This is a genomic window from Janthinobacterium sp. PSPC1-1 (genome assembly GCF_049897625.1).
Classification (GTDB): Bacteria; Pseudomonadota; Gammaproteobacteria; order Burkholderiales; family Burkholderiaceae_D; genus Janthinobacterium; species Janthinobacterium tructae.
This window is the reverse complement of record NZ_JAFCWP010000002.1, coordinates 55,601-111,825: the sequence shown is the minus strand read 5'-3', so window position 1 is coordinate 111,825 and position 56,225 is coordinate 55,601. Positions and strand designations below refer to the sequence as shown.

At 64.0% G+C, this 56,225-nt stretch carries 49 protein-coding genes (2 of these 49 running past the window's edge); 24 read left to right on the top strand and 25 right to left on the bottom strand.

All coding sequences use genetic code 11. The annotated features are described in order from the left end of the window. The 4 genes from ACP7EG_RS08015 to ACP7EG_RS08000 all read left to right on the top strand — a co-directional run. A protein-coding gene (locus ACP7EG_RS08015) for a DUF1852 domain-containing protein (protein ID WP_426087630.1) crosses the window boundary here: on the top strand, window positions 1–624 show its 3' portion. 357 nt of this gene lie to the left of the window's left edge; the window shows 624 of its 981 coding nt (coding positions 358–981); the start codon falls outside the window, past its left edge; its stop codon occupies window positions 622–624. A 24-nt stretch (window positions 625–648) separates the two neighbouring features. Next, complete coding sequence (locus tag ACP7EG_RS08010) at window positions 649–1,674, top strand: methionine synthase (RefSeq protein ID WP_426087227.1); 1,026 nt, start codon at window positions 649–651, stop codon at window positions 1,672–1,674. Between the two features lie 253 nt (window positions 1,675–1,927). Then, entirely contained in the window at window positions 1,928–2,821 is an 894-nt protein-coding gene (locus ACP7EG_RS08005) for a hypothetical protein (RefSeq protein WP_426087226.1), read from the top strand. Between the two features lie 207 nt (window positions 2,822–3,028). After that, window positions 3,029–5,500, top strand: coding sequence for a DUF3772 domain-containing protein (locus ACP7EG_RS08000; protein WP_426087225.1), 2,472 nt, complete (start codon window positions 3,029–3,031; stop codon window positions 5,498–5,500). Here ACP7EG_RS08000 and ACP7EG_RS07995 read toward each other — a convergent pair. Further along, entirely contained in the window at window positions 5,497–5,985 is a 489-nt protein-coding gene (locus ACP7EG_RS07995; protein ID WP_426087224.1) for a DUF2938 domain-containing protein, read from the bottom strand. The genes ACP7EG_RS08000 and ACP7EG_RS07995 overlap by 4 nt on opposite strands. A 63-nt stretch (window positions 5,986–6,048) precedes the next feature. Here ACP7EG_RS07995 and ACP7EG_RS07990 point away from each other — a divergent pair, with 63 nt between their 5' ends. The 4 genes from ACP7EG_RS07990 (at window position 6,049) to ACP7EG_RS07975 (ending at window position 10,076) form a co-directional block, all read left to right on the top strand. Further along, on the top strand, window positions 6,049–6,693 hold the full coding sequence (locus ACP7EG_RS07990) for an ArsR/SmtB family transcription factor (RefSeq protein WP_426087223.1): 645 nt from the start codon (window positions 6,049–6,051) through the stop codon (window positions 6,691–6,693). Then, window positions 6,693–7,205 carry a ClbS/DfsB family four-helix bundle protein gene (locus ACP7EG_RS07985; RefSeq protein ID WP_426087222.1) on the top strand — a complete coding sequence of 171 codons (513 nt, stop codon included), beginning with the start codon at window positions 6,693–6,695 and terminating at the stop codon, window positions 7,203–7,205. The genes ACP7EG_RS07990 and ACP7EG_RS07985 overlap by 1 nt, the downstream gene beginning before the upstream one ends. A gap of 94 nt (window positions 7,206–7,299) precedes the next feature. Next, complete coding sequence (locus ACP7EG_RS07980; protein WP_426087221.1) at window positions 7,300–9,015, top strand: NAD+ synthase; 1,716 nt, start codon at window positions 7,300–7,302, stop codon at window positions 9,013–9,015. Further along, a complete protein-coding gene (locus ACP7EG_RS07975) occupies window positions 9,012–10,076 on the top strand; it encodes a bifunctional nicotinamide-nucleotide adenylyltransferase/Nudix hydroxylase (RefSeq protein ID WP_426087220.1) in 1,065 nt (354 codons plus the stop codon). Before ACP7EG_RS07980 ends, ACP7EG_RS07975 begins: the two co-directional genes overlap by 4 nt. Before the next feature lie 34 nt (window positions 10,077–10,110). On the opposite strand, the gene ACP7EG_RS07970 is transcribed toward ACP7EG_RS07975, so the two are convergent. Further along, window positions 10,111–10,941 carry a hypothetical protein gene (locus ACP7EG_RS07970; RefSeq protein ID WP_426087219.1) on the bottom strand — a complete coding sequence of 277 codons (831 nt, stop codon included), beginning with the start codon at window positions 10,939–10,941 and terminating at the stop codon, window positions 10,111–10,113. A gap of 115 nt (window positions 10,942–11,056) precedes the next feature. After that, window positions 11,057–11,959 (bottom strand): LysR family transcriptional regulator, encoded by a 903-nt coding sequence (locus ACP7EG_RS07965; protein WP_426087218.1) that lies wholly within the window; start codon window positions 11,957–11,959, stop codon window positions 11,057–11,059. A 127-nt stretch (window positions 11,960–12,086) separates the two neighbouring features. Here ACP7EG_RS07965 and ACP7EG_RS07960 point away from each other — a divergent pair, with 127 nt between their 5' ends. Continuing rightward, on the top strand, window positions 12,087–13,508 hold the full coding sequence (locus ACP7EG_RS07960) for an MFS transporter (RefSeq protein WP_426087217.1): 1,422 nt from the start codon (window positions 12,087–12,089) through the stop codon (window positions 13,506–13,508). Next, window positions 13,505–13,903 (top strand): DUF4440 domain-containing protein, encoded by a 399-nt coding sequence (locus tag ACP7EG_RS07955; RefSeq protein WP_426087216.1) that lies wholly within the window; start codon window positions 13,505–13,507, stop codon window positions 13,901–13,903. Before ACP7EG_RS07960 ends, ACP7EG_RS07955 begins: the two co-directional genes overlap by 4 nt. A 1-nt stretch (window position 13,904) precedes the next feature. On the opposite strand, the gene ACP7EG_RS07950 is transcribed toward ACP7EG_RS07955, so the two are convergent. From ACP7EG_RS07950 to ACP7EG_RS07930, 5 genes are read right to left on the bottom strand one after another with little or no spacing between them, the layout of a single operon-like run. Next, complete coding sequence (locus tag ACP7EG_RS07950) at window positions 13,905–14,480, bottom strand: DUF1349 domain-containing protein (protein WP_426087215.1); 576 nt, start codon at window positions 14,478–14,480, stop codon at window positions 13,905–13,907. A gap of 25 nt (window positions 14,481–14,505) precedes the next feature. Next, window positions 14,506–15,906: an efflux transporter outer membrane subunit gene (locus tag ACP7EG_RS07945; RefSeq protein ID WP_426087214.1), complete on the bottom strand. Its 1,401-nt coding sequence runs from the start codon at window positions 15,904–15,906 to the stop codon at window positions 14,506–14,508. Then, a complete protein-coding gene (locus ACP7EG_RS07940; protein ID WP_426087213.1) occupies window positions 15,903–19,001 on the bottom strand; it encodes a MexW/MexI family multidrug efflux RND transporter permease subunit in 3,099 nt (1,032 codons plus the stop codon). Before ACP7EG_RS07940 ends, ACP7EG_RS07945 begins: the two co-directional genes overlap by 4 nt. A 15-nt stretch (window positions 19,002–19,016) precedes the next feature. After that, complete coding sequence (locus ACP7EG_RS07935; protein ID WP_426087212.1) at window positions 19,017–20,129, bottom strand: efflux RND transporter periplasmic adaptor subunit; 1,113 nt, start codon at window positions 20,127–20,129, stop codon at window positions 19,017–19,019. 51 nt (window positions 20,130–20,180) lie between these two features. After that, the gene (locus tag ACP7EG_RS07930; RefSeq protein WP_099761257.1) at window positions 20,181–20,663 is read right to left on the bottom strand and encodes a DUF2165 family protein; all 483 of its coding nucleotides are present in this window, start codon (window positions 20,661–20,663) and stop codon (window positions 20,181–20,183) included. 123 nt (window positions 20,664–20,786) lie between these two features. Between ACP7EG_RS07930 and ACP7EG_RS07925 the strand changes: the two genes are divergently transcribed. After that, window positions 20,787–21,446 (top strand): helix-turn-helix transcriptional regulator, encoded by a 660-nt coding sequence (locus tag ACP7EG_RS07925; protein WP_426087211.1) that lies wholly within the window; start codon window positions 20,787–20,789, stop codon window positions 21,444–21,446. Here the strand turns inward: ACP7EG_RS07925 and ACP7EG_RS07920 are convergent. Further along, window positions 21,443–22,702, bottom strand: coding sequence for an MFS transporter (locus tag ACP7EG_RS07920; protein WP_426087210.1), 1,260 nt, complete (start codon window positions 22,700–22,702; stop codon window positions 21,443–21,445). The genes ACP7EG_RS07925 and ACP7EG_RS07920 overlap by 4 nt on opposite strands. Window positions 22,703–22,814: 112 nt before the next feature. Between ACP7EG_RS07920 and ACP7EG_RS07915 the strand changes: the two genes are divergently transcribed. Then, window positions 22,815–23,711, top strand: coding sequence for a LysR substrate-binding domain-containing protein (locus ACP7EG_RS07915; protein ID WP_426087209.1), 897 nt, complete (start codon window positions 22,815–22,817; stop codon window positions 23,709–23,711). Here ACP7EG_RS07915 and ACP7EG_RS07910 read toward each other — a convergent pair. Genes ACP7EG_RS07910 through ACP7EG_RS07900 form a run of 3 tightly spaced genes read right to left on the bottom strand, consistent with a single transcriptional unit; the run spans window position 23,708 to window position 28,020 of the window. Continuing rightward, a complete protein-coding gene (locus ACP7EG_RS07910) occupies window positions 23,708–24,937 on the bottom strand; it encodes an MFS transporter (RefSeq protein WP_426087208.1) in 1,230 nt (409 codons plus the stop codon). The two genes, ACP7EG_RS07915 and ACP7EG_RS07910, sit on opposite strands and share 4 nt — an antisense overlap. After that, window positions 24,934–25,989 carry a class I SAM-dependent methyltransferase gene (locus ACP7EG_RS07905; protein ID WP_426087207.1) on the bottom strand — a complete coding sequence of 352 codons (1,056 nt, stop codon included), beginning with the start codon at window positions 25,987–25,989 and terminating at the stop codon, window positions 24,934–24,936. Before ACP7EG_RS07905 ends, ACP7EG_RS07910 begins: the two co-directional genes overlap by 4 nt. 30 nt (window positions 25,990–26,019) lie before the next feature. After that, window positions 26,020–28,020, bottom strand: a complete 2,001-nt coding sequence (locus ACP7EG_RS07900; RefSeq protein ID WP_426087206.1) for a TonB-dependent receptor — start codon at window positions 28,018–28,020, stop codon at window positions 26,020–26,022. Between the two features lie 129 nt (window positions 28,021–28,149). On the opposite strand from ACP7EG_RS07900, the gene ACP7EG_RS07895 reads away from it, so the two are divergent. Both ACP7EG_RS07895 and ACP7EG_RS07890 read left to right on the top strand, forming a co-directional pair. Further along, window positions 28,150–29,040 carry a helix-turn-helix transcriptional regulator gene (locus ACP7EG_RS07895; RefSeq protein WP_426087205.1) on the top strand — a complete coding sequence of 297 codons (891 nt, stop codon included), beginning with the start codon at window positions 28,150–28,152 and terminating at the stop codon, window positions 29,038–29,040. A gap of 57 nt (window positions 29,041–29,097) precedes the next feature. After that, window positions 29,098–29,502, top strand: coding sequence for a VOC family protein (locus ACP7EG_RS07890; protein ID WP_426087629.1), 405 nt, complete (start codon window positions 29,098–29,100; stop codon window positions 29,500–29,502). A 187-nt stretch (window positions 29,503–29,689) separates the two neighbouring features. On the opposite strand, the gene ACP7EG_RS07885 is transcribed toward ACP7EG_RS07890, so the two are convergent. Next, the gene (locus ACP7EG_RS07885; protein ID WP_426087204.1) at window positions 29,690–32,560 is read right to left on the bottom strand and encodes an insulinase family protein; all 2,871 of its coding nucleotides are present in this window, start codon (window positions 32,558–32,560) and stop codon (window positions 29,690–29,692) included. A gap of 298 nt (window positions 32,561–32,858) precedes the next feature. Between ACP7EG_RS07885 and ACP7EG_RS07880 the strand changes: the two genes are divergently transcribed. The 9 genes from ACP7EG_RS07880 to ACP7EG_RS07840 all read left to right on the top strand — a co-directional run bounded on the left by ACP7EG_RS07880 (window position 32,859) and on the right by ACP7EG_RS07840 (window position 41,122). Next, on the top strand, window positions 32,859–34,271 hold the full coding sequence (locus ACP7EG_RS07880; protein WP_426087203.1) for a HAMP domain-containing sensor histidine kinase: 1,413 nt from the start codon (window positions 32,859–32,861) through the stop codon (window positions 34,269–34,271). Beyond that, window positions 34,268–34,810 (top strand): hypothetical protein, encoded by a 543-nt coding sequence (locus ACP7EG_RS07875; protein ID WP_426087202.1) that lies wholly within the window; start codon window positions 34,268–34,270, stop codon window positions 34,808–34,810. The genes ACP7EG_RS07880 and ACP7EG_RS07875 overlap by 4 nt, the downstream gene beginning before the upstream one ends. Further along, complete coding sequence (locus ACP7EG_RS07870) at window positions 34,807–36,186, top strand: sigma 54-interacting transcriptional regulator (RefSeq protein ID WP_426087201.1); 1,380 nt, start codon at window positions 34,807–34,809, stop codon at window positions 36,184–36,186. Before ACP7EG_RS07875 ends, ACP7EG_RS07870 begins: the two co-directional genes overlap by 4 nt. Window positions 36,187–36,441: 255 nt before the next feature. Further along, window positions 36,442–36,804, top strand: coding sequence for a BON domain-containing protein (locus ACP7EG_RS07865; RefSeq protein ID WP_290604888.1), 363 nt, complete (start codon window positions 36,442–36,444; stop codon window positions 36,802–36,804). 202 nt (window positions 36,805–37,006) lie between these two features. After that, on the top strand, window positions 37,007–38,020 hold the full coding sequence (locus ACP7EG_RS07860) for a bile acid:sodium symporter family protein (RefSeq protein ID WP_426087200.1): 1,014 nt from the start codon (window positions 37,007–37,009) through the stop codon (window positions 38,018–38,020). A gap of 109 nt (window positions 38,021–38,129) precedes the next feature. Further along, complete coding sequence (gene modA, locus ACP7EG_RS07855) at window positions 38,130–38,906, top strand: molybdate ABC transporter substrate-binding protein (protein WP_426087199.1); 777 nt, start codon at window positions 38,130–38,132, stop codon at window positions 38,904–38,906. Between the two features lie 17 nt (window positions 38,907–38,923). Next, on the top strand, window positions 38,924–39,595 hold the full coding sequence (gene modB, locus ACP7EG_RS07850) for a molybdate ABC transporter permease subunit (protein WP_096232821.1): 672 nt from the start codon (window positions 38,924–38,926) through the stop codon (window positions 39,593–39,595). Window positions 39,596–39,612: 17 nt separating this feature from the next. Then, entirely contained in the window at window positions 39,613–40,314 is a 702-nt protein-coding gene (locus ACP7EG_RS07845) for a sulfate/molybdate ABC transporter ATP-binding protein (RefSeq protein WP_426087628.1), read from the top strand. A gap of 40 nt (window positions 40,315–40,354) precedes the next feature. Beyond that, complete coding sequence (locus ACP7EG_RS07840) at window positions 40,355–41,122, top strand: TOBE domain-containing protein (RefSeq protein WP_426087627.1); 768 nt, start codon at window positions 40,355–40,357, stop codon at window positions 41,120–41,122. 101 nt (window positions 41,123–41,223) lie between these two features. Here ACP7EG_RS07840 and ACP7EG_RS07835 read toward each other — a convergent pair whose 3' ends face one another. Next, window positions 41,224–44,298, bottom strand: a complete 3,075-nt coding sequence (locus ACP7EG_RS07835; RefSeq protein WP_426087198.1) for a response regulator — start codon at window positions 44,296–44,298, stop codon at window positions 41,224–41,226. Between the two features lie 239 nt (window positions 44,299–44,537). On the opposite strand from ACP7EG_RS07835, the gene fnr reads away from it, so the two are divergent. Further along, window positions 44,538–45,296 carry a fumarate/nitrate reduction transcriptional regulator Fnr gene (gene fnr, locus ACP7EG_RS07830; RefSeq protein ID WP_071080086.1) on the top strand — a complete coding sequence of 253 codons (759 nt, stop codon included), beginning with the start codon at window positions 44,538–44,540 and terminating at the stop codon, window positions 45,294–45,296. A gap of 126 nt (window positions 45,297–45,422) precedes the next feature. Here fnr and ACP7EG_RS07825 read toward each other — a convergent pair whose 3' ends face one another. The 11 genes from ACP7EG_RS07825 to ACP7EG_RS07775 all read right to left on the bottom strand — a co-directional run. Beyond that, complete coding sequence (locus tag ACP7EG_RS07825; protein WP_071080087.1) at window positions 45,423–45,947, bottom strand: FixH family protein; 525 nt, start codon at window positions 45,945–45,947, stop codon at window positions 45,423–45,425. Window positions 45,948–46,093: 146 nt separating this feature from the next. Continuing rightward, complete coding sequence (gene ccoG, locus ACP7EG_RS07820) at window positions 46,094–47,476, bottom strand: cytochrome c oxidase accessory protein CcoG (protein ID WP_426087197.1); 1,383 nt, start codon at window positions 47,474–47,476, stop codon at window positions 46,094–46,096. 4 nt (window positions 47,477–47,480) lie between these two features. Beyond that, entirely contained in the window at window positions 47,481–48,401 is a 921-nt protein-coding gene (gene ccoP, locus ACP7EG_RS07815) for a cytochrome-c oxidase, cbb3-type subunit III (protein ID WP_426087196.1), read from the bottom strand. Beyond that, a complete protein-coding gene (locus ACP7EG_RS07810) occupies window positions 48,394–48,594 on the bottom strand; it encodes a cbb3-type cytochrome oxidase subunit 3 (protein WP_071080089.1) in 201 nt (66 codons plus the stop codon). The genes ccoP and ACP7EG_RS07810 overlap by 8 nt, the downstream gene beginning before the upstream one ends. Window position 48,595: 1 nt before the next feature. Further along, window positions 48,596–49,210 carry a cytochrome-c oxidase, cbb3-type subunit II gene (gene ccoO, locus ACP7EG_RS07805; RefSeq protein WP_071080090.1) on the bottom strand — a complete coding sequence of 205 codons (615 nt, stop codon included), beginning with the start codon at window positions 49,208–49,210 and terminating at the stop codon, window positions 48,596–48,598. Window positions 49,211–49,225: 15 nt separating this feature from the next. Next, window positions 49,226–50,653 (bottom strand): cytochrome-c oxidase, cbb3-type subunit I, encoded by a 1,428-nt coding sequence (gene ccoN / locus ACP7EG_RS07800; protein ID WP_071080091.1) that lies wholly within the window; start codon window positions 50,651–50,653, stop codon window positions 49,226–49,228. Window positions 50,654–50,884: 231 nt separating this feature from the next. Further along, complete coding sequence (ccoS, locus tag ACP7EG_RS07795) at window positions 50,885–51,064, bottom strand: cbb3-type cytochrome oxidase assembly protein CcoS (protein WP_426087195.1); 180 nt, start codon at window positions 51,062–51,064, stop codon at window positions 50,885–50,887. 2 nt (window positions 51,065–51,066) lie between these two features. Continuing rightward, a complete protein-coding gene (locus ACP7EG_RS07790; protein ID WP_426087194.1) occupies window positions 51,067–53,508 on the bottom strand; it encodes a heavy metal translocating P-type ATPase in 2,442 nt (813 codons plus the stop codon). Window positions 53,509–53,530: 22 nt separating this feature from the next. Beyond that, complete coding sequence (locus ACP7EG_RS07785; RefSeq protein WP_426087193.1) at window positions 53,531–54,301, bottom strand: sulfite exporter TauE/SafE family protein; 771 nt, start codon at window positions 54,299–54,301, stop codon at window positions 53,531–53,533. Window positions 54,302–54,310: 9 nt separating this feature from the next. Next, window positions 54,311–55,759, bottom strand: coding sequence for an oxygen-independent coproporphyrinogen III oxidase (hemN, locus tag ACP7EG_RS07780; RefSeq protein WP_071080096.1), 1,449 nt, complete (start codon window positions 55,757–55,759; stop codon window positions 54,311–54,313). Between the two features lie 25 nt (window positions 55,760–55,784). Next, window positions 55,785–56,225: the final stretch of a methyl-accepting chemotaxis protein gene (locus ACP7EG_RS07775; RefSeq protein WP_426087192.1), read on the bottom strand. Its footprint extends 1,221 nt past the window's final position; the window shows 441 of its 1,662 coding nt (coding positions 1,222–1,662); the start codon falls outside the window, past its right edge; the stop codon is at window positions 55,785–55,787.

The window sequence follows — 56,225 nt, the reverse complement described above, 5'->3', positions numbered from 1 at the left end:
CGCGATTACGACTTCAGCGTGCTGCTGGCAGAGCACAACAATAATAAATCTGCATTCAGTGCACCCGATGATTTTGGCGACTTTCATGGCAAGCTGTTCAAACACTTTGTCAATTCAACTACTTACAAAGCGCACTTCAGCAAGCCGCCGGTGATCTGCCTCAGCGCCTCGAGCAGCAAGATCTATCAGCGCACTGAAAACCAGCATCCCATCCTGGGTGTCGAGTATCAACAAAATGAGTTCTCCTCGACGGATGCATATTTCGAGAAAATGGGGATGCAGGTGCGCTATTTCATGCCGCCAAACAGTGCGGCACCGCTGGCATTTTATTTTATCGGCGACCTGCTGGGCGACTACACCAATCTTGAGCTGATCGGCACCATCAGCACGATGGAAACGTTCCAAAAGATCTACCGGCCCGAAATTTACAATGCCAATTCCGCAGCGGGGAAATGCTATCAGCCCAGCCTGAAGAATCAGGATTATTCATTGACGCAAATTGTCTATGACCGGGAAGAGCGCAGCCAGCTGGCTGTCAAGCAGGGCAAATATACGGAAGAGCACTTCATCAAGCCCTACAAGCATATTCTTGAACAATGGGCTGCGACCACGCTCTCTGCTTAATCAACATACACGACATTACTGATCATGAAAAAATTATTGCCTACATCCACTGCCGGCAGCTTGCCCAAACCTTCCTGGCTGGCGCAGCCTGAAAAACTCTGGTCGCCGTGGAAATTACAGGACGAGGAATTGATTGAGGGCAAACAAGATGCGTTACGTTTGTCCCTGCAGGAACAGCAGCAGGCAGGCATCGATATCGTCAGCGATGGCGAGCAAACCCGCCAGCATTTCGTCACCACGTTTATCGAGCATCTGAGCGGCGTTGATTTTGACAAGCGCGAGACCGTCAGAATTCGTGACCGCTACGATGCGAGCGTGCCGACCGTCGTGGGCGCCGTGAGCCGCACCAAGCCGGTTTTTGTGGAAGACGCCAAATTCTTACGCCAGCAAACCACGCAGCCGATCAAATGGGCCCTGCCGGGTCCCATGACGATGATCGATACGCTGTATGACAGCCACTATAAAAGCCGCGAAAAACTGGCCTGGGAATTCGCCAAGATCCTCAATCAGGAAGCCAGGGAACTGGAGGCGGCTGGCGTCGACATCATCCAGTTTGACGAACCCGCATTCAATGTTTTCTTTGATGAGGTCAATGATTGGGGGATTGCCACGCTGGAAAGGGCAATCGAGGGGCTCAAGTGCGAAACGGCTGTGCACATTTGCTATGGCTACGGCATCAAGGCCAATACCGACTGGAAAAATACGCTGGGCTCCGAGTGGCGCCAATATGAAGAATCGTTCCCCAAGCTGCAGCAATCGAATATCGACATCATCTCGCTGGAATGCCACAACTCGCGTGTCCCGATCGACCTGATTGAACTCATTCGTGGCAAAAAAGTGATGGTCGGCGCCATCGACGTGGCATCCAATACCATTGAAACGCCGGAGGAAGTGGCCGACACCCTGCGCAAAGCGCTGCGGTTTGTCGATGCCGACAAGCTCTACCCGAGCACCAACTGCGGCATGGCGCCCTTGTCGCGTCAGGTGGCAAGAGGCAAACTGTATGCGCTCAGCGCCGGCGCAGCAATCATCCGCAGAGAACTCTCCTAGCAGACGGGTGAAATATCGATGCGGTCGAACAGCTCGATGCCGTCCGATGCCGTCTTCCTGTGGCGCGCCGATGCGCCGCAGTTCTTCGGCCAGGCGCGGGAGCTGGTGCCTTCGCCATTCGCAGCTTGTACCGGCGGATTGTGGTCCTTGGTTGAAAGAATATGGGCGCAGCAATTAATCTTTCAGGTAAACATAAAATTGAATTTTAAGCGGTTAATTTCAATCTTGTGTTCATCAATAAACTGGGGCCGGCATGCCCCCGTCGCGCTATTCTGAAATTGCTCCCACTGTGCCGGCGCGAACGCTGGCCTGGAAGAAATGGAAAATCTTATTGTATTTGCAAAATATCTTACAATCTGAGGATGTCCGCCAGACCTGCCGCGGTTTTTCATCTTATGTCCCTGCTCCATCTTCCATGCACATGACTGCCTGCCTTGCGCCTCTTCTTGTCGCCACACTGTCTGCGCCGCTGGCGCTCGCAGAAACCAGTACCCAGGTCTATCTGGACAACGGTGAGCTCAATTATGTCGGCAGCATCTCGGTTGAGGCGAATCAGCGTGCGCTGGCGCTGTTCGCTTCCGAGGAAACCAAGCCGCGCGTGCTGGCCATCCGCAGCAAGGGCGGCCCGACGGATGCCGGCATGGCGTTGGGCACATGGGTGCGGGCGCGGGCATTGACGGTCAAGGTGCTCGAGTATTGTTTTTCCTCGTGCGCCAACTACGTTTTTACCGCCGCACCCCGCAAGATCGTCAGCAACTTTGCCGTGGTCGGCTATCACGGCGGCCTCAGTAGCGCCACGTTCGCCGTCGATGAGCAGCAGGAAGCCATGCTGGCGGCCCTGCCGGCAGCCGAGCGGCAAGCCATGCGTCAGCAGTTGCAGGTGGAGATACAAACATGGCTGGCTTCCCAGCGGGAGGCCGAACGCCAGTATTTTGCGCAGATAGGTGTCCAGCAGCGCATCACGACCATGGGCCAGACGCCCGAACTGGCACGCCACTTCGATGCCGACAGCAAGGTGATCGGGTGGACCTTTTCCGCTGACGACTTCGCCAAGTTGGGCGTGACGGACATCACCGTCATCAATCCGCCGTGGCAGCCGCGTTTTATTGCTTCCGATAAGCAAGTGCATCAAATCAAACTGCCGTAGCGCCGGTGCCATGCGCGCGCTTGGCCATCATTCTTGCCGCACGAAAATTTCCGCCATCTATCGCTGGAGTGCGCTAGGCTGTCGCTGTTTGCCGTACAGTTAAGCAACTCCCGTAACACCCATCGCCCGCCGCTGCTCTTTGCCGCAGCGCCTGCTGGCGCGATGCTGTCTCGCTTTCACCCGTATTGACCTGGCCGATAGGACCGCATGATTTCATTCCGTACCTCCCATTTTTCTTCCCCGCGCCAGCCCTGGCGCGGCTGGCTATTGCCGCTGCTATTGACCCTGCTGCTGGCGTGCTCGCTGGCCGCGCCACCGGCCTGGTCGCAGCCCGTCGATGATGCCGCCACTGCCGATCAGCGCCTCGATGGCTTGCGCAAGCAAATCACGACCATCCAGAAGGCGCTCGATGGCGATGCCGATCTCGATGACGCGACTCTGTCGCAGATGCGTGCCGATGCGCTGGCGGCCAGCGCCGAGGCGGACAAGGTGGCCGATGCGCTCGCGCCTACCCTGTCGAGCGTGCAGGCGCGGCTGGCCGAACTGGGCAAGCCGGCGGCGGGCACGAAAGAGGCCCCTGACGTGGCGGCGCAGCGCAGCCAGCTGGACCGCACCAGCAGCGCGCTCGATGCGCAAGTGAAGCTGGCGCGCTTGCTGGCCGTGGAAGCGACGCAGGCGTCCGAGCAGGTGTCGACGGCGCGCCGCGCGCAGCTGCAGGCGCGCTTGGGCGAGCGCACGGCGTCCATCCTGGCCGGTTCCTTCTGGAAACAGCTGCATGCCGAATTGCCGCAGAATCTGCAACGCCTGCGGGCGCTGGAGCTGGAGTTGGCCAACGCCGCACGCGCCACGCCGTGGTCGGCCTGGGGCGGCTTGCTGGCCGGTATCGTGGCCGTGATCGGCGCCAGCGTCTGGGTGTCGCGCTATCTGCTGGTGATCACGGCCACCCGCGTGCCACATGGCCGCTTGCGCCGCTCCTTGCATGCGCTGGCCGTGCTGGTGCTGGCGGCGGCCACGCCGGGCCTGGTGGCCGAATTGCTGGCCATGGGCTTGCGCTGGGATGGCGGCCTGTCTGAAAAAACTTCGACTTTCCTCAGCAGCTTGATCGGCATCATCTGTTTTGCCGGTTTTACGGCGGGCCTGGGCCACGCACTGCTGTCGCCCTGGCGCGTGTCGTGGCGCTTGCTGCCCCTGCCCGACGCGCTGGCGCACCGCTTGCGCCATTTTCCATCGACGTTTGCCTTCATCGTGGTGCTCGTATGGGCCACGGAACGCGTCACCATCGTCATCAATGCGGGCCTGTCGACGGCCGTGGCCGTCAATTGCATCGTCGCCCTGGTGATGAGCACGACCATCGCCTATGGCTTGATGCGCGCCGAGCGCTGCTGGCGCTTGTTGCGCGAGGCCGATCCCGCCACCCTGGTCACGCCGCTGTGGCTGCGTTGCGTCACGGTGCTGCTGTGGCTGGCGCTGGCGTCGAGCGTCATCAGTTTGCTGGTCGGCTATGTGGCCTTCGGCAGTTTTATTGCCAAGCAAATCGCCTGGGTCATCGTGGTGGTGGGCAGCACCTATCTGCTGACGGTGCTGGTCGACGATATCTGCATGCTGCTGGCCTCCACGCCGCCGCCGCCGGACGTCGTCAATCCCGTGCTGGCCACGCCCAAGGCGCGCGACCAGGCGGCCGTGCTGCTGTCGGGCATCGGCCGCGCCATCGTCGTGCTGCTGGCCCTGATGCTGCTGCTGGCGCCGTTCGGTGAAGGTCCGGGCGAGCTGTTCCAGCGCGTGGGCAAGCTGCAGGATGGCCTGGCCATCGGCGAGGTGGCGATCCGCCCTGCCGCGCTGATCCAGGCCCTGCTGGTGCTGGTCGTCGGCTTTGTGGCGCTGGGCCTGTTCAAGCGCTGGCTGCAAAACAGTTATTTGCCGACTACCAATCTCGATACGGGCATGCAAGTGTCGTTCATTACCCTGTTTGGCTATATCGGCGGGGTGCTGGCCGTGGCGCTGGCCCTGTCGGCGGCCGGCATCGGCCTGGAACGCATCGCGTGGGTGGCGTCGGCCTTGTCGGTGGGTATCGGTTTCGGCTTGCAGGCGGTGGTGCAGAACTTTGTGTCCGGCCTGATTTTATTGGCCGAGCGTCCTGTGAAAGTGGGCGACTGGGTCTCGCTCGGTGGCGTGGAGGGCGACATTCGCCGCATCAATGTGCGCGCCACAGAAATTCAACTGGGCGACCGTTCCACGGTGATCGTGCCGAACTCGGAATTCATTACCAAGACGGTGCGCAACGTCACCTTGGCCAATCCGCTGGGCCTGGTGCAGGTCAAGCTGCCGCTGCCGCTGGGTACGGATGCGCAAGCGGCGCGCGCGCTGATCCTGTCCACCTTTGTCGACAATCCCGACGTGCTCGACACGCCGGCGCCCAGCGTGCAGCTCGACGGTATCGACAACGGCCTGTTGCTGTTCAACGCTACCGGCTATGCCTCGTCGCCGCGCCTGACGTCGGGCATCCGCAGCGCCCTGCTGTTCGAGCTGCTCAAGCGCCTGGACGAGGCGCATATCGCGATTGCCAAGCCCAGCACGATGGTGCTGAGCACCGTGCCGGCGCAGCCGGAAACGCCGGCCATCTCGGCGGCGGTACCCGCACCGACGGTGGCACCCGCACCCGTGCCGCCAATGACGTCTTAACGCACCGTCGACCACAGCAGCGCCGCCAGGTACAGGCCGATGCCGAACGCCGTGTGGGCCATCAGGCTGCGCAGGCGGGCGGCGCTCGGATGCGGCGTCTTGCTGGCGGCCAGGCCGGCGCCCATGCCTGGCTGCAAGATGCAAAACGGCGCGGCCACGCTCACCAGGCCCGCCAGCAGCGCTGGCGCGAACGTCGGCTGGCGCACCCACTCCTGCCCCACCAGCGCCAGCAGCACGGCCGCAAACAGCACGCCGATCACGTAATGGGCGGTCCAGCCCAGGATGGCTTCATCGCGCACGGGCGCCGCCTGGGCGATGTTGGCATGCGTCAAGGTACCGCGCGGTAAATGGCCCAGCCAGCGTCCCACCATCGCCAAGTTCAGCGAGGGGATGCACCAGAAGCGCTTCAAGGCCACCGCCCACACATCCATCACCGCCGTCGCGCCCACGCCGATCGCCAGCGCATCGAGCCAGAGTATTTGCATTGCTGTCACCTTATAACATTCAATTTGTTGATTGAATGTTATAAGGGTGCTAGCATCGTGTCAATGAAAAATGCTGATATTGAATTGCTCACCGGTTCCGCCGCGTTTGGCCATATTTTAGGCAGTGCGCCGCGTCTGCACCTGCTCGGGCAGATCGCGCAGGGAGAATTTGCGGTGGAGCAGTTGGTGGAGTTGACGGGCCTGTCCGTGGCGAATACCTCCCAGCATTTGCAGCAGCTGCGGCGCGCCGGCTTCGTGCAGGCACGGCGCGACGGCAAGCGCGTGCTGTACCGGCTCGGTAGCGGCCCCATCGTGCAGCTGCTGGCCGCGCTGGAGCTGTATGCGCAGCATCAGCGCAGCGAGTTGCAGGCGCTGAGCCGGGGCGACCACGTGGAAGCGATCACGGGCGACGAGTTGCTGGCGCGCTTGCAGGAAGCCAGCATCACCGTGCTCGACGTGAGGCCCGCGCAGGAATTTTCCGCCGGCCACTTGCCCGGCGCGATCAATATTCCCTTTGAAGACTTGCAGCGTCGCCTCGGCGAATTGCCCGCGAACGCAGAAATCGCCGCCTACTGCCGCGGCCCGTATTGCGTGTTGTCCGTGCAGGCCGTGGCGGCCCTGCGCCAGCACGGCTTGCATGCGCGCCGTCTGGGCAGCGGTTACGACGACTGGCAGGCGGCCGGCTTGCCTGTCGTGAAGGCGGCGTGATGGCGATCCCGAACAGCAAGCAGGAACTGGTCGACGCCATCAACACCACGTACGCCAAGCTGGCGCAGGAACTGGCGCGCGTGCCACCGGCCTTGGCGCGCGATCCCGTGCTGGAAGGACAAGTGAAGGGCACGCGCATGAGCGTGTGCGATCTGCTTGCCTATCTGGTGGGGTGGAACGAGCTGGTCTTGCATTGGCACGCGCAGCTGCGCGACGGCAAACGCATCGAGGACATCGCTTTTCCCGCCGAAGGTTTCACGTGGAACGCTCTGGGCGCCCTGGCGCAGCGCTTCTATGCGGACTATGCTGAACTGGACATGCACGACTTGCTGCAGCGCCTGGAGCAGGCGAAAGACCAGTTGCTGGCGCTGATCGACGCGCATGACGATGCGCAATTGTATGGCCAGCCCTGGTACACGCATTACACGATGGGGCGCATGATCCAGTTCAATACATCGTCGCCGTATGCGAATGCGCGCACGCGCTTGCGAGCCTGGCTCAAGACCTTGTAGGGGCTGGATCGGCACTTGCACGATTGCATCAGTACCTTCAGAAACGTTTTCAGGCAGGATAGTGGTTTCAAGCGGAACCAATTGAAGGATCACCATGCTGACCATCGCCCTCGCCCAGATGAATCCCACCGTGGGCGACTTCGACGCCAATGTCGCCGCCATCACTGCGCGCATGCAGCGCGCCAGCAGCGATAGCGCCGATCTGCTGGTGTGTCCCGAACTGTCGCTGTGCGCGTATTACCCGGGCGACCTGTTCGAGGACGCCGCCTTCCTGCGCGCCATGCAGCAGGCGCTGAATAAGTTGCTGGAAGCGTCCACGCGCTGGCCGGAACTGGTCACCGTCATCGGCACGGCGCGGCCCAACCCCGGCGTCGGCAAGCCCCTGTATAACGCCCTGCTGGCCATCCGTGACGGGCGCATCGTCGCCGAGTACTACAAGCAGTTGCTGCCCACGTACGGCATCTTCGACGAGGGCCGCCATTTCGAGCCGGGTCCACCCGGCGCCTGCACCCTCACTATCGCCGGCTGTAAAGTCGGCTTCATGATTTGCGAGGATGGCTGGAACGACGATGGCCGCGCCTACGCCGTCAACCCTTTCGAGGCCCTGCATGCGGCGCGGCCCGACCTGATCGTCAGCATCAACGCCAGCCCGTCCGACATCGGCAAGCGCGCGCAGCGCCACGCCGTGTTTGGTGCCGCCTGTGCGCGCGTCAATCTGCCCCTGCTGTTCGTCAACCAGGTGGGGGGCCAGGATCAACTCGTGTTCGACGGCGCCTCGTTCGCCCTCTCGCCCAGCCTGGGAGTGCAGTTCGAGGCGGCCCGCTTCGTCGAGGATTTTCAATTGCTGCGCTTTGCCGCTGGCCGTTTTAGCCGTACCGATGGCGCGGCGTTTCCCGTACCGGACCCGGACGGCATCCCCGCCGTGGAGTTTGCGCGGCGCCAGATCGTGCTCGGTTTGCGCGACTACGCGCGCCGCTGCCGTTTTACGAAAGTCGTCGTCGGCTGCTCGGGCGGCATCGATTCGGCGCTGACCCTGGCCCTGGCCGTCGAGGCGCTCGGCGCGGACAACGTGGCGGCCATCACCATGCCGTCCGTGTTTTCCAGTGCCGGCTCCGTCACCGATTCCGTCGCCCTGTGCGCCAATCTGGGCATCGCGCTGACCACGCATGCTATCCGCGACATCGTGGCGCAGTACGAGGCCGGCTATGCGGCCGCGTTTGACGGCAAGCTGCAGGGACTGCCGCTGGAAAACCTGCAGGCGCGTGTGCGCGGCACGATCCTGATGGAATATTCGAATGCGTTTGGCGCCCTGCTGCTCACCACCGGCAACAAGAGTGAAATCTCGGTGGGCTACTGCACCCTGTACGGCGACACGAATGGGGGATTGGGACTGATCGGCGACCTGTATAAAACCGAGGTGTTCGCCCTGTCGCGCCACATCAACACCAGCGCCGGGCGCGCACTGATCCCCGCCGCCGTGCTGGAGAAACCCCCGTCGGCGGAACTGGCGCCGGGTCAGCGCGACACCGACAGCTTGCCGCCGTACCCCGTGCTCGATGAAATCTTGAAGTGGCATATCGAGGGACGGCGTTTGCCGGCGCAGGAAAGCGCGCAAGCACTGACCCTGGTCGACCAGCTGCGCGAGACGGACGAGGGGCGCGCGCTGGTGACGCGCATCCTCGGCATGGTCGCCCACAACGAATATAAACGGCGCCAGGCGGCGCCCATCATCCGCGTGCGTTCGCGCGCCTTTGGCAGCGGGCGCCAATTGCCGATCGCCGCCCACTACCCCACCGGAGACGACGCATGACCCTCGCCTATCCCGCCTATCCCGCCGATGCGGCCATCCTGATCGGCCGCTTCCAGCCTTTTCACAATGGCCATGCCGGCTTGCTGCAGACGGCGTTGACGACCGCTGCCCAGGTGGTGGTGGTGCTCGGCTCCGCCTTCCATGCGCGCAGCCCGAAGAATCCGTTTACGTGGCAGGAACGGGCCGCCATGATCGCCGCGACGTTACCCGAGGCGCAGCGCGCGCGCGTGCATTACGTGGCCGTGCGCGATTACTACGACGATGGCCTGTGGGCCGACGCCGTGCGGCGCGCCGTGGCGGGCGCCTTGCCCGCAGCGCAGCGCGTCACCCTGGTGGCCTGCTTCAAGGACGCCACCAGTTACTACCTGCACCACTTCCCGCACTGGCAGTTACTCAACCTGGAGATCGATGCGGGTGCGCCCATCGGCGCGACGGCGATTCGCAACGTGCTGTTCGAGGCCGAGGACGTGGATGTGTCGCTGAGCGCCGTGGCGCAGCTGCTGCCGGCGGCCATCGGCCAATATGTCAAAGCATGGACTTTGCTGCCGTGGTACGCGCCGCTGGTGCAGGAATACCGCGCCATCGAAGCGTACAAGGCGCGCTGGCGCACGGCGCCGTATGCGCCCATCTTTTGCACCGTGGACGCGCTGGTGCAGACGGGCGGCCACGTTTTACTCGTGCGCCGTGGCGGCTATCCGGGCAAGGGTTTGTGGGCCTTGCCCGGCGGCTTCCTGGAGCCGCGCGAACGCCTGCTGCAGGGCGCCCTGCGCGAACTGGCGGAAGAAACCCAGCTGGGCGTGCTGGCGCCCACCCTCGTCGAGGCACTGGTTGGCGTGGCCGTGTTCGACCACCCGGACCGCAGCCAGCGCGGGCGCACCATCACGCATGCGCACTATTTTGACTTGAAAACGCGCCAGCTGCCGGAAGTGACGGCGGCCGACGATGCGGCGCTGGCCGAATGGGTGCCCGTGGCCTCGCTGCCGGCCATGGAAGAGCAATTCTTCGAAGACCACTTTCATATCCTGAACCATTTCCTGCAACTGACGCACGAGGGGCGCTGAAGGACCGGGGGAAGCCCGCAGCGCCCTCCGGCGCTCAGGAGGTCACGCGCTCCCAGCCATGCTTGACGGCCGCCTTGAAGTCGTCCCACGCCGACTGCGGATACGTGTGTTCCCAGTTGCTGCGCAGTTCAGGCTCGACCTGCTCCCAGCTTTGCCCCCGGTAGCTGGCGCTGCCCGCCATCGAATGGCCATAGCGGTAGGCGGGATCGTAGTTGTCGAAGCGCGCGCCGGTGGCGACATAGGTGACGCTCCAGTGGCTGCGGTAGTACTGCTCGTCGTCGTCGCTGGTGCCGGGCAGGTTCTCGGCGCCGGGATAGCGGCGCACGTTGGTGCCCGTGCCGGAAGGCGGCGGCGACGCCATGTCGCTGGCAAACTGCTGCGACCTTGCCGCCTCGTTCACATTGCCGGCGGACGTGCCTTGCTGCGATGGCGCGCTGGACTGCATGCTGGCGCCCTGGCGCGTCGCACTGTCGTTGTGCGGTGCGCCTTGCCAGCCGCCGGCGCGCCAGTTGTCGGCGTGCGCATCGATGTCGAGCGGTGCGTAGCGCTCGACGAGGTCGGTGGCGCGCTGGATATCGGCGTCGCTCGCCCCTTCCAGTGTCAGCACGACATGCCCGCGCCGCACGGCTTCCGCATAGATGTGGCGGTCGGCGTGGCTGCCGAACAGATCCGTAAAGAAATGCTTGACGCTGTCGAGCAGGCTGTCGCTGTCGTCGCGGCGGATGTTTTCCGTGGCGGACATATCTTCACTGCCCGCATCGTGCAGGCGGATGCTGGCGCCGGGGAAGCCTGCCGTGATCAGGTCGTGCCGGGCGCGCTCGGCCATGTCGCGCAGGGCGAAAACTGCTGCTAATGTATGTGCCATGATGGTCTCCAATCGGTGAACAACGTCCTTCCAGTGTAGGCCGTGTCAAGCGAAAGGGGCGCCCGTTTGCCCCCTGGAAATCGTTGTGTTCAACAAATATTGACGAAGTGAAATCTCAGTCCGGCGTACCGACGAACGCGCGCAAAAAGTCGATAAAGGCGCGCACCTTTTCCGCAATGTGCTGGGTGTTCGGATACACGGCATACACGCCCTGCTGCGGGAATACGACGTCGGGCAGCAGGCGGCGCAGGCGTCCCGCGCGCACTTCCCCTTCCACCAGCCACTGCGGCAGCAGGGCCACGCCGCAGCCGCCCAGGGCAAAGCCCAGCAGGGCCGAGGCGGAGTCGGAATGGATGGCGGCGTCGTCCTGCGCGGCGAAGGCGGCGGCGCCGTCCGGCGTCTGCACCTCCCAGCGCAGCGGGGTGCTGAGCCGGCTGTGCGCCAGCCAGCGCGCGCGCTGCAAGTCGGGCAAGCTGGCGATGTCCCTGGCGGGCAGGCTGGCCAGGTAGGCGGGTGAGGCGACGGGCCAGATCGCGTACGGCTCGATCAGCGCGGCGCGGTAGCTCGAATCGTTGAGTGAACCCATGCGGATGGCCAGGTCATAGCGGCCCGAGATCAGGTCTTCATGCGACGACGACGAGGAATGCTGGATCTGCAGTTGCGGATGGGCGGCGGCAAAGGCGATCAGCGCGGGGATCACCGTGCGGCCGCCGTATTCGACGGTGGTGGTCAGGCGCAGGGTGCCGCGCAAGCCCTGCTGGCCCTGGCGCGCCGTTTCGATGGCGCCGTGCGCTTCGCTCAGCACGCGCTGGCAATCTTCGTAAAAGCGCCGTCCCACGTCGGTCAGCGCCAGGCTGCGCGTGCTGCGCGTGAGCAGCGACACACCCAGCTCCGCCTCCAGCTGTTTCAAGTTAAAACTGACGACGGCCTTGCTCTGGCCCAGCACGGCGGCGGCCGCCGTCAGCGAGCCGGCGTCGACGATGGCGATGAAAATACCCAAGCGGTCAAGACTGATCATAAATAAGAATGAGGAGGCATGCGGGTTGTAGAGGTTTGTCAAAATTTCTTTGACAGTGTAATCGGGGCTGGCCCGTTACGCAAATGACGATGGGCGCTTAAGCTGGCCGTTTGCCATTCGGAGCACCATGGACTATCGCAAAAAAGTCGCGGCCATCTATCTGCTGGGGTTTTTCGTTGACCTGATCAACATGTTCATCACCAGCGTCGCCTACCCCGACATCGGCCATGCCCTGCACGCTTCGGTGGCGCAGCTGGCCTGGATCAGCACCGGCTACATTCTCGGCCTGACCATCGTCATCCCCGCCAGCGCCTGGCTTGCTGCCTATTATGGCAGCAAAACTGTGTTTATGGCATCGTTGCTAACTTTTTTATGCGCCAGCATCGGCGCCGGCCTGGCGCCCTCGATCGAGGCGCTGATTGCCTGGCGCTGCGTGCAGGGCTTGGGTGGTGGCTTGCTCATTCCGCTGGGCCAAAGCATGACTTACCAGTTATACAAACCTGCCGAGCGCCCCGGTCTCTCGTCCGTCATCATGCTGGTGGGCTTGCTGGCGCCCGCCTTGTCGCCCGCGCTGGGCGGCGTCATCGTCGATAGTCTTTCCTGGCGCTGGATTTTCTACCTGAACGTGCCATTCGCCGCGCTGGCGCTGCTGCTGGCCGCCTGCTGGCTGCGTCCCGATCCGCCGCGCGCGCAAGTGCCCCGGCTCGACACGGGCGGCTTGCTGGCGGGCAGCACAGCCATCCTTTTGCTGTTGCTGGGCTTGACCATGCTGGGCACACCGGGCGAGCTGGCTGCTGGCGCCGGCGTGCTGGCGCTGGGCGCCGCCTGCGCCTGGGGCTACGTGCGCGGCGCGCTGCGCAAAGCCACGCCGCTGCTGAACCTGCGCCTGGCCACCGAACCGCTGCTGCGCATTGCCATGCTCATGTATCTGCTGGTGCCGGGCGTCTTCATGGGCGTGAGCCTGCTGGCCATGCTGTACCTGCAGGGTGTGCTGGGCATGCCGGCGTCCACGGCGGGCGCGCTGATGCTGCCGTGGGCGCTGGCCTCGTTTGCGGCCATTTCACTGACCGGCAAAAGCTATCGTCGCGTGGGTCCGCAACCGCTGTTCATTGCCGGTGCGCTGCTGCAGGCGGCGGGCATGCTGATGCTGCTGCGCGTGGATGCGGCGGGCCAGTTATTCTGGCTGGCCAGCGCGTATGCCGTGATGGGTTTTGGCGGCGGCTTGTGCAGCAGCACGGCGCAAAGTACGGCGTTTTTGCGCACGCCGGACGGGCAATTGAGCCAGGCCAGCGCCGTGTGGAATATCAACCGCCAGCTGGGCTTTTGCCTGGGCGTGGCACTGCTCAGCGTACTGCTGAATGGCTTGCTGGCGGCGCAGGGCATTGCATCGCTGGACGACCCCGCCCAGCACGCGCGCGCGGTGCAGGTTTTTCACTGGTGTTTTGCCCTCGCTGCAGCCTCGTGCGTTCTGCCTCTGGCATTGTGCGCGCGCATCGATAACCGCGCAGTTCTCGACCTTTTACATCACCATGGAGCAAGCAAAAAATGAACGACACGAACCCCTGTTTTGACGACGTTTTATCCACGCACGCGCTGATCCGCGACTGGCTTTCTGGCGAGGCGGCGGCACCAGCACATTGCGCCCAATTGCTGGCGCGTTTTTCACCCGCTTTCACGATGGTGGCGCCCGGTGGCAAGCAGCTCGATCACGCCGGCTTGACGGCGTTTTTCCGCGCCGCCGGCGGTAGCCGTCCGGGTTTGCAGATGCGACTTTCCGACCTCGTTGTAATCCAGGACAGCGCGGCCGGCGCCACCGTGTCCTACCGCGAATACCAGTCGCTGCCGGGCGGAGAAAACACCGAGCGCCTGTCGACCGTCGTGTATGACAAAACACCCACTGGCGCCCTGCTTTGGCGCCATCTGCACGAAACGTGGGTGGCTTAATTTAACTCAAATCATGCAAGTCTTTTTGCTGCGCCGGAGCGATGGAAAACTGCGAAAAAACCACTTCCAGGCCACCACGTTCCGGCGTACAGCACATGGGGCCGACCAGGTAGCGCGATGCCGTGGGAAACGGCGCCAGGCGCAGCAGCGGCCAGCGCCGGCCATCGGTCGAATACTGCACCCGGATCACGCCTTGCGCCACCGTCACGCGCAACCAGAAACCGTCCGGCATGGCGGGAGCGCTGCTGACGGCCCAATCCGATTTTTCCAGGGTCAATACCGTACTCAATAGCAGCTGGCCGTCGGAAAATTCGACACCGCATTTGATCCAGTTTTGTTCGTCGATGCGCACCATCATGCCGGCCTGGTCATACAGCGCAGAGTACTGCGCCGCCACGTGCAGCTGCGCCTTGAAATCGCCGGCGATTTCCGTGCCGAAAAAGTGGCCGCTGTCGCGGATAAAACCATACGATGTCTTGCGCCAGAAATCCGTCTGCGCATCCGTCGTCACGCGTAGGTGCGCGCCGTCGTCGGACCAGTTTTCCGGTGGATTCAGCCAGCTGCCTTGTGTGAACATCGCGCCCCTTTCCGAGCTAAAAAGATCACATAGTGTGCCCCCATCCCAGCGCCTTGTACAGGGCAATCGCATCGATGTAGGACGCCGTTTCCGCCAGCAGCGCTTCGCGCCGGATATCGAACAAGGCGCGCTGGTTTTCCAGCACCGCCTGGTAGCTGCCGGCACCTCCTTGATAACGCGTGCTGGCGATGCCGAGGGCCGCATTGCCATGGCGCGCCGATTCCAGCAGGGAAGCCAATCGCGTCTGGTTTTCCGCCAGCTGCGTGACGGCGTTTTCCACGTCTTCCTGCGCGATTAACAGGGCCTGTGCATAGCGCGCCAGCGCGCCCTGCGCTTCGGCTTGCGTACCGCGCAAACGTGCCCGCACGCTGCCCAGGCGGAAGGCCGGATAGCTGACGGAAGGCGCTACCTCAAAGGCGCGCGCGCCGCCGTCGAACACGCCGCTGCCGCGCAGCGCAAAGAAGCCCAGGAAACCACCGAGGCTCAGGCGCGGATACAGGTCTGCCGTGGCGGCGCCCACATCTTCGCTGGAGGCGGCAAGCAGGCGTTCGGCGCGCACCACGTCGGGCCGCTGCTTGATCAGCTGGTTGACGTCGCCCAGCGGCAGCTGGCCCGCCAGCGGCGCCTGTTGCCGGGGCGTGGTGGCCAGCGCGATGGCGCCTGGCGCCTGGCCGCTCAAGACATCGAGCCGGTACTGCGCCTGGCGCAAGCCCGCCTGCATCGGCGGCAGCATCGCCTCGCTGCGCGCCAGGTTGGCCAGCGCATTATGGCGCTCTTCCGGCAAGCCGCTGCCGGCGCGGATGCGCGCGTCGGTCAAGGCCACCGTATCGCGCCAGCTTTGTATCTGCGCCTGCGTCAGCGCCAGGTTTTGCTGGTAGCCCAGCGCCTCGTAGTAATTGCGCGCCACGTCGGCGGCAATCGTCAGCTGCACTTGCCGCAAGTCCGCCTGCGCCGCCTCGGCGCGTGCCTGCGCCGAGCGGGTGATATGCGCCAGGCGGCCGAACAGGTCGATCTCCCATTGCGCGTCGAAACCCACGCGCGTATTCGCATTGGCGGCGCGGCTATCGGGTGTGCTTTGCTGCACCTGGCGCTGCCATCCGGCCTGGCTGGTGACGGCAGGCAGTTCGTCGAGGCGGCGCTCGTCGAAGATGGCGCGCGCGGCCAGCAGGTTGGCCTGCGCCTGCGCGATATCGAGGTTGTGTTCGAGCGCGCTGGCGATCAGTTGCGACAGGCGCGCATCGTCGAAAAATGTCCACCAGGCGGCCTGGCTGACGGCGCTCGCACCGGGCGCGAATTGCGCTTGCTGCGGACTGGCCAGGTGGACGTCGGGCGTGCCCGGCGTGACGTAGGCGGGACTGATGGCGCAGCCGGCCAGCAGGGGGAAAAGGGCAGCAAAAAGGGAGGCTAGATAGCGGTCATTTTTCATAGTGATTCCTTCAGCGCCTGCGACAAATCTCGCGCGCGCAGCGTGGCATGGTCGGCCGTGTGGCGGCGGGCCAGAAAGGTGTACACGGTGGGCAGCACGAACAGCGTGAAGAAGGTGCCGATCAACATGCCCGAGACGATCACCACGCCCAGGCCGAAGCGGCTGTTGGCGCCCGCGCCGGAAGCGAACAACAGCGGCACCAGGCCCACCACCATGGCCGCTGTCGTCATCAAAATCGGGCGCAAGCGGATCTGCGCCGCCTTGCGGATGGCGCTCATGCGGTCCAGCTGTTCATGCACCTGCAATTCATTGGCAAATTCCACCATCAAAATACCGTGCTTGCTGATCAGGCCAATCAGGGTTACCAGGCCAATCTGCGTGTAGATGTTGACGGTGGCGTAGCCCAGCGCCAGCGGGATCAGCGCGCCGCAAATCGACAGGGGCACCGTGATCAGGATGATCAAAGGGTCCGTCAGGCTTTCATACTGGGCCGCCAGCACCAGGTAAATCACGACGACGGCTGCCAGGAAGGCCAGCAGCAGCGCATTGCCTTCCGTGGCGAACTGGCGCGCATCCGATTGCCAGTCGTAGCTGAAGCCCGGTGGCAGCGTTTTTGCCACGCCATCGAGGAAGGTCACGGCGTCGCCCAGGGTCACGCCCGGCGCGGGCACGCCCTGGAAGGTGGCCGCGTTTTGCTGGTTGAACTGCGTCAGCATGTTCGGCTCGATCTGCTCTGTCACCGAGACGACGGCGGACAGGGGCAGCAGGCTGCCATCGTCGGCGCGCACGTACTGCTGCGTCAGGGCTTGCGCCGTCAAGCGTTGTTCGCGCGGGCTTTGCGCGATGACGTCGTAGGCGCGGCCATCCATGCCGAAGCGGTTCAGGTAATTCTCGCCCACCAGCACGGCCAGCGATTCGCCGATGTCCTGCATGCGGATGCCCAGGCTGTTCGCCTTGGAGCGGTCCACGCGTACTTTGACCACGGGGTTGTTGTAATCGAGGTCGCTGTCGACGACGGCGAACAAGCCGCTTGTGCGCGCGCGTTGCTTGACGTCTTCCATGGTGCGGAACAGGGTGGCGTAATCCTGCGCGCTGCGCAGCACCATCTGCACGGGCAAGCCGCCGCTCGATCCGGGCAAGGGCGCCAGCTGGAAGGCGAAGATGCTGGTGCCTTCCACGTCGCCCACGGCATGCTGCAATTCGGCCTGGATGACGGCCGCGTTGCGCGAGCGTTCGGCCCACGGCGTCAGGTTGATGCCGCCGATGCTCGATGCCGGGCCTTCGCCGCCGTTGATGATCCAGCGCGACGCCGTTTCGGGGATATTTTTGTAGATGGTATCGAGCTTGTACGAAAAGCGTTCGACGTAATCGAGATTGGCATGCTGCGGCGCCTTGATGGCTGTCAGCACGCTGGCCTGGTCTTCCGCCGGCGCCAGTTCACGCTGCGGCAGCAGGTACAAAAACGGCAAACTCACCATCACCAGCGCGGCGAAACCGGCGCTCAGCCAGCGGTGGTGCAAGGAGCGGTCCAGCAGGCGCGCATAGCGCGTGGTCAAGCCTTCGAAGAAATGCTCGGCGGCGCGCGCCATGCGCCCTTCCGATTGTTTCGGCTGCAGCAGCAAGGAGCTCATCACGGGAGACAAGGTCAGCGCCACCACGCCCGACACCACCACGGCGCCGGCCAGGGTCAGGGCGAATTCCTTGAACAGCGCTCCCGTGAGTCCCCCCATCATGCCGATCGGCGCATACACGGCCGCCAGCGTGATGGTCATGGCGATGACGGGGCCGGCCACTTCGCGCGCGCCCACCAGGGCGGCCGCCACGGGCGTCTTGCCTTCCTCGATATGCCGGTGCACGTTTTCCACCACGACGATGGCGTCATCGACCACCAGGCCCACGGCCAGCACCATCGCCAGCAAGGTCAGTAGATTGATGCTGAAGCCGAAGGCCAGCATCAGTGCCGCCGCACCCAGCATCGACAGCGGAATCGTCACGACGGGAATCAGCACGGAGCGCAAGGAACCCATGCACAGGTAGATGACGATGACGACAATGAGAAGCGCTTCGAGCAGGGTGTGCGCCACCTCGTCGATGGAGGACTGGATGAAGCGCGCCGTCTCGAATGCCAGCTCGACCTTCACGCCCGGCGGCAGGGTTTTCTGGATCTCGGGCAGCAGTTTCTTGATGCCGTCGACGATCACCAGCGGGTTGCCGCCCGGCGTGGGAGACAGGCCCAGATACACGGCCGGCACGCCATCCATGATGCCGCTCGTTTCCGTGGCGGCCGCGCCCAGTTCCACCGTGCCCACGTCTTTCAAACGCACGAGCGCAGCGCTGTCTTTGGCATCGCCGCCCTTGCGAATGACCATGTCGCGGAACTCCGCCACGCTGGTCAGATCCGTGTTGACGCTGATGTTCGAGACGACGAATTGTCCCTTCACTTTGCCGGGCGCCGCCTGGTAGTTATTGCGCCGCACGGCGTCGGCCACGTCGGCGGCCGTCAAGCCGCGCGCCGCTAATTTTGCAGGGTCGATCCACAGCCGCATGGCCAGCTGCTGGCCGCCATACACGTCGACTTTCGCCACGCCGTCGATGGTGGCGAACATCGGCTGCACCACGCGCGCCAGATAATCGGTCAGCGCGGGCGCCGAGACGCTCTCGCTGGCAAAGCCGACATAGGCGACGGCCGAGGAGTCGCCGGCCGCGCGCTCGATCACGGGGTCAAAAGCGCCTTCGGGCAGCTTGTAGCGCACCTGGTTGACCTTGGCCATCACTTCCGTCAGCGCCTGCGTGGAATCGCGGTTCAGCTCCATGCGCACGGTGACCGTGCTGCTGCCCTGCACCGATGACGAGGTCAGGTAGTCGATGCCTTCCACCGACGATACGGCTTGCGCAATCGGCTGCGTGACAAAACCCTGCATCAGTTCCGCCGAGGCGCCCGGATAGTTGGTGGTGACGGTGATGGTGGACGATTCGAGCATCGGATACTGGCGGATCGGCAGCTGCAGGATGGCGATCACGCCCAGCATCAAAATCAATGTGCTGATCACCAGCGCCAGCACGGGGCGGCGCACGAATAAATCGGTAAATTTCATGGTGGCGGCCTTCCTTTAAGAACCGGCCCTGGGCGCGGCGCGCTTGGCCTCGTCCAGGGTGTTGGCCACGGCTTGCACGGCCATGCCGTCGGCCAGTTTCAGCTGGCCCGAAGCGACCACGCGCTGCCCTTCGCGCAAGCCGTCGATAATGGCCACGCGGCCCCCTGCCCGCTCGCCCAGCTTGACGCCCACGCGCTTGACGGTGAGCGGTTGCTTGCCCTGTTGCTGCGCGACGAAGACCGTGTCGCCATACGCGCTGTAGGTCACCGCCGTTTCCGGCACCGTCAGTTGCTGGCCCGCTTCACGCGCCACGCGCACATTCGCGTACATGCCTGCTTTCAGCGCGCCGCGTGGATTGGTCAGCGTCGCCTGCACCTGCACCATGCGCGAGCGGGCGATCAGCGGGTCGATGGCGTTGATTTTCGCCGTAAAAACGTCGCCGGGATAGGCATCCACCAGCACTTGCACGGCCTGGCCTGGCGCCAGTTTCGCGCTGCTCTGTTCATCGAGGGCGAAGTTCACCAGCAGCGACTTCGTGTCGATCAGGCTGGCCACCGTGTCGGCCGCATTCAGGTACTGGCCGGCGTGCACCTTGCGGATGCCCAGCTGCCCCGCGAACGGCGCGCGGATGGTCTTTTGCGCGATCAGTGCTTGCGTCTGGCGCACGTCGCCCAGGGCCGCGTCGCGCGCGGCCAGGGCGCTATCCAATTGCTCCTGCGTGGCCGCCTTTTCCTTCACCATCTGCACCGTGCGGGCATGGCTGCTTTCCGCGTTTTTCAGCTGTGCGCGCTGGCGCAGCAGCATTGCCTGTTCCTGCGCGTCATTCAGCTGTACCAGCACGGCGCCAGCTGCCACCTGCTGGCCCGATTCGAAGCGGATCTGCGTCACGCGTCCGCCCGTTTCGGCGGCCACCTGCACCTGGCGCGCCGCTTCCAGTTCGCCTACGCCGGCAAAAAAACGCTCTTGCGTGCCCAGCACGACGGGCACCAGCGCCACCTTGGTGGCGGGGTAGGCGGGGGCATCGGCCGCATGCGTAGCGGCTTGTGATGCAGCGCGCGGGTACAGCGCGGCACCCGCGACGGCCAGGGTGATGGCCAGCGCGGAGGCGCCAACGATTTTCGTATTCATGATGCAGTCCTTTACAGCAATACAAAAAGACAGAGGCGCAGCGGAGGCTGATCAGGTCCACTGCGCGTTGAAGGTGAAAAACAGCGCCAGGGTCCACAGCAGCAGCACCAGGTGCGTCGTCTGCAAGCCTTCCTGGGCGATCCAGTAGCCGAACCACAGGCCGCCCAGGTGCATCAGCAGCAAAAAGGCGGCCATGGCGCACAGGGCCAGGTTCAGCCAGGGCAAGCCAGCGGGCAGGCCGCCGCCGAGAAACAGCGCCAGGCCCGTCCAGGCAGCGATGGCGGCGGCAAGCTGCAGCGCCAGCACCACGCCCAGCGATAGCCGGTGCAAGGTCAAAGAGGTGAGGGCGCGGCGCAGCAGCGGCGTCTGGATGGTCGGGTCCTGGCGCAGCGGGTCCATGCGCATGGTGTTGCCGATGGCCCAGACGGAGCCGTGGAAGGCGTGCAAGTTGTTGATGGCGGCCAGGGTGAGCCAGATGGCCAGGCCGGTAGCGAGAATGGCGTGAAACAGCCAGATGGAGTGTTGCAGCTGCATGGGATTCCAGTCCAAAGAGTGTCTTGCCGGCAAGCGGACGTGGAAACTCCTCGACAGCGGGGAGCTACCGGCCTATTATGCAAGCAATTAGTTGGTTAACTGGCCCCATGATAGTTGAGTGAAATGAATTACACAAGTAAACGTTTGGATAATAGCGAAGCGCCGCAAACCACGGAGCGCATCCTGTATTTCATCAAGACCAAGGGACCCGTCTCCACGGCGACCCTGGCCAAGACCCTGGACATGACGGGCGAGGCGGCGCGCCAGCAAGTGCAAAAGCTGGTGGCGGCGGGTCTGATCGAAGGACGCCAGGAAGCGCAGGCGGGCGCCGGGCGGCCGCGCCAGAACTGGGTCTTGACGGAAGCGGGCAATGCGCGCTTTCCCGACACGCATGCGCAGCTGACGATCAAGCTGATCGGCTCGGTGCGCCAGCTGTTCGGCGAAGCGGGGCTGGATAAACTCATCACGCAGCGGGAAGAGGAAAGCCGCAGCGCGTATGCGCTGGCGTGCTCGGCGCCGGACTTGCCCACGCGGCTGCAGCAGTTGGCCGCCGTGCGCGATGAAGAGGGTTATATGGCCCGCGTGGAAGCGGACGGCGAGGACTGGCTGCTGATCGAAGACCATTGCCCCATCTGCGCCGCCGCGCGTACTTGCCAGGGCTTTTGCCGCTCCGAACTGCAGCTGTTCCGGGAAGTGGTGGGGCCGAACGCCAGCATCGTGCGCGAGCAGCATGTGCTGGCGAACGCCATGCGCTGCGTGTATCGGATCAGGGCGCTGCCTTAGTCTTTCGGAAACAGCGGCCAGGTCAGCAGCGCCACCAGCCCCGCCAGCCACCAGACGACGGGCCAGCTGCTGGCCGCCAGCAAATGCGGGATGGCCATCGGCGTGAGGAACAGTCCCACGTAGACGGCCGTATTCGCCATGCCCAGGGCCGTGCCCGCATTGGCGCCGCCCGCTTCCGTCGCCAGCTCCGTGTAGGCCACGCCATGCCAGGCGGACACGGCGATGCCGGCAGCCACCACGGCGGCCATCAGCAGCCAGCCCGGCGCATGCGTCCAGGCGATGCATCCGAGCAAAATGAACGAGGCCAGTGCCACCAGGGCCGAGCCGCGCAAGTAGGCCGGTCGGTTCGCGTGGCGGTCCGTGTGGCGCCCGCTCCAGATGCGCATCACCATGGCGCCCGCCTGCAGGGCCACCATCACGGACGTGATGGCGGCCAGGCCCAGGTGGCCATGGTCGTGCAGGAACACGGTGGCGTAGCTGAGCACGGCAAATTGGGGCACGCACAGCAAGCCGATGGCGGCCACCATGCGCCAGACCTTACGATTGCGTAAAGGTTGCGCTGGCATCCCCTCAGACACGCCCGTGGACGCGTTTTGCGGCCCCGTGGCGGCCTCGGCAGAGAAATCTGGCTCATGCATCCAGCGCCACGTAAAAAACGCCGACAGGCCGCATACGAGGGCCAGGGCGCCAAACACGGGCATGAAGCCATAGGACGATGCCAGGCTGGGCAGGACGAGGGCGCCGAGGCCGCCGCCGAGCGGCACGGCCGTCTGGCGGATGCTCATGGCGAAACCCCGTTCGCCGGCGCCGAACCAGCGCATCACGGCGCGGCCGCTGGCGCCATTCACGCTGCCGCCCAGCACGCCCACCAGCGCCAGCCCGGCCGCCAGCGCCCATAACGGCGGCACGGACCCGTCGGCGGGCGTAATCCACAGCAGCAAGGTCAGCAGCGCCAGCATGGTGCCCAGCAAGCCCGTCAGTAGCACGGGGCGGTCGCCCCAGCGGTCGGTGGCCATACCCCACGGCAATTCGGTCAGGGCCACGCCCAGGCCCATGGCGCCCAGCGCCACCCCCAGTTGCGTATTGCTCAGGTGATAGCCGCTGCGCAGCCAGATGGCCGTGGTGGGCATGCCGTTGGCGGCAGCGGAAAAGCTGGCGTTGGCGGCCACGCCCACGGCCAGTACTTTCCAGCGGTGGGCATCGCCCAGCGCGGGCGCGGTGACGGGAAGGGAAACGGCAGGGCAGCTGGTGTGCATGGCAGGAAGGGAAAAGTGGTTGACCCTGACAGTGTTGCGCAGTACGATCGTTCTGAATATCAGATAATTTACGCTATACCATCTCATAAAACCGGACGATTGCATTTGCCCCATGAGCTTGCTTAATTTCGACATCGCCTTCTTGCGCAGCTATGTGGCTGGCATCGAGCTGGGCAGCTTTGCCCGCGCGGCCGACAAGGTGGGCCGTTCCACCTCGGCCGTCAGCGCGCAGCTGAAAAAACTCGAGGAGCAAGCGGGCATGCCGCTGTTCCGCAAGGATGGCCGGGGGCTGGCGCTGACGCCGTCCGGCGAAGTCTTGCTCGGCTATGCGCGCCGGCTGCTGGAACTCAATGACGAGGCGGCCGTCGCCTTGCGCGGCGCGGAACTGGAAGGCTGGATCAGGCTGGGTTTGCAGGAGGATTTTGGCGAAGCCTTGCTGCCCGATGTGCTGGGGCGTTTTGCCCGTGCGCATCCGAAAGTACGCATCGAGGCGCACGTGGCGCGCAACACGGCCTTGATGCAAGGCCTGGCCATGGGCCAGCTGGACCTGGCCCTGCTGTGGGGTGGCGCCTGCATCGCCGATGTGGCGCAGTACCCGCTGCCGCAGCGCCAGCAGATTGCCGAACCGGCCATGCGCTGGATCGCCTCGTCCAGCCTGGCCTGGCGTCCCGAATCGGGCGAGCCTTTGCCGTTGATTACGTTTGACCGCGACTGCCTGTTCCAGCGCTGCGCCACGCAGGCGCTCGATGGGGCCGGCATCGCCTGGCGCACGGCGTTTACCAGCCCCAGCCTGGCGGGACTGTGGGCCGCCGCCGCCGCCGGGCTGGGCGTGACGGTGCGCACGGCGTACGGCCTACCCTCGTCCGTGCGCGCGCTCGACCATGTGGACGCGGGCTTGCCCGCGCTGCCCGCGCTGTCGCTGGAATTGCTGCGTGCCTCAAACGTGCCCAGGCCGCCCGTCGAGCGGCTGGCGGCCCTGATCATCGCCTCGCTGCAGGCGAACGGTTAACTGGCTGCTTGCCGGGCGATCAGCGCGCGGCTGTCGAATGCCAGCACGGTCACGCCCGCCATCGCCACGGCCAGCGCCAGCAGCATGCCGCCATAGCCGATCTGGTCGAGCAGGGCGCCGGCCGCCAGCGGCACCAGCATGCGCCCCGCCGCGAACAGGCTCGCCTGCACGCCGTAATCGGCGGCGCTATGGCCGGGCCGCGCAAAATACATCATCAGGCCGAATGCCAGGCTGGCCGCCGCGCCCATGGCCAGCGCCACCAGCAGGGAGGCGGCGATGAAGCCTGCCGGCGGCGCGCGCAGCAGCACGGCCAGCGCCAGGGCCAGCAAGGCCAGCAGGCTCAAGAGCGTCACGGCGGGCAAGGCCCTGGCGACGCCGATGCGGCGCGTCACGCGCACCGCCAGCAGGCTGGCCAGCGCCGCCACGCTGCCGCCGCCGACACCGGCGATCAGCGCCACTTGCTGGGCAGCGAAACCATGGTCGAGCAGCAGTGGCTTCAGGTAAAACCAGGCACTGCCGATGAAGGGAAAGCACAGCAGCAGCAAGGCATTCCAGCGCGGCGCGGCCGGCTGCGCAAAATAGCCGCGCCAGTCGGCGCCCCGGTGCGCTGCGGCGTCGCCAGCCTGCGCCGTGTGCGCAGTTTTTCCCAGCAAGACCAGTCCCGCCGCGCCCATGCCAATGCCCGCTGCCATCAGCCAGAATGGCGCGCGCCAGCCCCAGCGCGTTTGCAGCAACAGCATGATGCCGCCGCCCACGATGGCGCCCAGCGACAGGGCCGCTGAACGGATGCCGCCCGCGCGCAGGCGCTGCGCTTCGGGCAGCACGCGGATGGCCAGCGCATTGACGGGAATATCGGCCCAGGTGGTCAGCAAGGCGACGGCGCACGCCAGCGCGAACAGTTCGTTGCGGCTGCCCAGCAGTTCGCGCCGTCCCATGAGCAGCATCAGCGCCGCCAGCAACAGGCACAGCGCAATCGCCCATGGCCGGTAGCGCTGCGTGCTGGCATCGGCCGTGCCGCGCAGGCGTTCGACAGGCAAGGCCAGCGCGAACTTGAACAGTGCCGGCAAACCTGCCAGCTGGAACAGGCCGATATCCATGCCGGACCAGCCATGTTGGCGCATGATCAATGGCAAGCCCAGCCACAGATAGATGCTGGGCGCCGTCAGAGACAGGTTGAGCCAGCCGAACAGCGCGTGCAGCAGCGTGATGCGCAGCGCCGGCTTCACCGTCCATCCTTGCGGGCGATCAGCACTTGCACGGGCGCCATGGGGAAGTCGCTGGCCTGGTATTGCTCGATGCGGGCAAAGCCGGCGTTGCGCAAGTGCTGTGCCAGTTCCCCTTGCCGCGTGACGGCGCGGCCCAGCATGCGCATCGGCAAATAGTAGGGCAGCACCCTGGCCGCATCGTCCGGCGTCGGCGCGATTTCCGCCTGTACGCACACCAGCACGCCGCCAGGTTGCAGGGCCGCATGCATCTTGCGCAGGGCCGCCGGCATGTCCGGCACGAAGTGCAGCACGGACGAGCACCACAGCATGTCGTAGCCGCTGCCGATATCGTCGGCAGCCAGGTCACCGCCGATGGTATCGAGGCGCGCCGACAGGCCGGCATGGGCGATATTGGCGGCGGCCACGGCCACGGTTTCCGGCCAGTCGAAGACGCTACCTTGCAGGCCGGGATGGGCTTGCGCCAGCGCAATGGCAACCCAGCCGGGACCGCCGCCCAGGTCCAGCAGGCGCAGCGCCGTGTCGCGTCCCGCAAACGGCGCGATGCGCTCCATCACGGACAGCGCGGCGCGCATGGTGACGGCGCGCTGTTCCTGGCCGATTTGCTGTTGCGCGGCGGCGGCCCAGTTGACGCCATTGGCGATGTTGCCGGGGGAAGGCGAAGCCTTGCCGCCCTCGCGCACGAGCGTGCCCAGCTGCGTGGCGAAATGGCGCAGCGCATGCAGCCGGTACAGCCAGGCATCGCCGCAAAAGGTCATGGAGGCACGGCAAAAATAGTGCAAGCTCGTCGCCGTGCAGCGGTAGCTCGATTCGCTGTCGCCCAAGCCTGGGGCCACGTCGCGTTCGAGCACATGCATGCTCCATAGCAGTTCCAGCAGCAGCGCCGTATGCGGCGCATGCAGCGACAATTTCCGGGCCAGCTGCGTGGGTGTGTGCGGCGTGGTCAGCACATCGAAAATGTCCAGTTCCAGGGCGGCGGCCAGCGCGTCCGCCTGGACCGGCGCGACAGCCAGGTCCCAGTAGGGTTGCAGTGCATGGGGGGTGTTGAATAGCATACGATTTCCTTTCAAAAAAATGCAGGTGGATTAGCGTGACCAGCGCAGGCGCAGGCCCGCTTCGCGGGGCGGGCTGACGACGCTGACGATGCCGTTCTGGTAGCCCACCGCGTCGTAGCGGCGATCGGCCAGGTTGCTGACATAGGCGCTCACATCCCAGGCGCCCGTGCGGTAGCCGGCATTCAGGTTGAGCAAGCCATAGCCGTTACGCCGGTAGCGGTTGGCCGCATCGAGGAAGATGGCGCCCGTGCCGCTGAGCGCCGCCTGTGCATGCCAGCCGCTGCCCGCGTCGTAGCGCAAGGCGACCTGACCGCTGCGGTCGGGCGCGAACGGGTTGTGTTGTCCGTCATAGTTGTTGGCACCATCGCGGAAGCGTCCGAAGCGCGTGCGGTTGAGTGCCAGTGCCGCTTGTAATTGCCAGCCGCCGCCGAGCAGGTAATCGAGCTCCGCTTCGGCGCCCGTGGAGCGGGCGCTGGCCGCGTTCGTCAGGTAGACCAGGCCGGGGCTGGGCATTTGCTGCACCTGCATGTCGTCCACCTGCATGCGGTAGAGGGCAGCCGCATAACGCAGGCGTTTGCCGGCAAGCCAGCCTTTCGCGCCCAGTTCCAGCGCGCGCACGGTTTCCGGAGAGAACGCCGTGTAGCGCGACGAGGGCGCGAAGACGTTGTAGCCGCCCGCGCGAAAGCCCTCGCTGGCGCTGGCATACAGGAGCAGCGCCGGTGCCGGTTGATATTGCACGGCCAGCTTGGGTGTCAGCCGGCTCCAGGCGCTGTCCTGGCGCACGCCCGCAGGCGTGCTGTAGCGTACCTTGTCGCGCTCGTAGCGCGCGCCGCCGTTGAGGCTCCAGGCGCCGCCCAGGGGCACGTTCCAGTGCGTGAATGCCGCCGTCGAATTACCGCCCAGTTTGGCTGCGCTGCGGCTCAGGCCCATGGGCAACTTCTGTTCGTTCAGCAAGTCATGGTCGTCGCGGTCGCCATACATGCCCGCCAGCCATTGCGCCGTGCCCAGCCGCCCCTCCAGGCGCACCTCCTGCGAGGTGGTGCGGAAATGGTGGTCGCGGGCGATGTGCAGCAAGTCGGCCGGGCGGAAATCCGTATCCTGCTGCGCCTTGTCGAACACATCGCTGCGCGCCGTGATGGCGCGCAGCTTGATGCCGTGCGCCAGTTGCCGCGTCACGTCGAGCGAGATGCTGCTGCCGCGCATATGGTTCCAGCTGGGCGTGCCCGATTGCACCGTGGCGCGCGCGGCCGTGGGAGCGGCCCAGAGCGCGGCGCCATCGTCGTAGGAAAAATGCCGGTAGCGCACGATGGCGTCCGTCAGCGCATCGGGCGTCCAGCGCAGCGCCAGCTTGAGGTTTTCGCTGTCGCGCCCATCCTCCTTGCGGCCCGTGTTGCGATTCGCGATAAACCCATCCTGGCGGCGTTTTTCGCCGCTGATGCTGGCATACAGGCGGTCGGCGACCAAGGCGCGGGCAAGGTCGGCGCGCAAGGCTCGTCGGTTGCGGCTGCCCGCCTCCACTTCCACGCTGCTGCGCGGGGCGTTGCCGGGTATGTTCGAGTAAATATTGATCACGCCCGCTTCCGCATTGCGGCCGTACAAGGTGCCCTGCGGGCCGCGCAGCACTTCTATCCTGTCGATGCCCAGCAGGTTGTCGTCGAAACCCTGCGCCATCAGCACGGGTACGCCATCGTTGAGCAGCAGGGTGGCGCTGGAAAAGGAAAAGAAATTCGCCGTCATGCCGCGCATCACGGGCGACAGCACGCCAGCCTGGCCGAAGGGCTGGAAGGACAGACCCGGCGTCAGCTGGCCCACGTCTTCCAGCCCCCGCGCGCCAGCCGCGCGCAGGGCTTCATCGTCGAGCACCGTCACGCTTGCTGGCACCCGGTCGAGCAATTGCGCCTGCTTGCTGGCGCTCACGCTTACCATCGGCATGGCACTCTCGTCGGCCCGCACGGCGCCGTGCAGCGAAAACAGCAAGGCAGGCAGGAAGTAAGGGGACCGCAAGGGATGGAAGGGAAGAAAAGGCGTCATCTGGACAAGGCTCCTGCAAAGGTGGGCATGACGCTCATTTTATGCAACAATGAGAATAATTATCATTTGCATTTGTATGCGACACGGCGCATTTCGTATGCGCTACGGTGCGCAGGGACAGGAGGAGTGATGGCAGGACATGACAGGGAAGCGGCAGGCTGGACGCGGCGCCAGCTGGACCCGGGGTTGAAAGAGTGCCGCGCCGACCAGCGCCAGGTCGAGCAGGGCTTGCTGCTCGTGCATTCCGATTACCGCCCGCGCCTTGCGCTCGTCGAGCAATCGCAGCATGACGATGCGGGCGGCCTGGTCATTACCATCGGCCTGGAAGGCGCGTCTGGCTACACCACGCGCGATGGCGGGCAATTGCATTTCCGGGGAGGTCATACGACGCTGACGGCGTTTCACCACGTCAGCGGCGAGCGCCGTTTCGAGGCGCATCACCGGGCGGTGCAATTGCGCGTGCTGGTCGGCGAAGAGGCGCTGGCGCGTTACTGGCCGGAAGGCTTGACTTCCCTGCTGCCCAACGGTGGCGCGCGCCAGCTGGCGCATGCCGCCACCACGCCAACTGCCACCCTGCACGCGCGCTCCCTGCTGCGCGCGACGGACCCGCTGGCCGTGCATATCGGCGTGCTCAGCTTGCTGGCGGAGCAGCTGCGGGGGCTGCGGCCCGCATCCGCGCCCGTGCCGCGCTGGTCCGACGCGGATATCGCCAAACTGGAACGTGTCCACGCGCTGATGCAGGAACAGATGGCGCAGGAACTCACGCTCGACTACCTGTGCGCGCAAGCGGGCTTGAGCCTGTTTAAACTCAAGCAGGGGTGGCGCTACCGCTACAACGACAGCCCGCAGCGCACCCTGCTGGCGCTGCGCATGCAGCGGGCAAAGTTACTGCTGGAAAATGGGTGTCAGGTGGCGCAGGCGGGCTGGCAAACGGGTTATCGCCATCCGGCCAATTTCAGCGCCGCGTTCAGCCGCTATTTCGGCTACGCGCCGAAGACCGTGGGACGCGCGGGCGGGTAAAAAGCAGGTGTAGAATCGGCGGGCACGATGTACTCATTCGACCTACAAGGAGACATGATGGCCCGCAAAATCTTTGTCAATCTGCCCGTCCAGTCGCTGGAACGCTCCGTGGCTTTTTTCACGGCCCTGGGCTTCAGCTTCAATGCCCATTTCACGGATGAAACGGCGACGTGCATGATCGTTGCCGACGACATCTTCGTGATGCTGTTGACGCACGATAAATTCAAGCAGTTCACGCCCAAGCAGCTGTGCGACACCAAGGTGGCGACGGAAGTGCTGGTGTGTTTGTCGGCCGAGAGCCGCGGCGAAGTCGATGCGCTGGTGGCAAAAGCCGTCCAGGCGGGCGGCAGCATTTACAAGGAGCCGATGGATTTCGGCTTCATGTATGGCCACAGTTTCCAGGATCTGGATGGGCATCAATGGGAGTTGATGTACATGGAGCCGAGCGCCGTGCCTGGTTGATCAGCAGCGTAGGTCGGATTAGCGCGGCGAAGCCGCGCGTAATCCGACACCACCACCTGCCAACAATATTGTCGGATTACGCGCTTGCGCGCCTCGGCGGCCCCGCTAATCCGACCTACCCGATCCGTAGCGTAGGTCGGATTAGCGGCGGCACGCCGCGTAATCCGACACGATCCGTCTGCTCAGCTTAAGAAGCCAGCGCCAACAGATCAACCACTTCCAGGCCTGCCAGGTCTTGCGTCGTGTTGCCCGCAAACGCGGCGCGGCTTTGCTGGCCGTTTTTCAGCCAGGTGCGCGTGACATCCTTGATCTGGCTCAAGGTGCAGGTCAGCACGCCGGTGCGAAACTGCTGGCGCACGGCTTCCGTCGTGCCCCGTTGCTGCATGTTCCACGCCGTCAGCGCTTCCGCATACGGCGAATGTGGCTTGTCGAGGCCCTTGATGACGCAGATGATGGCTTCTTCCACTTGCTCCTGCGAGAAATCGCCGTCGAGGATTTGATCGAGCGTCGTGCCGAAGTCGGCGAACGTGCCGGCCAGGCGCGGATCGCGGTAGGAACTCAGGGTGAACGTGCCGGCGCCGGCCGCATAGCTGGCGCTGCCGCCATACGCGCCGCCTTTTTCGCGCAGCGCCGTATGCAGCACCTGGTTGGTCATCAGTTCAGCGGCCACGGCCAGGGCGGCAGCGTCCGGATTGTGCACGCCCGGTACGGCCCAGGAAACGAAGCAATGGTTGATCTGGCTCGTCGCATGCAGGGCCGTGTTAGCCAGCGGCAATGCGACAGGTGCGACGTCAATGGCTGGTGCTGCCGCCTGCGTGCTGGCCGCCGGCAATTCCAGCAAGCGGGCCAGGGCGATGCCATCGTGCTCCAGGCCCGCGCACAGCACGGTTGGTGACTGGGCGATGATGTGCGCATGCAGGGTGTCGAGTTCGCGCGCGATTTCCTGCAAGCCTGCCGAGGTTTTGCTCAGCTGCTGCAAACGGCGGTAGAACGGCAATGCAGCCGGGCCGCCGACGATGTCGTCGAAGCGGCGCGTGGGCGACAGGGGCGCTGCCGAGGCCAGCATGGCGTAGCGGTTGCCCGATTCGGCCAGGCTGCTCAATTTGTCCTGCACCAGGCTTTCGATCAGGAAAGCCAGACGCTCTTCTTCATCGAAGCGGGGCTTGGCGATCCAGGCCGACAGCACGGCGGCAATCGCCGCGTGTTCTTCGCGCAAGCCGCTGGCCGAGAACGACAGTTCCACGCGCATGGCTTGCTGCGGGCGGGGAATGGCTTCCAGGCCGATATGGAACGAAGGCACCATGCTCTGGCGCCAGGCGCTGGCGTCGTCGAACGACATGTCGCCCACGCCCAGTTCCGGCGCCAGGTCCGTGTACAGGCGCAGCCATGGCCACGACGCTTCCGGCAAGCTCGACACGTCGTACAGCACGTTGGCATAGCTGATGCCGTTCGAGGCAATGCTGAACGCTACGGCGCCATCGACGGCGGGGGGAATCGGCAGGGCCGGGCGCGGCGCGGCGCTGACGTCGCCAGGGCGGATGCGCGGCAAGACTTCGGAATTCGACGGCAGCTGCTGATGCGCTTCCAGCGCGGCGGACTCGGCGACAATGTGTTCGCGCTCGGCATCCGTCAGGCGCGCTTGCAGGGCCGCCAGCTTGGCGTCTTCCTGGGCGGCGCGGTCCGTGAAGTAGGCGCTGTCGGGCACCACGTGCGTGGTCAGACGGGTCGGGTTGGCGATCAGCTCGCGCACCAGCTGCTTGAAGAATTCCGGATCTTCGATCTGCTGCTCCAGCGTTTCCAGGATGGCCGCATTGTCGAAGGCATCCATGACGTCGCCGCCATACATGGCCAGCGGCAAGGCGTGCAGCAAGCGGCCCAGGCCATATGGCATGCGGCCGCTGCTGATTTCACGCTGGCTGTATTTGATGTCGCGCAAGGCCGCGTGCAGCACGGCGGCGGGAATGCCCTCTTCCGCCGTCTCTTCCAGGGCCGTCCAGATGCGCTGGTGCGCGTCGGCGATCTGTTCCTGCGTCAACCCTTCCATGCCGATGTGGAACACCATCTGGCGGATGCCCGCGTCGCGGCCATTCATGTCCGATGGGCGGCCATAGCCGGCCGATTCCATGGCGCGCATGACGGGCGCCGACGATTCGCCCAGCAAGCCGTGCGACAGCAAATGCGCGTGGTAGTAGGCGATGGGGTCGCTCGACTCGCCCATCAACCAGGCAAATTGCAGGCCGAATTCATCGTCGCGCGCTTCCTGCGACGGAATCTTGACGATATTTTCCTGCGGCGCCGTCCATGCGGGTGCCAGCTGCGGCAAGCGGCGCTCGGAGAAACCGCTGAGTTTTGACAGCACGCGTTCGGCCACTTGTTCCTGCACGGCCGACGCTTCGATATTGCCGGCGGTCATGATCACGGCTTGCGACGGATGGTAGTGGCTGGCGTGGAATTCTTTCAGCATGGCATGCGTGAGTTCCGGGATCACCAGCGGATCGCCGCCCGATTCCACTTCATACGTCGTGCCCTTGAGCAAGGCGCTGGCGATGCCGCTGTCGAGCGCGCGCATGGGGCTGTTGAAAGCGCCCTTCATTTCATTGAAGACGATGCCCTGGTACACCAGCTTGTCGCCTTCGAACGCATGGCGCCAGCCTTCCTGGCGGAAGTTCAGGTAATCGAGGTTCGGGAAGAAGGCCGCATCGAGGTACACATCGAGCAGGTTGAAGAAATCCTTGCGGTCGGTGCTGGCGAACGGGTACACGGTGCGGTCCGGATAGGTCATCGCATTCATGAAGGTGGCCGTCGAGCGGCGCAGCATCGAGAAGAACGGGTCGCGCACCGGGTAGCGCGACGAGCCGCACAGCGCCAGGTGTTCGAGGATGTGGGCGCGGCCGTCGCTTACTTCCGGCACAGTGGGAAAGGCCACCAGGAACACCATCTCAGCCTGCTCGGTATGCATGTGGATATGGCGCATGCCCGTTGCCGGCTCGACATATTGCTCGATGGTTGCCTGCAAGACTGGAATGAAGTTGCTGCTGACTTTTTCAAATGTGCTCATGCGGTATGGGATCTCTTCAGTAGGTGAAACGGATAGTCGGTAGGGCTGCATCACATGTGGGGGCAAAGTGGCGTAATGCCAGGGCTGGCCGCCAGGGCGGGGTGTCACTTTGATGCCTGTATGAAGTTTTCCCTATTGTACTAGGAGTATTCGTGCGCCGCCGCCAAGGCCTTGCTGGCGGCCGGAAAAGCGACAGTGTTGCAAAATTAACCATTTCCGGGTGGGTGGCGTCTGCGAATGAAAGCTTAGCGTACCATGCGCCTTTTCCCCCTTGCTGACCGAACCGAAGGCGCTTACCTTGTCCAGACTGTCCTTTCGCCAACTGTTATTTGCCGCCTTCATTTTGACGACGGGCATTTTGACGGCCACCTCCGTGCAAGCCCTGCTGACCCTGGAACACCTGGCGCGGCTGGGGCGCGAGACGGCGGCGCAGGCGATTGCCCTGACGGAACAGTCGCAGCGCCTGTCCGAGCGCACCCTGGCCATGGAGCGCAGCGCGCGCCAGTTCCTCGTGCTCGATGATCCCGTGTTCCGCGAGCGTTATGCGGCGGCGCGCGACGAAGCGACGGCGGCGTTGCAAGTGCTGAACCGCGCCACGCCCGAGTTTGCCTCGCAGTTGGCCGACGAGTGGACGGCGCAGGCGCAAGCGGCGTGGGAAGTCTTGCAAGCGGGTAAGCGCCGCAAGCGCGATGGCCACGCCGTCGTGTATCGCGCGTTTGCCCGCCTGACGCAGATCAATGACAGCCTGGCGCGCGAAAGCAAGACGGAAATCGGCAGCCGCAACGACGCCCTGCTGGCCGAGCTGGAACGCCAGCGCCGCGTGCTGGGCGTGCTGGTGGGCGGCGCCGTGCTGCTGGCGGCCGTGCTGGCGACCTGCTTCGGTTTTCTATTGTCGCGCCCGCTGCGCCGCATCGAGTCGGCCATCGGGCGCCTGGGCGAAAAGCGCTACGATCAGCGCATCGTCGTCGGTGGCCCGGCCGATACGCGCCGCCTGGGCCAGCAGCTGGACTGGCTGCGCCAGCGCCTGGCGGACCTCGACGCGGACAAGGAACGCTTTTTGCGCCACATCTCGCACGAACTGAAGACGCCGCTGGCTGCCCTGCGCGAAGGCGTGGCCTTGCTGGAAGACGAGGTGGCCGGCAAGCTCAGCGATGGCCAGCGCGAAATCGCCGGCATCCTGCAGCAAAATACGGCCTCCCTGCAAACCCAGATCGAAGACTTGCTGCGCTACAATACTGCCGCCTTTGACGCCCAGCATCTGGCGCACAGCAAGGTGGACTTGCTGGTCTTGCTGCAAGATGTGGTGGCCGGGCAGCGCCTGCAGTGGCTGGCGCGCCGCCTGACCGTCGAGGTGCAGGGCGAGTCCTTGATCGTGCAGGCTGACCGCGACAAGCTGGCGACGGTGCTGGCGAATCTGCTGTCGAATGCCGTGCGCTTCAGCCCGGAAGGCGGCACCGTGCGGTTTACCCTGTCTAGCGAAGGCGGCCGTGTGCGCATCGATTGCATCGACGAAGGCACTGGCGTGGCGCCCGAGGATGCCGCGCGCATCTTCGAGCCGTTTTACCAGGGCGTGCGCCAGGCGGCCGGCGCGCGCAACGGCAATGGCATCGGCCTGTCCATCGTGCGCGAATATATCGCCGCTCACGATGGCAGCGTCACTCTTTTACCGCGCCAGGCTGGCGCGCATTTTCGGATAGAACTGCCCTTATGATGACGAGAACTTCCCTGGCCGGCATGGCCGCCTGCGCGCTGCTATTGGGCGCTTGCGCCGCCAAGCCCACTATCCAGACGCCCGTGCTGGTGCAAACGCCGCCGCGCGTGGTGGTGGTGATGGACCCCCAGCTGACCGAACTGCTCGCGTATCAAGGCGCCTTGCGCCTGATGACGCCGTCGGAACTGGTGAAAGCGCAGCTGGACTTGGCGAAGGCCGATCACGCGCCGTCCAACACCATCCGCCGCGCCATGCTGCAAGCGACCTTGCGCGGCCCCGGCGACCTAGCCCGCGCGCAAGCGTTGCTGGAACCGCTGGCCACGGCCACGGGCAAGGACGCGCAACTTCTGGCGCCGCTGGTGCAATTGCTCAGCAGCCAGTATGCGGAACTGCGCCGCCAGGAAGAGAGTATCGACAAGCTCAATGCGCAGCTGCGCGACGCCCAGCGCCGCAACGACTTGCTCAATGAAAAACTCGAGGCGCTGAAAAACATCGAGCGCAGCTTGTCCGTGCGCCCTGCCGCGGGAGCGCCGAAATGAGCGAGCAGGCCCACATCTTATTGGTCGACGACGATCCCGACCTGCTGCGCCTGCTGACCATCCGCTTGAAGGCGGGTAATTATCGCGTGACGGCCGTGGGCAGCGCGGAAGCGGCGCTGGCGCGCCTGGCCGTGGAATTGCCGGCCCTGGTCATTACCGACGTGCAATTGCCTGGCCGCGACGGCCTGGCCCTGTTCGATGAAATCCGCCGCCAGCACGCGGCCCTGCCCGTCATTTTGCTCACAGCCCACGGCACCATTCCCGACGCCGTCGAGGCGACGGCGCGCGGCGCGTTTGCGTACCTGACAAAACCGTTCGATGGCAAGCTGCTCATGGAAAAAGTGGCGTATGCCATCAACCTGTCTACCGTCATGCCGGCGCCCGCGTCCGGCGACGAGAGCTGGCGTGCCGAGCTGATCAGCCGCAGCGCGCAGATGGCCGAGTTGCTGGCCGAAGCCAAGCTGGTGGCCGGTTCCGACGCCAGCATTTTGATCCGCGGCCCCAGCGGCACGGGCAAGGAGTTGCTGGCGCGCGCGCTGCACAACGCCAGCCGCCGCGCCAAGGCGCCGTTCATCGCCGTCAACTGCGGCGCCATTCCCGAGCAGTTGCTGGAATCGGAACTGTTCGGCCACGTGAAGGGCTCGTTTACGGGCGCCGTCGGCAACCGCGAAGGCCTGTTCCTGGCGGCCGATGGCGGCACCCTGTTTTTAGATGAGATCGGCGACATGCCGCTGCCGCTGCAGGTGAAATTGTTGCGCGTGCTGCAGGAGCGGGCCGTGCGCCCCGTCGGCGCCGACCAGACGCGGCCGGTCGATGTGCGGCTCTTGTCCGCTACGCATCGCGACCTGGACGTGGCCATGGCGGAAGGGCAGTTCCGTGAAGATTTGTATTACCGCCTGAACGTGGTGACCCTGACCCTGCCGCCGCTGGCCGAGCGCCGCGAAGACATTTCCCTGCTGGCGAACCATTTCTTGCAGAAACTGGCGGCCAAGTACCAGAAACCGCTGAACGGTTTCGCGCCCGACGCCCTCACGGCCCTGGTAGCGGCGCCATGGCCCGGCAACGTGCGCCAGCTGGTCAATGTGGTCGAGCAAGTGTGCGCGCTGGCCACGGCACCGCTGGTGCCCTTGTCTCTGGTGCAACGTGCGCTGCGCGTGCCATCGCTGGAAGCGCTCAGCTATAACGAAGCCAAGCAGCGCTTCGAGCGCGACTATCTGATTCAATTGCTGCGCCTGACGGACGGCAACGTTGCCGACGCGGCCCGCCTGGCCGACCGCAACCGCACGGAGTTCTACCGTTTACTGCAGAAATACGAGCTGACGCCGGCCCTGTTCCGGGCCGATGGCGACCCTGTCGCTGATGAGCGACAAAAATAAAGCGTGAATAATCAATGGCTTACTGTTAAATATTGATTGTCTTGCCACAAGCTGTCGTCGTCAGGCGACAAAAAGCCCCGATTTTCGCGCCAGATCCGGCGGAAACGCTCTGGAAAAATCGAGTCTGCATGTAAGTCGTTGATTTTGAATGTAATTTAAAAGCTGGCACGGTGCTTGCTGTATGGGTAGATGTGACGCTTCAACGTGTTGCTTTATCCAAGTAAGAAGCTTTTAACTTCATTGAGAGGAACTACCATGCAAACATCGAAACTGTTCAATACCCTGGTCGCCGCTATCGTACTGTCGGGCGCCTCGATCACCGCTTCGCATGCCGCTGACTCCGCACCAAAAGCACAAGCTCCTGCTGACACTGTCGTGGCCGCCAACGCCGCCGCAGCCGTCCCTGATGAAACCATCACTTCCTCGGCCAAGGCCGCCCTGAGCGCCGATGCGCAAGCCGCTACCCTGCCAGTCAAGGTAGCAACCCAGCAAGGTGTCGTCGTCCTGTCGGGCGATGTACCGAGCGCCGAAGCGGGTGACCGCGTCGTGCAGATCGTCGCTTCCGTGAGCGGCGTGAAAGAAATCAAAAACGAGCTGAAAGTCAAAGCCGCCGGTTAATCGCCCTCGCGCTGTACTTTACTCCGGGTTGCCCTGTCTGCGGACAGGGCATTTTTTTGTGCCATTGTGTCCACAAGCCACGCCTGCTGACAGGCAGGTAGCCAGGCAATAGGGTTAGAATAGCCAGCACTGGCGCCGTTTCCGGCGCTTTTTGTCATCCACGGCGCAGTGTTGCAAGGCTGGGCCGCTACCAGGCTACCGCATGTCTTCTTTTTCCCCCGCCGCCCTGCTGCGCAATCTGAAACCCGACAATTTCACCATCGCCCTGCTCGTCACCGTGGCGCTGGCCAGTTTCCTGCCTTGCACGGGCACGACGGCCGTGGTCTTCGGCCACGTCACCACCGTCGCCATCGGCGCCCTGTTCTTCCTGCATGGCGCCAAGTTGTCGCGCGAAGCCGTGGTGGCCGGCGTCATGCACTGGCGCCTGCATTTGCTGGTGCTGGCCAGCACGTTCATTTTGTTCCCCCTGCTGGGCCTGGCCCTGCGGCCGCTGGCGCTGACGTTTCTCACGCCCGAGCTGTACGTGGGTATCCTGTTCCTGTGCGCCTTGCCATCGACCGTGCAGTCGTCGATCGCGCTGACGGCCATGGCGCGCGGCAATGTACCGGCGGCCATCTGCAGCGCCTCGGCCTCGAATTTCATCGGCATTTTTCTTGCTCCCATCCTGGTCGGCTTGCTGGTGGCGAAAGGCGGGGCAAGCAAGTCGTCGGTGGACGCCGTGCTGTCCATCGTCATGCAGCTGCTGCTGCCCTTCCTGGCCGGCCAGTTCCTGCGCCGCTGGATAGGCCGCTGGGTCGACCGCCATAAAGCCACCCTGAAATACGTCGACCAGGGCTCGATCTTGCTGGTGGTCTACACGGCCTTCAGTGAAGCCGTCAGCGAAGGCCTGTGGCATACGATTTCGGTGGAAACGCTGGTGGCGCTGGGCCTGTTCAGCATCTTGCTGCTGGCGCTGGTCCTGGGCCTGATGACATTCATCAGCCGCCGCCTGGGTTTTAACAAGGAAGACGAGATCGCCATCGTCTTTTGCGGTTCGAAGAAAAGCCTGGCCAGCGGCGTGCCCATGGCCAAGGTGCTGTTTGCCACGCACTCGCTGGGCATGGTGATTTTGCCGCTGATGCTGTTCCACCAGATTCAGCTGATGATTTGCGCCGTGATCGCGCAGAAATATGCGCAGCGCAAGGATGACCTGGGCAGCGAGAAAGTGGCCGCTTAAGACTGCGCTTGAAGCAAGTTCAGCCGTCTTGACCTGCGCCATGGTAGAACGCTATATATCGGTGTATATTACGCTCCTTGTTCACCGTTCACTTTACAAGGATACGATCATGCGCCTCACCTCCCTCGCCCAACTCCTCAGCGCCGCCCTGCTCGCTAGCGCCGCCACCTCCGCCTTTGCCGGCGAAGTGATGGTGTCGGCCGCGGCCAGCCTGACGAATGCGTTCAAGGATGCGGCGCAAGGCTATGAGGCGCAGTACCCGGGCAGCAAGGTGTCCTTGAACTTTGCCGCTTCGGGCGTGCTGCTGCAGCAGATCGTCAAGGGCGCGCCCGTGGACGTGTTTGCTTCGGCCGACCAGGAAACCATGGATGCGGCGCAAAAGCAGGGCCTGGTGCTGCCGGCCGAGCGCCAGGATTTCGTCAGCAACAGCCTGGTGCTGATCGTGCCGCACGATAGCAAGCTGGGCATCAAGAGCTTGAGCGATCTGACGCACAAGGGCGTGACCCGCGTGGCCATCGCCAACCCGGCCAGCGTGCCCGTCGGCCGGTACTCCGAAGGCGCGCTGAAGAAGGCGAAGCTGTGGGACGCCGTGCAAGCCAAGGCCATCGGCACGCAGAACGTGCGCCAGTCGCTCGACTATGTGGCGCGCGGCGAAGTCGACGCGGGCTTTGTCTACGCCACCGATGCGGCCATCATGAAAGACAAGGTGAACGTGGTGCTGGAGGTGCCCCTGGACGCGCCCGTGCTATACCCGATCGCCACCATCAAGGGCAGCAGCAATGCCGCCGAAGCGAAGCGCTTCGTCAGCTACCTGCAGACGGCGCCGGCGCAAGCCATCCTCGCCCGCTATGGATTCAAGCAAGCTGACGGATTCAAGAAACCCTAATTTAAGCACGCGCCTGCATGGATATCGCCTGGACCGCGCTGGCCCTGTCGCTCAAAGTAGCGGCCTGGGCCACGGCGCTCAATTTGTTGCTCGGCATCGGTACGGGCTATCTGCTGGCGCGCACGCGTTTTCCCGGGCGCGAGCTGCTCGACGCCCTGTTGACCCTGCCGATGGTGATGCCGCCCACCGTGCTCGGCTATTACTTGCTGGTGCTGCTGGGCCGGCGCGGCACCTTGGGCATCTGGCTGCAGGACAACTTCGGCATCAACCTCATCTTCACCTGGCAGGGCGCCGTCATCGCTTCCACAGTGGTGGCTTTTCCCCTCGTCTTCAAGCCCGCGCGCGCCGCCTTCGAGGCGGTCGACGGGCAGCTGGAGCAGGCGGCCCGCGTGCTGGGCATCTCGGAAATGGCCATCTTTTTCCGCGTGACTTTGCCGCTGGCCTGGCGCGGCATCCTCGCCGGCGTGCTGCTGGGTTTTGTGCGCGCGCTGGGCGAGTTTGGCGCCACGCTGATGGTGGCCGGCAGCATCCCCGGCAAGACGCAGACCCTGTCGGTGGCCGTGTATGAAGCCGTGCAGGCGGGCCAGGACGACGTGGCCAATACGCTGGTCGTGATTATCTCCCTTGTCTGCATCGTGGTGCTGTTGTCGGCTGGCCGCCTGGCGCCCGGGCGCATCGCGCACAAATGAGGCCTATGATGATGCCCATGCAACTCGACCTCGACATTCGCGCCACCTTGCGCTCCGGCAAACGCCGTTTCGACATGCACGTGCAATGCACCTCAAACAGCCAGCGCATCGCCGTGTATGGCCCGTCCGGTGCCGGCAAGAGCATGACCCTGAAAGCCATTGCCGGACTGTTCACGCCTGACGCCGGCCATATCCGCCTGAATGGCCGTACCCTGTTCGATTCCGCCGCCGGCATCAACTTGCCGCCGCAGCAGCGCAATGTCGCCTACCTGTTCCAGGATTACGCGCTGTTCCCGCACCTGACGGTGCGCCAGAACGTGGGCTTCGGCTTGGCGCGGGGCTGGTTCAACCCGCGCGCGCGCGAAAAATTGCAGAAGGTCGAGCATTGGCTCGACGCATTTCACTTGCAGGAACTGGCGCACCAGTTTCCCGACGAGTTGTCCGGGGGCCAGCGCCAAAGGGTGGCGCTGGCGAGGGCACTCGTGGCCGAGCCAAATGCGCTGCTGCTCGACGAGCCGTTTGCCGCCCTCGATCCGGCCCTGCGTGTCAAAATGCGTCTGGAGCTGAGCCAGTGGCAGCAGCGCTTGGACGTGCCCATGATCCTGATCACACATGATCCGGAAGATGCGCGCATCCTGGGTGAGCATGTGCTGTACTTGCGTGACGGACAAATTGACAGCATGGAAGAACATAAGGCATTGGGTGAACGCATTGGATAAATCAGCGGCAGCGGAAATCGGCCTGCAAGGTTCGGTATGGATGACGGTGGGCGGAGAAAATCTGGGCGGCGCCGGCAGGGTGGAATTGCTGGGTGCCATCGCCGAGTGCGGCTCCATCACGCAGGCGGCCAAGCTCGTCAAGATGAGCTACAAGGCGGCCTGGGACGCCATCGACGCGATGAACAACCTGGCTGGCGAGCCGCTGGTCGAGCGCTTGACGGGCGGCAAGGGCGGCGGCGGCACGCGGCTGACGCAACGGGGTCGCCAGCTGGTCGACAATTTCCGTATCATCGAGCGTGAGCATGCCCGCTACCTGCGCCAACTGGGCAGCCAGGCCGAAGGCATCGCCGACGATCTTTTACTCATACGGAGAATGGCCATGAAAACCACGGCACGCAATCAATTCCTGGGCAAAGTTGCCGAACTAAAACAAGGTGCCGTCAACGACGAAGTCACCCTGGCATTGCCAGGCGGCCAGCACATCGTTGCCATCGTCACGCAGGGCAGCAGCGCAAGCCTGGGCCTGGTGCCGGGCGCGGAAGCGTTTGCGCTGATCAAGGCGTCGTCGATCATCCTTGTGGCGGACAGCGAAGGGGCGCGCTTTTCGGCGCGCAATCAATTGGCCGGCACCGTGACGCGCGTGCAGACGGGCGCCGTCAACACGGAAGTGGTGCTGGACTTGCCGCGTGGCGGCACGATCGCCGCCATCATCACCAACCAGAGCAGCACCGACCTGGGCATCGCCATCGGCAGCAGCGTGACGGCAATTTTTAAAGCCTCCAGCGTGATTCTGGGCGTGCCGGCGTAAATTTGGTAGGTCGGATTAGCGCGCAAGCGCGTAATCCGACATGATCCGCCAACAATGTTGTCGGATTACGCGGCGTGCCGCCGCTAATCCGACCTACTCTTTTAATCTTTCAGCCTCGACAACCAATCGGCGGCCGCCGCCAGCGCCTGTTCGAGTTCCTGCGCCGTGTGCGCCAGTAGCGCCGGCACCTCGTCCAGGCGGCCCGCGTCGATGGCTTCCTCGGTGGCAAACGCGGCGCGGATCAGGCGCTTCGTGCCCAGGGTACCCACGGAACCGCGCACGCCGTGCAGGATGCGCGCCACGTCGCTGTGGCGGCCCGTTTGCAACGCTGTTTCGGCGTCGCGCACGGGCGTCATGCCCTTGTTCAGGGCGTCTTCCACCATGCGCCGCAGCACGCCGCGCCCCTTGGCATCGCGGCCCATCACGCGCATCAGCGGCGCCATGGAAAATACCTCCTCATCGGCAACTGTCACCGGCTCGGCCGTTTGCACTGGCGGGCGCTTCGGCAGGTGGCGCAGGATGACTGCCATCATCTCTTCCACCACCACGGGCTTGGCGATGAAATCGCTGATGCCGGCCGTCATGCAGCGCTCGCGCTCGGAGGCCAGCACGCCGGCCGTCATGGCGATCACGGGCAAGTTCAAGCGCAGTTCCGTGCGGATGATGTGGGTGGCGCTGAAGCCGTCCATGACAGGCATCTGCATGTCCATCAGCACGATGTCGTAGCGCAGCGCCTCCGTGCGCAGCCGTTCCACGGCTTGCAAGCCGTCGCCCACCACGTCCAGGGTGGCGCCCATGTGTTCGAGGATGCCGCGCGCCACGGCCTGGTTCAAATGATTGTCTTCCACCAGCAGGAAATGCACGCCGGCCAGTTCGGTGCCCAGCGGCTGGTGCAGGATGCGCTGTTCGCCGCCATCGTTCTTGGCGATCAGCGCCTGGTGCAGGGCATCGAACAGGCTCGAACCCGTGATTGGCTTCATCAGCACGACATCGGCCTCGGCCGCGCTGGAGATTTCTTCCAGGTGGTTGCGGGCGAAGGCGTTGACCATCACCACGATGGGTTGGCGCTGGCCGCTGGCCGCCTGGCGGATGGCCTTGGCCGTGGCCAGGCCGTCCATGACGGGCATGTGCCAGTCGGCCAGCACCACGTCGTACGGTTGCTGCTGCGCCAGGCGTTCGCGGTACAGTTCGATGGCGGCAAAGCCGGAGTCCACTTCGTCGGCCAGCCAGCCCCAGGCTTCGATCAGCTTGACGATCAGTTCGCGCGTGGTGCGGTTATCGTCTGCCACCAGCAGGCGCAGCTGGCCCAGGGCCGGCGTGCGCCGCGTTTCGGCCGGCTGCGCCAGCATCTCGAACGGCACGCTGAACCAGAAGCGGCTGCCCTTGCCTTCGCTACTGGCCACGGCGATATCACCGCCCATCATGTGGATCAGCTGCTTGCTGATGGCCAGGCCCAGGCCCGTGCCGCCGAAGCGCCGCGTGATGCTCTGGTCGCCCTGTGAAAAGGCGGCAAACAGCTGCTGTTGCTGCAACTCCGTCATGCCGATGCCCGTGTCGCGCACTTCGAAGCGCAGCCAGGCGCGGCCTTGTTGGCTTTCGGCCAGGCTGACGGCCACCACCACTTCGCCGCTCTCCGTAAACTTGATGGCGTTGCCGGCCAGGTTGACGAGGATCTGCTGCAGGCGCTGGGCGTCGCCCACCAGGCGCCGCGGCACGTCCGGCTCGACGGCGATGGCCAGTTCCAGCTCCTTTTCGCCCGCATTCATGGTCATCGTCGTGGCCAGCGTGTTCATGACCTCGTCGAGGTCGAATTCGACGGGCGACAACTCCATGCGGCGCGCCTCGATCTTCGAATAGTCGAGCACGTCGTTGAGGATGCCCAGCAGCGACTGGCCCGCCACGCGCACCATGGTCAGATACTTGCGCTGTTCCGTATCGAGCTTGGTATTGCCCAGCAAATACACCATGCCCAGTACGGCATTCAGGGGCGTGCGGATTTCATGGCTCATGTTGGCCACGAAATCGCTCTTCGCGCGGTTGGCCGCCTCGGCCCGGTCGCGTTCCTGTTCCAGCTCCGCCGCACGCGCTTCGAGTTCCTGCTGCAGGCGGTCGCGTTCGCTCATCAGGCTGTTGAACGCTTCCGTCAGTTCGCCGATCTCGTCGCGCTGCCGCACCGGCACGGGCGTGAAGCGGCTGCCACTGGTGCGCATGGCTTGCAGCGTGTCGCGCAGGTGCACCAGCGGCGACAGCAGGCGCACGGTGACCCAGCCCAGAATAAACGCGGCCAGCAGCGAAGCGAGGACGCTCCACAGCACCAGCCGGTACAGCACGCCATCGAACGGTTCGAAGGCATCATCGAGAGGCAGCGAGGCGGCCAGCAGCCAGTTCACCGATTTCAGGCGCTTGAAGCTGTTGACGGCCGTGATGCCGCGGCTGTTGGTGCTGACCATGCTGCCTTCGCCATCGTTCTTCAGCAACTGGGTCGTCGTCAGGTTGGCGTTCGGCTGGCGCGGCTGCAGCAAGCGGCTGGTATCGGGGTGCAGCACATAGCGCGGCACGGCGCCGCGCGTGAGGATGAAGTAATAGCCGCTCTTGCCGATCTTTTCCGAGCGCAGGCGTCCCAACAGGTTGTCCTTGTACAGGCGCAGCACACCGATCACCACGCCGGCCACCTGGCCATCGGCCGTGAGCACGGGCGCCACCATCTGCACGATGGGCATGCCGCTCGACTTGCCCAGCATCGGCTCGGTGATCATGGGCTGGCGCGTGCGCAGGACGGTCTGGAAATACTCGCGCTCGGCGACGTTGATGCCGGCGCGCCCCGCCACTTCCGGCATGTCGGCCACGACGGCGCCTTGCGCATCGAGCACCAGCACGTCGTCGAACAGTACCAGCATCGAGCGGCGCGCATAGTATTCGCGCAATTGGGCTGGCTGGGCGATCAATTCCGGCGGCTGCTGCCTGGCCGTCAGCGTGACGATCTGCAGCAGCATGCCCAGCTTGTCGTCGAGTTCGGCAGCGGTGCGGGTGATCAGGGCAGACTGCTGGCTCAGCAGTACTCGGGTGAAGTCGGCGCGCATGTGCTGCACCTGTATCATGGTGACCAGCGCGATCATGGCGATCGAGGTCAGGCTGGTGGCCAGCGCGACTTTTGCTTTGATGCCGAGAGGCTTCATGATTTCCTTTTCAGTACCGGGCGGTACAGGCGGCAGCTAATGCTGTCGGGAATTTTCCTATCAATACATCAACTTGGCAAGCGGCGCCGCGCAAATTGCCTTTCCCACATGGGCTTTTAATGATGTTGCCATATAATCAAGGTTAGAACGTCGTTTATTCAGCGGAAATGCGGTGAAATTGGCACACGGCAACCCTGTATGCAGTAAACTCGTTATTGCATTTTCTAAAAGGTACCGACATGACTGAAGCGCTACTCACTCCCACCATGCCCACAGTGACCGTGGAAGCGTTGCGTGCGCGATGCTCGACCTGCAGCATGCATCAATTGTGCCTGCCGATGGGCCTCGATGTGGGCGACATGGACAGGCTGGACCAGATCATCGGCCGCCGCCGCAAGATCGTGCGCGGTGCCTCGCTGTTCCGCATCGGCGACTCGTTCCAGAATCTGTACGCGATCCGCCTGGGGCACTTCAAGACGTACCAGATCAATCCGGGCGGTGAAGAGCAGGTGACGGGTTTCCAGATGGCTGGCGAACTGCTGGGCATGGACGCCATCAGCGCCGACCGCCACCACTGTAATGCGGTGGCGCTGGAAGACAGCGAAGTGTGTGAAATTCCGTTTTCCAGCCTGGAACAGTTGCTGGGCAATATGCCGACCCTGCTGCGCCATTTCCATCGCATGATGAGCCAGGAAATCACGCGCGAGCAAAGCGTCATGCTGTTGCTGGGCAATATGCAGGCGACCCAGCGTTTTGCCGCCTTTATCGTCAACCTGGCCTCGCGCTATGAAGCGCGCGGCTATTCGGCTAGCAAATTTCAGCTGCGCATGTCGCGCGAGGAAATCGGCAATTACCTGGGGCTGACCATCGAGAGCGTCAGCCGTTTATTGTCGAAATTCAAGAAGGAAGGCTGGCTGCGCGTCTCCAACCGCGAGATCGAGATTTTGCAGCCCGCCAAGTTGAAAGCCATTACAGCCGGCACGGACGTCTGCAAATAACAGCACCGTCAAAACCTACTGCGCGTCGCGCTTTGCGGCCTGCGATGCTCGCTGTGCTCTAGCACAGCTGCGCTTCTTAGCCACAAATCACTGCCGCTCGCTACGGTTTTTTCCCGGCGCTGTACGTTATAGCTCTTCATCCGCATGCAGCGCGATGCTGCGCTGCAGCGGCCAGGTCCAGATGCCGGACAGGCGCCACTCGCGTTTGTCGTTTTCCACCAGTACTTGCCAGCGGCTGCGCTCGAGCATCGGCAGCGCCACGGAAAAATTGCCCGCCGCATCGGGCTGCACCAGCAGCTTGATATCCTTTTCCGGCAAGGTCGCATGCGCCAGATGCAGCTGCAGCGGACCCTGGTAAGCCTTGCCGAAGCTGTGCACGGAACCACTCAGGCGCGCCTGTGCCACATCATAGGACAGGCTGGTATCCATCGCCAGGTCGCTGGCGATCGTGTCGCGCTTCAAATCCTGGTTGATCGCCTTGCCCTGCTTGTAATAGTCGCCCACCACCAGCGCATCAGGCTGCGTAAACGCGATATAGCCCATGAAGCTGCCGACGACCACGGACAGGCCGGGACCGATCATCAGCAGCCATGGCCAGCGATGCTTGTACCACGGGGCAACGGGGGCTTGCAGCTTGAGACTGTCGGACATTTTGTTCTCCTTGGGGTCAGACCCTTTGGGTCTGACCCCAGCTTTTGCTTCTGGGTTGAAAATAAAGTAAAGCTAACGCATGTTTGATGCTACCCCTACGGCGAAATACCGGGGTCGGACCCAGAGGGTCCGACCCCGAATCAACATCACCGCGGCACGATGAATACCGCGCTTTCACGCACATGCAACGATGGGTTGTCCAGCGATTGTAGCTCGACTGCAATCTTGTTCGAACCCTTCTCGCCCACGCCATGCGGCACGCGCAGGCGGATCGGCCAACCCAGCGTTTCTGTCGGCTGCAAGGTCACCTCTTCGCGCGTCAGCAAGGTCAGACCCGGCAAGCCGGAAGCGCTGATTTTAAAATGCTGGATTTGCTCCGAGGTGTTCATGATCTGCAAGCGGTAGACGTTTTCGATCATGCCGTCTTCCACTTCGCGTCCCATCGAACCGCGGTCGCGGATGACGTCCATTTTCAGGGGCGTGCGCAGCGCCAGCGAGGTACACACGGCGATGATGATCAGGGCCAGGATGGAAGTGTAGATCAGCACGCGCGGGCGCATGGCGCGCTGGCGGATCTGCTTCGAATTGAAGTTGTTTTCCATCGCATGGTCGGTACTGTAGCGTACCAGTCCCCGCGGCCGGTCGACCTTGTCCATCACGGTATTGCAGGCATCGACGCAGGCGGCGCAGCCGATGCATTCATACTGCAGGCCGTTGCGGATATCGATGCCGGTCGGACACACTTGCACGCACAGGGTGCAGTCGATGCAGTCGCCCAGCTTGTCGTTGTTGCCGGCCTTCTTGCTGATGGCGCCACGCGGTTCGCCGCGCTTGGCATCGTAGGTGATGATCAGGGTGTCCTGGTCGAACATGGCGCTCTGGAAGCGCGCGTAGGGGCACATGTATTTGCACACCTGCTCGCGCAGCCAGCCCGCGTTGCCGTAGGTTGCCAGGCTGTAGAACAAGACCCAGAACCATTCCCAGGGACCGAAATTGAGGGTGGTCACCTCGCGCGCCAGTTCCTTGATCGGCGTGAAATAGCCGACAAAGGTAAAGCCCGTCCACAGGGCGATGGCGCCCCATGCCAGGTGCTTGGCCGTCTTCTTGAAGGCCTTGCGCACGGAGGGTCCCTGCTTGTCGAGGGCCATGCGCGCGCTGCGCGTGCCCTCGATGCGGCGTTCGACCCACAGGAAGATTTCCGTGTATACCGTTTGCGGGCAAGAGAACCCGCACCACACCCGCCCGGCGATGGCCGTGACGAGAAACAACAAATACGCACAGATGATCAGCAGGGCCGCCAGATAGATGAAATCCTGGGGCCACAGCACGACGCCGAAAATGTAGAACTTGCGCGTGGTCAAATCGAACAGCAGGGCTTGCCTGCCATTCCAGGTCAACCACGGCAAGCCGTAGAACGCCAGCTGGGTAAGCCATACGCATACCCATCGCCAGGTAGCGTAGCGTCCTTTGGCCTCGCGAGGGTAGATCTGCTCGCGGGCCGCATACATCTTGATGACTTGAGGTTCCATTACATCATTTCACGGGCGTCTGTGGATTCGACAGGCTCCAGACATACGCCGACAGCACGTGGACCTTGGACTCGCCGAGGAAATCGCTGAAGGCCGGCATGGTGTTGCTGCGTCCCTTGCGTACGGTTTCCATGATGGTATCAGCACTGCCGCCGTACAGCCAGATCTTGTCCGTCAGGTTAGGCGAACCGAGCATCTGATTGCCCTTCGCATCGGCGCCATGACAGGCCATGCAGGCGCCGAACTTGGCTTTGCCCAGCACGGATTTGACGGGGTCCGAGGTGGAACCGGACAGGCTCAGCACATAATGGGCCACGTTCTCGACATCCTTTTCGGAGCCCAGGGCGGCACCCATCGGTGGCATCTGCCCATTGCGGCCATGCAGGATGGTGGTCTTGATGATGTCGGGTTCACCGCCATACAGCCAGTCCTTGTCGGTCAGGTTGGGGAAGCCCTTGTTGCCGCGCGCATCCGAACCGTGGCATTGCGCGCAGTAGGTCAGGAACAAACGCTGGCCGATGGCCAGTGCCTGCGGATCGGCGGCCACCGTCTTCAAGTCCTGGCTCAGGTACTTGTTGAACAGGGGACCGTAGTCGGCTTCCGCCTTCTTCAGCTCTTCCTCGTACTGGCCCGTCGATTTCCAGCCCAGGCTGCCGGCATAGGTGCCCAGGCCCGGGTACAGGAACAGATACGCCAGGGCGAAGACGATGGTGATGTAGAACAACCACATCCACCAGCGCGGCATCGGCGTGTTGAGTTCCTTCAAGTCCTCGTCCCAGACGTGGCCCGTGGTGCCGTCGGCAGGCGCGCCTTCGACCACTTTGATTTTCGACTGCGAGTACAGCAGCACGCCGCAGCCGATGATGCCCAGCAGGGACAGCACGACGATGTAGATATTCCAGAAGCCATTGGTAAAATCAGCCATGGTTGCGCTCCCCTTGTGCCGGTGCGGCATCGGCCGCGTAGTCGAGCGCCTCGTCGTCGAACGGCAGGCGCGCCGCCGCGTCGAAGTCGCTATTGCTGCGGCTGAACGTCCACCACAGGATGCCTACGAACGTCGTAAAGGAAACCACCGTCATGACGCTGCTGGCGCTGTCAAACAGGTTCTCGATTGCCATGCTAATTCCTTGTTTTGATTAATGTACCGAGGCCTTGCAGATAGGCGACCAGGGCGTCTTCTTCCGTCTTGTCCTGCAGCTGCGCCGGGCCGGCGGTGATTTCCGCATCGCTGTACGGCTGGCCCAGGCGTTGCAGGGCGCGCATCTTCGGCATGATGTCGTCAGGCACCAGCTTGGTCTTCGCCAGCCATGGGTAGGCCGGCATGTTCGACTCGGGCACCACGTCGCGCGGGTTGTTCAAGTGCGTGCGATGCCATTCATCGCTGTAGCGGGCGCCCACGCGGGCCAGATCCGGCCCCGTGCGCTTGGAACCCCACTGGAACGGACGGTCGTAGACGAACTCGCCAGCGACCGAATAGTGGCCATAGCGTTCCGTTTCCGCGCGCAGCGGACGTACCATCTGCGAGTGGCAGTTGTAGCAGCCTTCGCGCACGTAAATGTCGCGGCCCGCCAGGCGCAGCGGCGAATACGGCTTCAGGCCGGCGACCGGTTCCGTCGTGCTCTTCTGGAAGAACAGGGGAATGATCTCGACGGCGCCGCCGATGCTGATCACTACCGTGACCAGGGCGATCAGCAGCCAGGGGTTTCTCTCAATCCATGCATGTGAAAATTTCATTTGCTTTTGCTCCTATCAGGCGTGCGCCGCGTTCAGTTCCGGAATGCGGGCGACGGGGAGTTTGCTGCCGCGCAAGGTCATCCAGGTGTTGTAGCCCATGATGCACATACCCGACAGGTACAGCAGGCCACCGGCCACGCGCACCACGTAGTACGGATACGTTGCTTTCACGCTCTCGACAAAGGTGTAGGTCAGGGTGCCGTCCGGATTGACCGCACGCCACATCAGGCCCTGCATCACGCCGGCGATCCACATTGCGGCGATGTACAGCACGATGCCGATGGTGGCCACCCAGAAGTGCACATCGACCAAACGCGTGCTGTGCATCTGCGTGCGGCCCGCCAGGCGTGGCAACAGATAGTAGATCGAACCCATGGTGATGAAGCCCACCCAGCCCAGGGCGCCCGCATGCACGTGTGCAACGGTCCAGTCGGTGTAGTGCGACAGCGAGTTGATGGTCTTGATCGACATCATCGGACCTTCGAAGGTGGCGATACCGTAGAACGACAGCGAGACGATCATGAATTTCAGGATCGGATCGGTGCGCAGCTTGTGCCAGGCGCCCGACAGGGTCATGATGCCGTTGATCATGCCGCCCCAGCTTGGTGCCAGCAGGACCAGCGAGAAGACCATGCCGATCGATTGCGTCCAGTCAGGCAATGCCGTGTAGTGCAGGTGATGCGGGCCCGCCCACATGTAGGTGAAGATCAGCGCCCAGAAGTGGACGATGGACAGGCGGTACGAGTACACGGGGCGCTCGGCCTGTTTCGGGATGAAGTAGTAGACCATGCCCAAGTAGCCGGCGGTCAGGATGAAACCCACCGCGTTATGGCCGTACCACCACTGGATCATGGCGTCCTGTACGCCCGCATAGGCGGAATACGACTTGGTGAACGAGGCTGGCATGACGGCGCCATTGACCACGTGCAAAATCGTCACGGCCAGAATGTAGGCGCCGAAGAACCAGTTGGCCACGTAGATATGCTTGACCTTGCGCTTGATCAGTGTGCCGAAGAACACGATGGCGTAGGCGATCCAGACGACGGCGATGAGGATGGCGATAGGCCATTCCAGCTCGGCGTATTCCTTGCCGCGTGTCAGGCCCATGGGCAGGGTGACGACCGCGCACAGGATCACAGCTTGCCAGCCCCAGAAGGTGAAGGCGGCCAGTTTGTCGGAAAACAGGCGCACCTGGCAGGTGCGTTGTACAACGTAGTACGAGGTGGCGAACAGGCCGCAGATGCCGAAGGCGAAAATTACCGCATTCGTGTGCAGCGGACGCAAGCGTCCGTATGTCAGCCATGGTATGTCGAGGTTCAGGGCAGGCCAGGCCAACTGAGCGGCGATGATAACGCCAACCAGCATGCCGATGATGCCCCATACCACAGTAGCGACCGCGAATTGCTTCACGATCTTGTAGTTATAGTTCAGCGATTGATCCACAAAGACTCTCCCTGGAATTACTATTTATGATGGTGGCCAGAGAGTAAGTGTTTGACCGCGAAAAAACTTTGATGTGGATCAAAATTCCCCGGATGAAATAAGCGTAGCGAACTGGCATCGAAATAAAGCGATATTTCGGTCAAAAAAGCCATGCAAGATCCCTGCAATCAGAGGGGATGTGGGGCAGGCGCGCCGGCCGTGGCGTACGGGACGCCGGCCGGGCTGGAGGGGTCAGGGATGCGGGTCGCCGGGCACCGGCGGCTTGACCGTCGTATCGTCGTCCTGCAGCACGCGCAGGCCCGGTCCGACGAGGTCGTCGAACTGGCCGCTGTCCGAGGCCGTGAAATACACCCACAGCGCGATGAAGACGACCACGACGCTTAAGGGGATGAGGAGGTAGAGTGCTTCCATGTTCAGGCTTTCCGCAGGCGCAGGGCGTTGGCGATGACGACCGCCGAGCTGGCAGCCATGCCGACGCCGGACAGCCAGGGGTTGAGGTAACCCAGCGCGGCGGCCGGGATGGCCGTCAGATTGTACAGGGTGGCCCAGCCCAGGTTTTCGCGGATGATGCGCATGCTGCGCGCGGCCGTTTTCGCCGTGTCAAGCACGGAAACCAATTGGCTCGACAGCAGCACCGTATCCGCATGCGCCTGTGCCAGCGCGGCGCCGGAACCCATGGCGAACGAGACGTCGGCCGCGCTCAGCACGGCGGCGTCGTTGATGCCGTCGCCGACCATCGCCACGACGGCGCCCGTCGCCTGCAATTGCTGCACGAAATCGAGCTTTTCATCGGGCAGGCATTCGCCGCACGCCGTGTTGATGCCCAGTTCCGTCGCCACGCTTTGCGTTAGCGCTTCCTGGTCGCCACTCAGCAGCACGACTTGCTTGCCGCGCCGCTGGAAATACGCGACCACTTCACGCGCTTCCGGGCGCAACGCATCGCTGAGCAAAAAGCGCGTCAGCCAGCGCCCCTGCATGCCCAGGTATAGCGGCGTCATGCCCTGCATGCCGACGGCCGTGTCGCCCAGCGGCGGCCCGGCGATGGCGGCGACAAAGGCCGCATTGCCCAGGCGGTAGCGCACGCCGTTGATCACGCCTTCGAGTCCCTGGCCCTGCACTTCCTGCAATTGTTCCGCATGCGCACGCGCCTGCTGTCCTGGCAACCCTTCGGCGGCGGCCAGGATCGCCTGCGCCAGCGGATGGGCGCTGCCCGCTTCCAGCGCGGCGGCCACTTGCAGGCAGTCGTCCTCCGTCAGGCTGCCGAGTCCCTCGATCTGTTGCAGCACGGGCCGACCCAGGGTCAAGGTGCCCGTCTTGTCGAAGACGATGTGGGTGGCGCGGTGCAAGGTTTCCAGCACATGCGGCTGGACGATCAAGACGCCGCGTCGCAGCAGGCTGTCGGTGGCGGCCGCCAGCGCCGTCGGCGTGGCGAGAGACAGCGCACACGGGCACGACACGACCAGCACGGCGATGGCCACGGGCCAGGCCCGCGACGCATCGTGCCAGCTCCAGAAGGCGAACACGGCGATGGCAAACAGCAGCAGGCCCAGCACGAACCAGGCGGCGACCTTGTCGGCCCACTGCGCGATCTGCGGCTTGCCGCTGCCGGCCCGCTCGATGAGTTTTAACAGGTCCGACAGGGTGCTTTCACGCGCCGGTTTCAAGACGCGCAGGATCAATGCCGCGCTGGCGTTGATGGCCCCGCCCGGCACCTGTTCGCCCGTCTTGCGCCGCTGGGCCGCGCTCTCACCCGTCAGCAGGGATAAATCGAGCGCGCTCGTGCCCTCGATGATGACGCTGTCGGCGGCGATCGCCTCGCCCGGTTTGACTAAAATGATGTCGCCCACGTCCAGCGTACCGGCCGGCACCAGGGTGGTGGCGCGGTTGTCGGGAAAGCCCGCCATCAGCGAGGCCGAGGCGGGCAAGGCGTGCTGCAAGCGCTCCAGCGCCGAGGCCGCCTTGCGGCGCGCCTGCAGCTCGTAATAGCGGCTGCACAGCAGCAGGAAGATGAACATCGTGGCCGAGTCGTAATACACCTCGCCGCGGCCCGTAAAGGTCGCCACCACGCTGCCGAAGAAGGCCGCCAGGATGCCCAGCGCCACGGGCACGTCCATGCCCAGTGTGCGTGCGCGCAGGCTGGCCCAGGCGCCCTGGAAAAACGGCATGGCCGAATAGCAGATGGCCGGTAACGTGAGCAGCAGGCTGGCCCAGCGCATCAGGCTGGCCATACTGTCGTCCAGGGTGCCGTCCTCGGCGGCCAGGTAGGCGGGCGCCACGTACATCATCACCTGCATCATCGACAGGCCCGCCACGAACAGCTGGCGGCCCAGGGTCTTGCTGGCCTTTTGCAGGCGCTCGCCATGGCGCACGGCGTCATACGGATAGGCCGTGTAGCCGACTTGCCGCACGGCTTGCAGGATGTCGCCCGGTTCACATTCGGCGCGGCTCCAGCGCACGTACATGCGCTCCGTGGCAACGTTCAGGCTGGCCGCCTGCACGCCGGGCAGGCGCGTCAGTTGGCGTTCGATCAGCCAGACGCAGGCGGCGCAGCGGATGCCTTCGACGGACAAGGTCGCTTCGCAGCTGCTGGCGTCGCGCGCGAATTGCGCGTCGTCATTGCTGTACAAACGCAGCTCGGGCGGCATCAGGGTGGCATCAAACGCGTTGACGGCGTATTCGTCGCGGTCGCGGTAGTACGCGCTCTGGCCGATGTCGACGATGGTTTGCGCCACCGCTTCGCAGCCAGGGCAGCACATGGCGCGCGGCAGCTCGTCGATGGTGACGTTCCAGTTCGAGCCACTTGGCACGGGCAAGCCGCAATGGAAGCAGGCGGACGGTTGTAAAACAGCATTCATAGTTTTGTTTTCATGCATCTTTTCATGGATGGCCAGTGACGCACAGGGCGTCGAGCCAGCCCAGCGACACGCCATTCGCGGCGCGCAGCAGGCCCAGCAAGCCAAAGCCAAGCACCAGCAAGCCGCTGGCGATGCGCACGGGACGGCGCTGCATCTGCGCGCGCAGGCGCGTGCCCAGCAAGCCCATGCCCAGCAGCATGGGCAGGGTGCCCAGGCCGAAGGCGGCCATGGCGGCGGCGCCTTGCAGGGCCGAACCTTGCAGCATGGCTGTCAGCAGGGCGCTGTAGACCATGCCGCACGGCACCCAGCCCCACAGGCCACCCACGGCCAGCGCTTTTAGCGGCGTATCCATCGGCATCAGGGGTTTCAACAAAGGGCGCACGCGGCGCCAGACGATATTGCCGGCCGCTTCCAGATGCGCCAGGCCGCGCCAGGCATCCATCAGGTACAGGCCCAGGGCGACGAGCATCAGGTTGGCCAGCCAGTAGCCGGCCACTTGCAGGGAAGCCATGTGCAGCATGCCCGCACCGGCCAGGCTGCCGGCCAGGGCGCCGGCCAGCATGTAGCTGCCGATGCGCCCGCCGTTGTAGGCCAGCACGCGCAGCACGTTCGATTGCAAGGTTGTCTGCAATGCGGGGCGCGCCACGGCGATGGCGATGACCGGGCGGGCAGGCGCCGCCGGTGCACCGCCGCTGATCGACAGGGCGCCCACGATGCCGCCGCACATGCCGATGCAGTGCACGCTGCCGGCCAGGCCGACCATGAACATGGGCACGAGGCTGAGGGCGTTCATCGGGCGGCGTTACACCGTTTTCGAGTAGCGCAGCGGCTGCACCGCGTCCGGCGCCGCGTTGGCGCGGGCCTGCGTCAGGTAGCGGTCGAAGACCATGCAGATATTGCGGATCAGCAAGCGCCCTTTCGGCGTCACCGTCAGCCAGTCTTCCTCGATGACGAGCAAGCCGTCACGGGCCAGTTCGCGCAGCTTTTCCAGCTCGGCGGCGAAATAGCTGCGGAACTTCACGGGGTGCGCTTGCTCGATGGTGGCGATCGACAATTCGAAATTGCACATCAGCATCTGGATGATGATACGGCGCAACAAATCATCGGTATCGAGCTTGATGCCGCGCGCGATCGGCAGCACGCCTTCGTCGAGTTTTTCGTAATACGCGTCCAGCGTTTTTTCATTTTGGCTGTAGACGGCGCCGACGGAACTGATGGCCGACACGCCGCAGGCGATCAGATCGGCTTCCGCGCGCGTCGAATAGCCCTGGAAGTTGCGGTGCAAACGGCCCTGGCGCTGCGCCACGGCCAGGTCGTCCGTCGGCTTGGCGAAATGGTCCATGCCGATGTAGACATAGCCGGCAGCCGTCAGGCGCGCGATGCACAGGCCCAGCATGGCCAGCTTGGTGGCGCTGTCGGGCATGTCGGCGTCGAGGATGCGGCGCTGCGGCTTGAACAGGTGCGGCATGTGCGCGTAGTGGTACAGGGCGATGCGGTCGGGGCTGGCGTTGATCACCTTGCGCAAGGTTTCCGTCATCGTCTCCAGGTTTTGCTTGGGCAAACCGTAGATCAGGTCGATGCTGATCGAGCGGAAACCGGCGTCGCGCGCGGCCTGCATGATGGCCACCGTTTCCGCTTCCGGCTGGATGCGGTTGACGGCTTTTTGCACGTCGGCGTCGAAATCCTGCACGCCCAGGCTGATGCGGTTAAAGCCTTGTGCGCGCAGCGAAAACACGCGTTCGCGCGACACGGTGCGCGGGTCGATTTCGATCGAATACTCGCCGTCTTCGTCGGAAGCGAACTCGAAATGCTGGCGCAAATGCAGCATCAGCTCATCCATCTGCTTTTCGCTCAGGTAGGTCGGTGTGCCGCCGCCGAAATGCAGCTGCTCGATCTGGTTCATGCCGGCAAACAGCTTGCCCTGCATGGCGATTTCCTGTTTCAGATAGCTGAGATAGGTGGCGGCCTTGCTGCGGTCTTTCGTGATGATCTTGTTGCAGGCGCAGTAGTAGCACAGGGTGTCGCAGAACGGCACGTGCACGTACAGCGACAGCGGACGGCGGCCACCGCGCATGCGCAGTGCGGCCAGCGCTTCGAGGAAGTTGCCGTAGCCGAAGTCGGCACTGAAACGGTCGGCGGTCGGATAGGACGTGTAGCGGGGGCCGGACTGGCTCATCTTGCCGATGATGACCGGGTCGAATTCGACGACGGCGTCCAGGTCGGCGGAAGCACTGCTGAGTAGTGTAGGCATGGTATATGTAAGGTCTTGAAAGGTGTTAAGCGGCCAGGCGTTTCAGAGCGGCGGGTTTGCCCGTGTTCGCGGCGCCTCCCTTGCCGCCAGGCATGGCGACGCGGCGCGGTGGCGGCATCTTGCCGAAATTAAACAGGCTCACGGCTTGCGACAGGCTGGCCGCTTCTTCCGCCAGGCGCGTGGCGGCCGCAGCGGCTTCTTCCACCAGGGCCGCGTTCTGCTGCGTCACCTGGTCCATGTGGGCGATGGCCTGGTTGACCTGGTCGACGCCGATGCTCTGTTCGCGCGAGGCGATGGAAATTTCCTGCATGATGGCCGTGACTTGCTTGACGGAACTGACCACCTGTTCCATGGTGGCGCCGGCGCGGTTCACCTGCAGCATGCCGGCGCCCACCTTGCCGACGGAAATCTCAATCAGCTGCTTGATGTCCTTGGCCGCCACGGATGAGCGCTGCGCCAGGTTGCG

Excerpts from the sequence above, each read along its gene's own strand:
- ACP7EG_RS08010 (WP_426087227.1), top strand. The coding sequence starts at position 649 with ATGAAAAAATTATTGCCTACATCCACTGCCGGCAGCTTGCCCAAACCT.
- ACP7EG_RS08005 (WP_426087226.1), top strand. The coding sequence starts at position 1,928 with ATGCCCCCGTCGCGCTATTCTGAAATTGCTCCCACTGTGCCGGCGCGA.
- ACP7EG_RS08000 (WP_426087225.1), top strand. The coding sequence starts at position 3,029 with ATGATTTCATTCCGTACCTCCCATTTTTCTTCCCCGCGCCAGCCCTGG.
- ACP7EG_RS07995 (WP_426087224.1), bottom strand. The coding sequence starts at position 5,985 with ATGCAAATACTCTGGCTCGATGCGCTGGCGATCGGCGTGGGCGCGACG.
- ACP7EG_RS07990 (WP_426087223.1), top strand. The coding sequence starts at position 6,049 with ATGAAAAATGCTGATATTGAATTGCTCACCGGTTCCGCCGCGTTTGGC.
- ACP7EG_RS07985 (WP_426087222.1), top strand. The coding sequence starts at position 6,693 with ATGGCGATCCCGAACAGCAAGCAGGAACTGGTCGACGCCATCAACACC.
- ACP7EG_RS07980 (WP_426087221.1), top strand. The coding sequence starts at position 7,300 with ATGCTGACCATCGCCCTCGCCCAGATGAATCCCACCGTGGGCGACTTC.
- ACP7EG_RS07975 (WP_426087220.1), top strand. The coding sequence starts at position 9,012 with ATGACCCTCGCCTATCCCGCCTATCCCGCCGATGCGGCCATCCTGATC.
- ACP7EG_RS07970 (WP_426087219.1), bottom strand. The coding sequence starts at position 10,941 with ATGGCACATACATTAGCAGCAGTTTTCGCCCTGCGCGACATGGCCGAG.
- ACP7EG_RS07965 (WP_426087218.1), bottom strand. The coding sequence starts at position 11,959 with ATGATCAGTCTTGACCGCTTGGGTATTTTCATCGCCATCGTCGACGCC.
- ACP7EG_RS07960 (WP_426087217.1), top strand. The coding sequence starts at position 12,087 with ATGGACTATCGCAAAAAAGTCGCGGCCATCTATCTGCTGGGGTTTTTC.
- ACP7EG_RS07955 (WP_426087216.1), top strand. The coding sequence starts at position 13,505 with ATGAACGACACGAACCCCTGTTTTGACGACGTTTTATCCACGCACGCG.
- ACP7EG_RS07950 (WP_426087215.1), bottom strand. The coding sequence starts at position 14,480 with ATGTTCACACAAGGCAGCTGGCTGAATCCACCGGAAAACTGGTCCGAC.
- ACP7EG_RS07945 (WP_426087214.1), bottom strand. The coding sequence starts at position 15,906 with ATGAAAAATGACCGCTATCTAGCCTCCCTTTTTGCTGCCCTTTTCCCC.
- ACP7EG_RS07940 (WP_426087213.1), bottom strand. The coding sequence starts at position 19,001 with ATGAAATTTACCGATTTATTCGTGCGCCGCCCCGTGCTGGCGCTGGTG.
- ACP7EG_RS07935 (WP_426087212.1), bottom strand. The coding sequence starts at position 20,129 with ATGAATACGAAAATCGTTGGCGCCTCCGCGCTGGCCATCACCCTGGCC.
- ACP7EG_RS07930 (WP_099761257.1), bottom strand. The coding sequence starts at position 20,663 with ATGCAGCTGCAACACTCCATCTGGCTGTTTCACGCCATTCTCGCTACC.
- ACP7EG_RS07925 (WP_426087211.1), top strand. The coding sequence starts at position 20,787 with ATGAATTACACAAGTAAACGTTTGGATAATAGCGAAGCGCCGCAAACC.
- ACP7EG_RS07920 (WP_426087210.1), bottom strand. The coding sequence starts at position 22,702 with ATGCACACCAGCTGCCCTGCCGTTTCCCTTCCCGTCACCGCGCCCGCG.
- ACP7EG_RS07915 (WP_426087209.1), top strand. The coding sequence starts at position 22,815 with ATGAGCTTGCTTAATTTCGACATCGCCTTCTTGCGCAGCTATGTGGCT.
- ACP7EG_RS07905 (WP_426087207.1), bottom strand. The coding sequence starts at position 25,989 with ATGCTATTCAACACCCCCCATGCACTGCAACCCTACTGGGACCTGGCT.
- ACP7EG_RS07900 (WP_426087206.1), bottom strand. The coding sequence starts at position 28,020 with ATGACGCCTTTTCTTCCCTTCCATCCCTTGCGGTCCCCTTACTTCCTG.
- ACP7EG_RS07895 (WP_426087205.1), top strand. The coding sequence starts at position 28,150 with ATGGCAGGACATGACAGGGAAGCGGCAGGCTGGACGCGGCGCCAGCTG.
- ACP7EG_RS07890 (WP_426087629.1), top strand. The coding sequence starts at position 29,098 with ATGGCCCGCAAAATCTTTGTCAATCTGCCCGTCCAGTCGCTGGAACGC.
- ACP7EG_RS07885 (WP_426087204.1), bottom strand. The coding sequence starts at position 32,560 with ATGAGCACATTTGAAAAAGTCAGCAGCAACTTCATTCCAGTCTTGCAG.
- ACP7EG_RS07875 (WP_426087202.1), top strand. The coding sequence starts at position 34,268 with ATGATGACGAGAACTTCCCTGGCCGGCATGGCCGCCTGCGCGCTGCTA.
- ACP7EG_RS07870 (WP_426087201.1), top strand. The coding sequence starts at position 34,807 with ATGAGCGAGCAGGCCCACATCTTATTGGTCGACGACGATCCCGACCTG.
- ACP7EG_RS07865 (WP_290604888.1), top strand. The coding sequence starts at position 36,442 with ATGCAAACATCGAAACTGTTCAATACCCTGGTCGCCGCTATCGTACTG.
- ACP7EG_RS07860 (WP_426087200.1), top strand. The coding sequence starts at position 37,007 with ATGTCTTCTTTTTCCCCCGCCGCCCTGCTGCGCAATCTGAAACCCGAC.
- modA (WP_426087199.1), top strand. The coding sequence starts at position 38,130 with ATGCGCCTCACCTCCCTCGCCCAACTCCTCAGCGCCGCCCTGCTCGCT.
- modB (WP_096232821.1), top strand. The coding sequence starts at position 38,924 with ATGGATATCGCCTGGACCGCGCTGGCCCTGTCGCTCAAAGTAGCGGCC.
- ACP7EG_RS07845 (WP_426087628.1), top strand. The coding sequence starts at position 39,613 with ATGCAACTCGACCTCGACATTCGCGCCACCTTGCGCTCCGGCAAACGC.
- ACP7EG_RS07840 (WP_426087627.1), top strand. The coding sequence starts at position 40,355 with ATGACGGTGGGCGGAGAAAATCTGGGCGGCGCCGGCAGGGTGGAATTG.
- ACP7EG_RS07835 (WP_426087198.1), bottom strand. The coding sequence starts at position 44,298 with ATGAAGCCTCTCGGCATCAAAGCAAAAGTCGCGCTGGCCACCAGCCTG.
- fnr (WP_071080086.1), top strand. The coding sequence starts at position 44,538 with ATGACTGAAGCGCTACTCACTCCCACCATGCCCACAGTGACCGTGGAA.
- ACP7EG_RS07825 (WP_071080087.1), bottom strand. The coding sequence starts at position 45,947 with ATGTCCGACAGTCTCAAGCTGCAAGCCCCCGTTGCCCCGTGGTACAAG.
- ccoG (WP_426087197.1), bottom strand. The coding sequence starts at position 47,476 with ATGGAACCTCAAGTCATCAAGATGTATGCGGCCCGCGAGCAGATCTAC.
- ccoP (WP_426087196.1), bottom strand. The coding sequence starts at position 48,401 with ATGGCTGATTTTACCAATGGCTTCTGGAATATCTACATCGTCGTGCTG.
- ACP7EG_RS07810 (WP_071080089.1), bottom strand. The coding sequence starts at position 48,594 with ATGGCAATCGAGAACCTGTTTGACAGCGCCAGCAGCGTCATGACGGTG.
- ccoO (WP_071080090.1), bottom strand. The coding sequence starts at position 49,210 with ATGAAATTTTCACATGCATGGATTGAGAGAAACCCCTGGCTGCTGATC.
- ccoS (WP_426087195.1), bottom strand. The coding sequence starts at position 51,064 with ATGGAAGCACTCTACCTCCTCATCCCCTTAAGCGTCGTGGTCGTCTTC.
- ACP7EG_RS07790 (WP_426087194.1), bottom strand. The coding sequence starts at position 53,508 with ATGAATGCTGTTTTACAACCGTCCGCCTGCTTCCATTGCGGCTTGCCC.
- ACP7EG_RS07785 (WP_426087193.1), bottom strand. The coding sequence starts at position 54,301 with ATGAACGCCCTCAGCCTCGTGCCCATGTTCATGGTCGGCCTGGCCGGC.
- hemN (WP_071080096.1), bottom strand. The coding sequence starts at position 55,759 with ATGCCTACACTACTCAGCAGTGCTTCCGCCGACCTGGACGCCGTCGTC.